Below are 57,035 nucleotides of genomic sequence, written 5' to 3' on the forward strand. Positions count from 1 at the left end.
GAGCAGGCGGAGGCGCTGCTCGAGTTCGCGGTCTCGAAGTCGATCGCGGTGAAGTCGATGGGCATCGCACCATGGTGTCACGGGCCTCGGACACTGCCGGGTCGACCCGCGCCTCCTGCGGTCGGGTGCACCCCGGAGGTGTGTCGGGCCGCGCGCCGGTACGATGGCTGACCGTGGCTCTCACTATCGCGATCGTCGGACTGCCCAACGTCGGCAAGTCCACCCTGTTCAACGCCCTGACCAAGAACCAGGTGCTGGCGGCGAACTACCCGTTCGCGACCATCGAGCCGAACGTCGGCATCGTCAACCTGCCCGACCCGCGCCTCCCCGTGCTCGCGGGCCTGTTCGGCTCGGAGAAGATCCTGTCGGCGCCCGTGTCGTTCGTCGACATCGCCGGCATCGTCAAGGGCGCGAGCGAGGGCGAGGGGCTCGGCAACAAGTTCCTCGCGAACATCCGCGAGGCCGACGCCATCGCCGAGGTCGTCCGCGGCTTCGTCGACCCCGACGTGGTGCACGTCGACGGGAAGGTCGACCCCGAGGGCGACATGGGCACGATCAACACCGAGCTGATCCTCGCCGACCTCGAGACCGTCGAGAAAGCCCTCGTGCGCTACGAAAAGGAACTCCGCCTCAAGCGCGTCGAGCCGCTCACGCACGAGACGGCCGTGGCCGCCAAGGAGGCGCTGCAGCGCGGCGAGGCCCTCTCGGCCTCCGGCATCGACCTCGAGCCCATCCGTGAGCTCGGCCTGCTCACCGCCAAGCCCTTCATCTACGTCTTCAACGTCGACGAGTCGATCCTCACGGACGACGCGAAGAAGGCTGAGCTGTCGGCCCTCGTCGCCCCGGCCGAGGCCGTGTTCCTCGACGCGAAGATCGAGTCCGAGCTGATCGACCTCGACCCGGAGGACGCCGCCGAGCTGCTGTCGTCGACCGGCCAGGACGAGTCCGGCCTCGACCAGCTCGCCCGCATCGGCTTCGAGACCCTCGGCCTGCAGACCTACCTCACGGCAGGCCCGAAGGAGACCCGTGCCTGGACCATCGGCAAGGGCTGGAAGGCTCCCCAGGCCGCGGGCGTCATCCACACCGACTTCGAGAAGGGCTTCATCAAGGCCGAGGTCATCTCCTACGCCGACCTCGTCGAGACCGGCTCCATCGCGGAGGCGCGCTCGGCCGGCAAGGCCCGCATCGAGGGCAAGGAGTACGTCATGCAGGACGGCGACGTGGTGGAGTTCCGCTTCAACAACTAGTCGGCACCGAGCCGCCGTGAGGCGTCTTCCGCCCCTGTCAGCCGATGCGGTAGACGATGCCCTCTCCTGCTGCGGCTCGTCGGGACACGAACTCCTTCGCTCGCTCCAGGTGGTAGCCCACGTAGCTGACGTCCTCCCGCAGCCGGTCTCCGACTCGACCATTCTCGACGTACATCGCCAGCACGTCGACCTTGTCGATGTGGGCCAGCTCCCGTGCCACGACCTCGGCCTCCTCTGGGGTCAGGATGCCGTAGTGGCACAGGTACCCGTTCTCGTAGCCTTCCGGGTACGTGACGTCTCCCCGCACGAGGTCGAAGCCGGTGTCTGCCGGCACGCGATGCGACCAGGTGAGGAGCCGCTGGAACTCGCGCCAGGACTTGTCGAGATCGAGCCATCGATCCTCGGGGTCGCACTCCTCCGAGGCTGAGGCTGAGGTCGAGAACGTGTCGTTCATGTAGGCGAGTGGATCGCGTCGGACGAGTTCGTCATCGGAGGCGCGGACTGAGCACGCGCTGTATCTGATTCCCATGGTCGCGACGATGTCAGTCGACGAGCGCAGCCCGCAGGCAGCCGTGGTTCCGCTGGGGCAGGGGACGGCCGAGACCTCTGCTGGGGAGGAGTGGCTGGCGATGCCTGTCTGCTCTGCGCGGAGAGCCGCGAGCGGTCATCCTCCGGACGGATGCCCGCCGTTCCCTCCCTCAGCCAGGCTCGGGAGGTGAGCCACTCCGACACCGCCCCCGCGCCTCCTGCACGTCCTGTCACCGTCCCGGGCTCGTGGTCGGTCCACATCGGCCGAGCGGCGATGGTCACGGGTCTCGTCGGCCTCTGCGGCCTGATCGTCCTGGTCTCCTTCGCCGCGTGGCTCGTGCTGCGTGACTCGCGCGTCGACCTGCGACCGGACGACTTCGTGCCGCGCGCGGGAGCCACGAGCGGCGGCATCTCCCTGCTCGAGGGCGCCGTCGACGTGACGGCAGAAGCCTGCGGGCCCGTCGCCTCCTCGTGCACATCCGCCGTCGGGACGGACGACCTCGTGCTGATGCACTTCGCGACGAAGGACGCCGCAGCGCGCGCCGCCCGTAGGCTCGGGCCCGAGGCCTACCGCTCGGACTGGCTCGTGGCCCGGTTCGTCGGGGACGACGTCCCCGCCGAACAGCGGCTGTGGGCGACCGAGGCCCTCGACGGTGCGTGGCAGAGCGAGGTCGACTGACCGGGCCGCACCTGAGAGGACCGGACAGGCAACGGTCGTAGCGTGGGCCGGTTCCCACCACGCTCACCAGGAGGTCCCATGACCGACACTGCCCCCACCACCTCCCCGGCCCCGGCCGGACCCCGCACCGCCGTCGTCCTCGGCGGCGGCGGCATCACCGGCATCGCGTGGGAGCTCGGCGTGCTCGCCCGCCTGCTCGAGGCAGGCATCCCGCTGGGCGACGCGGACCTCGTCGTCGGCACCTCCGCGGGCTCGGTCGTCGGGACGACCCTCCGCCTCGGCGGGAGCGGCATCGCCGATGCGTACGCCGAGCAGCTCGTGCCCGCCGGCGCGACCCCCGAGGTCGCGCTCGACGGCGAGGACTTCATGCAGCGCATCGGCCAGGCGATCCAGGGCGCGACGAACGCCGAGGAGGCGCGGGCCCGGCTGGGCGCACTGGCCCGGCAGGTGCCCGTCACCGGCGATGAGCCCGAACTCGTCACGACGATGCGCGAACGCTTCGGCGCGGATGCCGCCTGGCCGGAGGGGCAGCTCGCGATCTGCACCGTGGACGCGACCGACGGCGAGTTCCGGGTGCTGACCGCCGCCTCCGGCGTGCCCCTGCACGTGGCCGTCGCAGCCAGCTGCTCGGTCCCGCTCGTCTGGCCGACCGTCGAGGTCGACGGACGGCCGACCATGGACGGCGGCATCCGCTCGGGCACCAACGCCGACGTGGCCGACGCGGCCGAGCGCGTGCTCGTCCTCTCGTGCGGGCCAGAGCTCGCGCAGTCCCCGCTCGGACCGACCCTGCCCGGCGTCGTCTCGACCCGGATGGGCGCCGACCGGCCGGTGTTCGTCATCGAGGCGGACGCTGAGAGCCTCGCCGCGTTCGGCGCCAACTCGCTGTCGAGCGCGAACCGCGGCCCCGCCGCCGAGGCCGGGCGCCGTCAGGCCGAGGGCGTCGTCGAGGCGGTCCGCGAGTTCTGGGCCGGCTCCGCCACCGGCGCCTGAGCGGGCCGGAGCCGGCCGCCACGCACCCCGCAGCGGACCATGCACCCCGTCGTTCGGGGGTGTTCGGTCCACTCCGGGGTGCTTCGTGCTGACTGGGAGACGCCTCCGAGCGGGCTGCAGCCCGGCTGGACCAGTGCCAGGCTGAGGTCGATCCCGCACCCGAACCGAGGAGGCCCCGTGGCCAGCACGAAGAAGCTCCAGAAGGCCGCGACCGCGGCGCTCGACTCCGCTCTCGACGCCGTCGCCGACGCGCGCAAGGGCGTGAAGACGCTCGCCAAGGCCGACGGCGCCAAGAAGGCGAAGAAGGCGCGCGGCTCGGCCGAGGACGCCCTCGACACCGCGGCGAAGAAGATCAAGGACGCCGAGAAGGCGACGAAGAAGGCCGTCAAGAGCGCGACGAAGAGCGCGTCGCAGGGCTCCTCGAAGGAGGCGCCGACCGCCTCCTCGGAGACCACCGCCACCCCTGCCCCGAAGCCCACGAAGTCGCACGAGCAGGTCGAGGCCGAGGTCGCGCAGAAGTCCGTCGTCCCCACGACGAGCGCGCCGAAGGGCCCGGGCGCTGCCTACACGCCCCCGCTGCCGCACGCCGACGAGACCACGGTCACGGCGCACGACGGCTCCGAGGCGCACGTCGACCTGCACGCCCAGACTCTCGTCTCGCTGCGTCAGCTCGCCACCGACAAGGGCGTCACCGGCGTCTCGCGCCTCACGAAGGCCCAGCTGATCGAGAAGCTCCAGGCCTAGCTCCCGAGCCCGCCGTCCGGCCGACGGGCGCTGAACCCGCGCGAACTGCTGACGGGCTCGGCCCGCAGGGCAGTTCATGCCGGCTCGCCGTCGTCGGCACGGCTCAGGCGGCGATGAACTCCTCGACGCCGGCGACGAGCCGGTCGACGTCGGTCTGGTCCGTGTACGGCGCGAGGCCGATGCGGAGCCCGGTCGTGTCGTCGTCGAGGCCCATCGCCCGCCACGCCTCGATCGCGTAGAAGTGCCCGGCCGGCGCGAGCACGTCCCGCGTCGCGAGGTGTGCGGCGAGCTCGCGCATCGAGCGACCCTCGATCGTCACGTAGAGCGTCGGCGTCCGTCGGGCCGCCCGCGAGCGGACCGTGAGGCCGGGCATCCGCGCGAGGCGCTCCTCCAGCGCGACGCGCAGCGCCGTCTCGTGCTCGTGCACCGCCGCGAAGGAGGCGACCAGCGCCTCCCTGCGCGCCGTTGCGTCGCCGGGAGCGATCGCGGCGAGGAAGTCGACGGCGGCCGTCGCCCCGGCGAGCTGCTCGTAGGGGAGCGTGCCGAACTCGAAGCGCTCGGGCACCACGTCGGTCGACGGCAGCAGCTTCGCCGGCCGGATGCTCTCGAGCAGCTCGGGGTCGGCACCCAGCACGCCGCAGTGCGGTCCGGCGAACTTGTAGGGCGAGCAGACGACGAAGTCGGCGCCGAGCGCGACCCGGTCGACGAGCTCGTGCGCGGCGAAGTGGACCGCGTCGACCCAGACCAGGGCGCCGACGGCGTGCGCCCGGTCGGCGATCGCTGCGACGGGCGGCTGCGTGCCCAGCAGGTTGGAGGCGGCGGTCACGGCGACGAGGCGAGTGCGGTCGGTGATCGCCGCGGCGGCCGACTCGAGGTCGAGCTCGCCCGTCGCGGGGTCGAGCTCGATCCAGTTCACGGTCGCGCCGACGGCCTCGGCCGCCTGGACCCACGGCCGGATGTTCGCGTCGTGGTCGAGCCGGCTGACGACGACCTCGTCGCCGGGACCCCAGGACGCCGACAGGTGGCGCGCGAAGTCGTACGTGAGCTGGGTGGCGCTCCGGCCGTGGACGACGCCCTCGGGCGGGACCCCGAGGAAGTCGGCGTAGGCGGCGCGGAAGGCCTGGACCGTCGCCTCGCTGTTGCGCTCGGAGGCGGTGCTGGTGCCGCGGATCGACGTGGGGCCCGTCATCGCGGCGAGGATCGCCTCGCCGACGACACGCGGCGTCTGGGTGCCGCCCGGTCCGTCGAAGTGGGCGATGCCCGAGGAGAGGGACGGGTAGGCAGAGCGGAGGGCGGCGACGTCGAGGGGCATGCACCCTGCTTACCAGGTGCCGGTGCCCTCGCCGTCGCCGCCCTCCCGCGCGGCGCCGCGGCCTAGCCTCGCGGGCGGCCCCGCCTCGACGAGCGGACACGCAGCAGCGTGCCCAGCGCGCCGAGCAGCACCCCGCCGGCCACGGCGGCCAGCGCGCCGTCGTCGCCGGTCGTCGCGAGGGATCGACGCGACGCGGTCGGCACGGGTGCGAGCCCGGCACGAGCCGGGACGACGGCCGTGGGGCCGGCGACCGTCACGGGGAGTCCGCCGGCGGCAGGCAGCCCGCCGAGGCCGGGCCGACCTGCGCCAGGGTCCACGACGCGGTCGATGCGGACGGAGACGCTCACCGGCGCGATGGTCGTGCCTGCCCCGTCGAGCAGCGCCACCAGGTGGTGCTCGCCGGCCTCCGCCTCCTGGGGGATGCGCCCCTCGAGACGGATCGTGCCGTCGGCCCCGACGACGCCGGCGGCGAGCACGCGGACCACCGAGTGCAGCTCGAGCGAGACCGCGGCACCGACCGGGAGGTGGTCGGCCGTGAACACGATCGGGTCGCCGGCCGAGACGGTGCGCCCCTCGAGGCTGGTGCCGTCGGGCCGCGAGATGGTCGGGGCGAAGACGAAGGGCGTGGAGGTGGCGACGGTGCTCCAGGCGCCGGCGCCGGCCGCGTTGACGGCGCGGACGCGGACGTCGACGGGCGTGCCGTTCGCGAGACCCTCCAGCACGGCGGCGAGGCGCGTCGCGCCGGCCGCCACGAGGGTGCCGTCCGGCGCCGCGGCCTCGACCTCGTACCGAGCGACGGCCGCGCCGCCGTCCCACGCCGGGGCGGACCAGGTCGCGCCGACCGTGCCGTCCCCGGGCGAGAGCGCGAGGCCGGCGGGGGCCTCCGGCACTGTCCGGGGCGTCGCTGCAGCGACGGTCGACGCGGCTCCCGGGCCCGCCGCGTTCACGGCCCGCACGCGGAGCTCCTGCTCGGTGCCGTTGCGCAGCCCCGTGAGGGTCGTCGCCGTCGTCTCCGCGTCCGTGCCGCGAACGGTCGCCCAGCCGCCGTCGACGCGCTGTTCGACGAGGTAGCCCGTGACGGCGTCGCCGCCGTCGTCGACCGGGGCGCTCCACGTCAGCGTGACGACCTGGTCGCCGGCGGTCGCCGCCGCGCTCGCAGGTGCGCCGGGCGTCGTCCGGGGAGTGGCCGACACGACGTCCGAGGCGCTGCCCGGTCCAGCCTCGGTGACCGCGGTGACCCTGAAGGAGGCGGCCGTGCCGTTGACGAGACCTGAGACCGTCCGCCTGGTACCCGTCCCCGAGACCTCCGCCGGGGCCCAGTCGCTGTCGCCCGTCGAGGTCTCGACGAGCCACGACGTGACGGGCGAGCCGCCGTCGTCGACCGGGGCGGCCCAGCTCAGCAGCGCACCGCGATCCTGCGGGAGCGCCGTCAGGGCCAGCGGGGCGGAGGGCGCCGACCGCGGTGTGGCCACGACGGTCTCGCTGACCTCGGAGTCGCCGGCGGCGTTCACCGCGGTCACGCGGAAGGAGGCGCGTACGCCGTCGACGAGGTCGTGGACGACGGTGCCGGGCACCAGCGACGTGCCGACGCGGGCCCAGCCCTGGTCGGTGGACGCCTCGACCACCCATTCCTGGACGGGGGAGCCGCCGTCGGAGGGGACGGTCCACGTGAGGGCGACCGAGCGCGGGCCGGGCTGCGCCGTCAGGTCGGCGGGTGCCGACGGGACGGTGCGCGGCGTCGTCGAGATGCCGGCGGACGCGGCCGACCGACCGCGCTCGTTCAGCGCGGTGACCGTCACGTCGTAGGTCGTGCCGTTGGACAGGCCCGTGACGGTCGTCCGGGTCGACGACGCCGGGAAGACCGAGCGGGTCCCGTCGGCACCGGTCACGACGACCTCGTACGCGAGCAGGGCCGACCCGCCGTCGGCCGGCGCGCTCCAGCGGAGGGCGACGCTCCGGTCGAGGGGCACGGCGACCACGTCGTCGGGCGTCGCGGGCACGCCGAACGGCACGACGGCCACGGTCGGGCTCGTGGCCCCGTCGCCCGCGGCGTTGCGGGCCGTGACGCGCACGAGGGTCTCCTCGCCGTTGTCGAGTCCGGCGAGGACCGACGTCGTGACGGAGGCACCGAGCTGCTGCTGCGTCCAGCTCGTGCCGCCGTCGGTGCTGTGCTCGAGCAGCCAGCCGGTCAGCGGCGAGCCGCCGTCGGAGTCCGGGGCCGTCCACGAGACCGTCGCCGTGCGGTCGCCGGCCGCCGCGACGACCGATCGCGGCGCGTCCGGGACGCGTCGGGGAGTCCCGGTCGTCGAGGACCGCGGGCCCTCGCCGGCCAGGTTCTCAGCGGAGACGACGACCCGGTACGGACTGCCGTTGTGCAGCCCGTCGAGCACGACGGAGGCGCCGGTCACGACGACCGTCCGCTCCTGTCCGCCGTCGGACCACGCCACGACGTAGCGGGTCACGGCAGAGCCGTTGTCCGCCGCCGGGGCCCAGGAGAGGGAGAGGGAGCCGTCGCCGGGGACGACCACGGGCGAGCCGGGAGCCGAGGGGAGCGTGTACGGGACCGCCGTGGCGGTGCCCGGCGCGCTCAGGCCGAGTGCGTTGCGCGCCTGGACCAGGAACGAGTACGAGGTGCCCGGCCGGAGCCCGGCGACGGTGCTCGTCGTGCCCTGGACGGTCTCCTGGCGCTGGACGACCGCGCCGGATGCGGTCTCGGACACCACGAGCTGCCACGAGACCACGGGCGAGCCGCCGTCGGAGGCGGGGGCCGTCCACTGGACGACGACGTCCGACGTGGGCCGAGGGGTCGCCGTCACCGTCGGGGCACGGGGCACTGAGACGGGCCGGGCGTCGGCGGTGCCGCTCGCCGGGCTCGTACCGGCCGCGGAGGTCGCCGAGACGCGGAACGCGTACGTCGTGCCGTCGGTCAGCCCCGTCACGGCTGCCGTCGTGCCCGTGACGCGGGCGGGCGCCGAGGGGCCCCACGCGCCTCCTGCGGGCTGCTGCTCGACGAGGTAGCCGGTGACCGGCGTTCCGTTCGTGGTCGACGGCGCCCACGAGAGCGAGGCGGACGACGCGCCGGCCGAGGCCGTGAGGCCCGTCGGGGCGGCCGGGGGAGCGGCGGGCGTCGTCGGCGCGGACGAGGCCGACGGGCCGGTGCCGGCCGCGCTGAGGGCAGCGACGCTGACGACGTAGCTGCGGCCCGTGGTCAGGCCCGTCACGTCGAGCTGGGTGCCCGGTGCGGCGACGTCGGCGCTGCCGCCGTCCCAGGTGACCCGGTAGGACGTGAGCGCCGGGCCGCCGAGGTCGGCCGGCGGCGACCACGTGACGCCGATGCTCCCGGCGCCGGTGGCCGTCGCGACGACGGACCGGGGGGCGCTCGCGGGGCGAGCGGCGAAGTCGAACGAGATGAGGTACTGGATGACCTGGCCGTAGGTCGGGTCCGAGGCGGTGGCGGAGAACTGCGCGTAGCCCACGTTCTGCGGGACGCCCGTGATGCGGCCCGTCGACGAGAGGGTCAGGCCAGGCGGCGGAGCGTCCACCGTGGCCCAGGTGGAGTTCGGGCTGCTGGCCGAGGCCGGGATCTGGTGATCGTAGGGCTGTCCCACCGTGCCGGGCGCGGCCGTCAGGTAGCCGTAGTTGCTGCCGCCGCCACCACCGCCGCCGCCGCAAGCGCAACTCGGATCGGAGATGCCGAGGGCCACGCTCGGCACCACGAGACCGCTGAAGACCGTCAGAGCAACGAGCGCGAGGGCCAGACGGTGCAGTCCGCCGCGTCGGCGACCGTGACTCGAGGTGCTCAGAGGGGCAGGCGTGGGCAGATCGTTCATCCGTCGGTCTCCGTCGTGAGGGTGCCCGCCGCCCAGGGAGGCGGCGGGCACCCTCACGATAGATCGCTGGATACCACTGGGTATGCACCCCGTTCGGGGCTGCGGCGGCTAGCTCGCGACGGACTCCTGCTCGCGCTTCGGCAGGACCCAGCCCGGGCGCACGAAGTGGCAGGTGTAGCCGTTGGGGAGCTTCTCCAGGTAGTCCTGGTGCTCCTCCTCCGCCTCCCAGAAGTCGCCCACGGCCTCGACCTCGGTGACGACCTTGCCGGGCCACAGGCCGGAGGCGTCGACGTCGGAGATGGTGTCGAGCGCGGTCGCGCGCTGCTCGTCGGACGTGAAGAAGATCGCCGAACGGTAGCTGTCGCCGATGTCGTTGCCCTGGCGGTCCTTCGTGGACGGGTCGTGGATCTGGAAGAAGAACTCGAGCAGCTCGCGGTAGCTGATCACCGAGGGGTCGAAGACGATCTCGACGGCCTCGGCGTGTCCGGCGTGGTTGCGGTAGGTGGCGTTCGGGGTGTGGCCGCCCGAGTAGCCGACACGGCTCGAGACGATGCCGGGTCGACGACGGAGCAGCTGCTGCGCGCCCCAGAAGCAGCCGCCGGCGAGGACCGCTCGCTCGGTGGTGGTGCCGGTGGCAGGGGAGGCGTCGGGTGCGATGTCGTTCATGGTGGAGAATCTACGCCCGACGTCCGACAGCACCGTGTGGCCGGGCCGAGAGCCGGCTGTGCGCACCGCGCACCTTGTGCCCCGGAGGTTGCGCCTCCGTGGCCGCCCCGCGAGGATCGACGCATGGAGACCTTCATCATCGCCCTGATCGTCCTCGGCGCCGTCGTGGTGATCGTGGGGATCCTCATCGCCCTGGTCACGCCCGTGCTGTCGGCCGCACTCGAGCGCCGCGCCGCGTCGAAGGGCCGCCTCGCGGCCGAGTCGCCGTACCGCACGCCTCGCCCGCCCCGCCGCTGAGGGCGGCGCGGCCGCGCGCGTGCCCGACGCCGCGGAGAGCGACCGGGTCGCCCGCGGGAGTGGTGCCTCGGGAGCGCAGCCCTGCCGTGAAGCTCATCGACGCTCCGCGAGGCACCTGACCGGGGGTTCACGACGTCCCGGCCTGAGATCACGGTACGACGGCCCCAGCGAGATCACCAATCGCAAAATCCCTGGTCAGAGGCGTGAAAATCCCTAGACGCCCTAGCGATGCGGCGCGACCAGGCATTTCCTCCCGACACGCCCGGGCCAGGCTCTGTCCGTTTCGCGCAGTCGTGAGTCGTCCTCGTCGACGCGACGGGCGCCTCCTCGGCTCGTCGGCCCCGTCCCGCCCTGGGATGATCGTCGGATGAGCCTCATCCGACTGCACGACGTGTCCGTCCGCTTCGAGAACGCCCCCGTGTTGCGCGAGGCCTTCTTCCGTCTCGAGCAGGGCGACCGGGTCGGCCTGATCGGACGCAACGGCTCGGGCAAGTCGACCCTGCTCAAGCTCGTGCTCGAGCAGGTGCAGCCCGACACGGGCACCGTCACTGTCGAGCCGGGCACCCGCATCGGCTACTTCTCGCAGTTCAGCGAGCTCGACGGGACGTCGACGGTCACGGAGGTGCTGCAGGGCCTCTTCGAGGGCGTGCGCGCCATGGAGGCCGAGCTGGGCGAGATCGACTCCGCCATCGCGGTCGCGGCCGTGGACCCCGACCAGGGCGACGAGCTGACCCGGCTGATCGACCGCCAGGCCGAGCTCTTCGCCGAGATGGACCGCCAGGACGGCTGGGACTACCCGCGCCACATCGACACGGCCCTCACGACGCTCGGCTTCACCGAGGAGCACCGCTCGCTGCCCATCGACGACCTGTCCGGCGGCTGGCGCAACCGGGCGGCGCTCGCGAAGATCCTGCTCGAGCAGCCCGACGTCCTCCTGCTCGACGAGCCCACGAACTTCCTCGACGTGGCCGGCGTCGAGTGGCTCGAGCAGTGGTTCCGCGACTTCCGGGGCGCCGCCGTCGTCGTGTCGCACGACCGGCAGTTCCTCGACGCGGTCGTCACGCGCATCGTCGAGGTCGAGGCGTTCCACCTGCACGAGTACCCCGGCGACTTCGGCGAGTACGTCGTGCAGAAGCAGTTCCGGCTGAAGACGATCGAGCACCAGTTCGCGCACGAGTCCGAGCTGCTCGCCTTCGAGTCCGAGGGCATCGCCGATCGGCGAGAGGCAGTCAAGGTCGCCAAGGCCGCGAAGGCAGGAGGCGCGGGAGGCCTCACGAAGGAGCTCGCGAAGATCAAGAAGCAGCGCGCCCCGCGCCCGGTCGACCAGATCATCACCGAGATCTACGGCGGGCTGCACGTCAAGGACGTGCTCTGCCGCGTCGAGGGGCTCGGCAAGTCGTACGGCGACCGCGTGCTCTTCGACGACGTCTCGTTCGAGCTCCGTCGCCGCGACCGGATGGTCGTCTCGGGCTCGAACGGCAGCGGCAAGAGCACGCTGCTCCGCGTGCTGGCGGGGGAGGAGCGGGCCGACCGGGGGCGTGTCGACTGGGCCGGCGGTGCGCGGGTCGTCTCGTACGACCAGGTGCTCGCCGACCTCGACGACCAGGACACGGTGACCCACGCGGTGAACGCCATGCCGGACAGCCTGGCGCTCACGGCCACGCGCAAGTCGGTCGGCCGGTTCCTCACGATGTTCCAGTTCTCGGAGGCCGACGTGAAGCAGCGGATCGGCGCGCTCAGCGGCGGCCAGCGGGCCCGCGTGGCCATGGCGCAGTGCCTGCTGTCGGGCGCCTCCGTGCTGTTGCTCGACGAGCCGACGAACCACCTCGACCTCGCGAGCACGCAGGTCATGGAGCGCGCGCTCGTGCACTTCCCGGGCGCGGTCGTCGTGGTCAGCCACGACCGGTTCTTCAGCGAGAAGGTCGGCAACCGCCGGGTCGTGTTCGGGGCGGAGGGCGCCGCCGTCGGCGAGCTGGAGGTCGGCGCGGCCTAGCCAGGCCTCCGCCTGTCCGCGCCCGCAGCCCAGGGGGTGTTGACTGAGGACGCTGCGCCAGTCAGGTCTGTCGTGGAGACTCCTCTCCCGCGAGCACCGACACCCAGAAGCGAGGCCGTCATGGCCACCCCCGCACCGCGCACACCCGACACCCTCCCGCTCGAGGACCCCGCCTCGCAGGAGGGGCCGGCCGACTCCCGACCTGCCCTGCGGAACGCCCAGGTGGTCGGCACCGGCATGCCGCTGCTCGAGGAGCGAGCGCCGACCGACGCCGCAAGCGAGATCCTGGCCCGGATGCGCCGGGTCCGCGACGCCGACATCGCCTTCGCCCTGCAGCTCCGTCAGCAGCTCGACCTGAGCGGCAACGACCTGGCCGCCGTGACGCTGATCCAGCACTGCGAGGCGAAGGGCACCAACGCTCACGCCAAGGACATCGCGCATCAGCTCGGCGTGACGAGCGCGGCGGCCACGATCATCGTCGACCGGCTCGTCGCCCTGGGCCACGTGCTGCGCACCGACGACCCGGCCGACGGGCGGCAGCGCATCCTCAGCCTCACGCCGAGCACCTGCGAGCTCCTCGAGAACGCCACCCGGGAGGCGGACCGGGCGCTCGCCGAGCTGGCCGCGACCCTCTCGACCAGGGAGCGGACACGGTTGACGACGCTGCTCGACGCCGTCGCCGAGATCCTCGACGCCGGGCCTGCCGCCTCCTAGGGCCGGTCGGGGGAGGGCCCGGTGGCGACCTATCCGCTTTGCGAAGTCCCTCGCGCGATTAGCTTCGTGCATTAGGTAGGGCCCTCGCCGGGGCATAGCTTCGGGGTACCGGATCTTCCCCTCCGGCGCCCTCCGCCGATACGCCGCCAACATCCTGGTGGTCCTTCGCGGGGCGCTGTGCACCCGGTTGACGCGAGGCCAGCTACGCCTCAGATCACGGCCGTGTCCCATGACGATCATCGATCCTGTCCGAACCGCCGACCGCCCGCTCCTCCACGTCCGTGAGGTGCCCGCGCCGGCCACCCGCCCTCTGCTCGCCCCCCGCGGCGCGAGCAGCTACACCACCGCTCCCGGCGCCGTGCCCGTGCGCATCGGTTCCTACCGGCGCGGCGCTCGTGCGTCACGCCCCGCAGCCCCGGTCGTCACGGCCGAGCTGACCTACGGCGACTTCTTCGCCACGCCCGGCACCTAGCGCCGCGGCGTCGCCCTCCGCGACGCCTCCTCGTCCGGCACCGTCCGGCAGTCGGCACCCCGACGCACTCGCCCTGTCCCGCACCCCGGTGCAGGGCGGCCCCCTCAGCTCCCCTCACCCGAGAGGCACCACCGTGACCCCGTCATCGTTCACCCCCGTCCCCGCCGTCGACCACCTGTCCGTCGCGACCGAGGCCATCGACGTCATCTCGCTGATCTCCGCCCAGGACGCCGCGTGACCGCCGCCGAGCTGGCCGCCCTGCCGCCCGAGGCGCTCGTCGACCTCGTCCGTCGCGTGCTGCGCGAGCCCACCGCGCGCTAGGGCCCTGCCCCGCGGACGGTCGCGTCACGTCGAGACCCCCGAGAACCGCCGAGGCCCTCCTGTGCGCAGGAGGGTCTCGGCGGTCCCGCAGGGCGTCGACGCCGACGTCAGTCGGCGAAGAGCGCGCCGACGGGCTCGCGCTTCTCGGCCTGGAACGCGTCCTCGACGCGGCCGAGCGCCCAGTAGGCGCTGAGCGACAGCGACGATCGCTCGAGGCCCCAGGTGTCGTGCAGGACGACCCGCGCCTCCTTCATGGCGCCTCGCTCGCCGTGGGCGAAGACGCGGAGCGGCGACGTGGGCGGCTCGAGGCCGCGGAGCGCCGCCAGCAGTGCGCTGCCCGGACGCGCGCTGGCACGGTGCAGCCAGCGGAGCTCGACCCCGTCGGGTCGGGCGAGCACGAGCTCGTCGTCGGGCCCCTCGACCTCGATCAGCGCCAGCCCGCGGGCGTCGGGCGCCATCGACTCGAGCGCGGAGGCGATCGCGGGCACCGCCGAGTCGTCGCCGAGCAGCAGGTCGGACACGGCGGGGTCGTCGGACGGCGACCAGAGCCCGCCCGGGCTCGACATCTGCAGCCGGTCGCCGGGCCGGGCCGCGAGCGCCCACGGCCCCGCGACGCCCTCGTCGCCGTGCACGACGAAGTCGACGGCGATCGTCCGCGCGGCGGTGTCCACCGAGCGGATCGTGTACGTCCGCCGCACCGGCAGCTCGTCCGGCTCGAGGCGGCCGCGCAGCTCGTCGAGGTCGAACGGCGGCTGCAGCCCCCGGTCGGGTCGCGGGGGCAGCAGCAGCTTGACGTAGCGGTCGGTGGCCGCCAGCCGCTCGGCCCCGGCCTCGACGAACCCGTCGAACGCTTCGCCGCCGAGATGGACCCGCACGAGGTGCGGTGACAGGCGCTCGGTCCGCTCGACCACGAAGACGTGCTGGGCACGCACCGGCCGGGCGGCCCGGGCAGCAGGCGCGGCGGGGGCGGGTGCCGAGGAGGCGGCGGCGTCGGTCACGCGGGACTCCCCGGTCAGTTCTGGGTCGCCGTCTCGAGCAGCGGCACGAGCTGGTCGAGGGCGTACTGACGCGAGAGCGCGCTGCTCAGCGAGTACGCGGCCGAGACGTCGCCGTCGATGACGAGGTCGTGACCGGCCTGCACGGCCGGCACGGCCTTCCACTGCGGGTCGTCGGTGATCTCGGTCGTGGCGATGTAGATCGGGAACGCGACGATCACGTCCGCGTCGATCACGTCGAGCTGCTCGGACGAGATCGTCACCGAGAACCCGCCCGAGTTCGGCGTGAGGGCCGCGATGGCGGGGTTCTGCTCGAAGCCGAGCTCCTCGAGCAGGTCGACGCGCTCGCTGCCCTCGACGTAGGCGCCCCAGCCCTCGCTGGTCTTCGTGGCGGCGGTCACGGTGAGGCCGTCCCACTCGGGGTGCGCCTGGGCGACGGCCTCGACGGCCGACTCGCTCTCGTCGACGAGGCGGTCGCCCTCGTCCTCGAGGCCGAGGGCGGTCGAGACGAGGTCGAGCTGGTCCTCGAAGTCGGTGAGGTAGTTGTCGCCGCCCTCGGGCACGCCCACGGTCGGGGCGATGCTCGAGAGGCGGTCGTACCGGTCCTGGTCGCCGGAGCCCTTGGTGTCGAGGATGAGGTCGGGCTCGAGCGCCGCGATGGCCTCGTAGGAGGGCTCGAGCGTGCCGATGATCTCGGGCGACTGGTCGTAGAGGCCCTGGGCCCAGGGGCCGACGCCGTCGGCCTCGTCGCCGAAGGCCAGCCAGTCGGAGGCGCCGACCGGCTGCACGCCGAGGGCGAGCGCGGTCTCGGCGTCGCCCCAGCCGAGGGCGACGACGCGCTTCGGCTGCTGGTCGATCGTGACCTCGCCGAACTTGGTGTCGACGCTCGCGGGGAACGTGCCGGCCGCGACGCTCGGGCCGCTGGTGGCGGTGTCGTCGGAGGCGCCGGCGGAGCAGCCGACGAGGGCGAGGGAGGTGGCGGCCAGGACGGCGACGAAGGTGACGCGGGAGCGCATGGGGGTGTCCTCGGGACTCGGGGGCGGGGTGCTGGCTCGCGTCGGGGCGAGTCCCAGGTGAGGGTAGCCTAAGCTCATCTGCATGGCGACCACCACCCCGCCCGGAGCAGTCCGGGCCCCGCGGGCCGCCGCCCGGACCCGCCGGAGGGTCGCGGGCCTCGTCGTCGCCGCTGTCCTGCTGGCGGTCGCGCTCCTCCTCAGCCTCGCCGTCGGCGCCCGTCCCGTCGCGCTCGCCGACGTGGTGCGGGTGCTGGGCGGGCTGCTGCCGGGCGGCGCCGCCCCGGCCGGCGTCGCGCCCGCCGACGTCGCCGCCGTCCTCGACCTGCGCCTGCCGCGCACCGCGGCGGCCCTCGTGGCCGGGGCGGGCCTCGGGGTCGCGGGCGCCGTGGTGCAGGCGGTCACGCGGAACCCCCTCGCCGACCCCGGGATCCTCGGCGTCACGGCGGGCAGCGCGTTCGCGGTGTCGATCGCCGTCGGCTTCGCCGGGGTCACCGCCGCGAGCGGCTGGATCTGGTTCTCGTTCGTCGGTGCGGCCCTCGCCGCAGTCACGGTCTCACTCGTCGGAGGAGCCGGCAGGTCCGGCGGCAGCCCCGCTCGGCTGACGCTCTCGGGCATCGCCCTGGGGGCCGTGCTGAGCGGGATCACCTCCTCCATCGTGCTCGCCGACCCGCGTCGCTTCGACGCCGTCCGCGCCTGGGAGGTGGGCTCGCTGGCCGACCGCGGCTGGGGCCCGGTCGCGACCGTCGCCCCCTTCGTCCTGGCGGGCATCGTGCTCGCGCTGCTGGTCTCGCGCCCGCTCGACGCGGTGGCGCTCGGCGACGACCACGCCTCGTCCGTGGGCGTCTCGGTGCCCCTCGTGCGCGTGGCCGCCCTCGTCGTCGTGACCCTCCTGGCAGGAGGTGCGACGGCCGTGGTCGGGCCGATCGCGTTCCTGGGGCTCATGGTCGCGCACGCCGCCCGCGGCGTCGTCGGGGCCAGCCAGCCGTGGACGATCGGGCTGAGCGCCCTGCTGGGGCCCGTGCTGCTGCTGATCGCCGACGTGCTGGGTCGGGTCGTCGCGCCTCCGGGCGAACTCGCCGCAGGCCTCGTGACCGCGGCGATCGGCGCACCCGTGCTGATCGTCGTCGCCCGCCGCCTCACGGGCGGCGCTCGGTGAGCGGCCTCGACCTGCGGAGCCGTCTCCGCTCAGGCTCCGACCCCGGTCCCGGCTCAGGCCTCGGTCCCGGCCGCCTCCGGCCCCGCGGTCGTCGTGCCGTGGCCACCGCCTCCCTCGCGATCGTCGCCCTCGTGGTCGCGGTGCTCGCGCTCGGCCTCGGCGACTACCCGCTCAGCCCGCCCGAGGTGCTGCACGCCCTGCTCGGCGGCGACGGGTTCGCGTCGACGATCGTGCTGCAGTGGCGGCTGCCGCGCGTCCTCGCCGCACTCGTGTTCGGGGCCGCGCTGGGCGCCTCCGGGGCGGTGTTCCAGTCGCTGACCCGCAACCCCCTCGGCTCGCCCGACGTGATCGGCTTCTCGACAGGGGCCTACACGGGTGCCATCGTCGTGATCGTCTCGGGTGCTGCCTCCGCCGTGGGCACGGCTCTCGGCGCGCTCGTCGGCGGTCTCGCGACGGCACTCGTCGTGTACCTGCTCGCGTGGCGCAAGGGGGTGCACGGGCTGCGGCTGATCATCGTCGGCATCGCCGTCACGGCCCTGCTGCACTCCGTCAACAGCTGGCTGCTGCTGCGGGCCCAGGCCGAGGTGGCCCTGTCCGCGTCGTTCTGGGGCGCCGGGTCGCTGGCCCTCGTCGGCTGGTCGGAGCTGCTGCCGGGCGCTGCGCTGATCGCAGTGCTGGCGGTGCTCGTCGCGGGCCTGGCACGGCCCCTCCGTCAGCTCGAGCTCGGCGACGACGCGGCCCGCGCCCACGGCCTGCGCGCCGAGGGCACGCGCCTCGCCCTCGTGGTGCTCGCCGTCGCGCTGACCGCGGTCGTCACCGCCAGCACGGGGCCGATCATCTTCGTCGCGCTCGCCGCGCCCCAGCTCGCCCGTCGGGTCGTGCGCTCGGCCGGGGTCCCCCTGCTCGGCGCCGCGCTGGTCGGCGGGCTGCTGCTGCTCGTCGCCGACGTCGTCGCCCAGCACGTCACCACCACGCCCGTGCCCGTCGGCCTCGTCACGCTCGTGATCGGCGGCGCCTACCTGATCAGCCTGCTCGTCGCAGAATCCCGGAGGACCCGGTGACCGACCCCGTCACGCCCGACCCGCTCGTGCCCGGCCCCGTCCCGCGCGGCGGCGCCACGCCTGCCGGCGCCAGACCCGGCGGCGCCACGCGCGCCGACGCCACGCCGCGGCTCGCCGCCCGAGCCGCGCACCTGGCGTACGACCGCCGCACCGTCTCGGCGTCGATCGACGCCGAGGTCCGCGACGGCTCGTTCACGGTGATCGTCGGGCCGAACGCCTGCGGCAAGTCGACCCTCCTGCGGGCGTTCTCGCGCCTCCTCGCCCCCCGTTCCGGAGCCGTGCTGCTCGACGGACGCGACCTCGCCAGGGTGCCCGCGAAGGAGGCGGCGCGCACGGTCGGCCTGCTGCCCCAGTCGTCGACCGCACCCGAGGGCATCACCGTGGGCGAGCTCGTGTCCCGGGGCCGGTACCCGCACCAGGGCATGTTCCGGCAGTGGTCGGACGCCGACCGGGCCGCCGTCGCGACCGCGCTCGCCGAGACCGACCTCGTCGACCTGGCCGAGGTGCCGGTCGACGAGCTCTCGGGCGGACAGCGGCAGCGCGTCTGGGTCGCGATGGCGCTCGCGCAGCAGACCTCGGTGCTGCTGCTCGACGAGCCCACCACGTACCTCGACATGGCTCACCAGTACGACCTGCTCGACCTCTTCGCGCGGCTGCACGAGCAGGGCACGACCGTCGTCGCCGTGCTGCACGACCTCGCGCAGGCCGCGCGCTACGCGACGGACCTGATCGTCATGAGCGACGGCGAGGTGGTCGCGACCGGTGCCCCGGCCGACGTGCTCACGGCCGAGCTCGTCGAGGACGTCTTCGACCTGCCGTGCCTCGTGGTGCCCGATCCCGTGACGGGGACGCCCCTGGTCGTGCCGCGCCGGCGGCGCTGACCCGGCGACGGGCCGCGCCGCTGCGGGTCGAGAAGCGCCGCGAACGGGACGACCTGCCGCGGGGCCCCGCGTCGGTTTGTCCCTTCTGCGTCGTATCGCGGCTTCGGGCACGGCCCAGCGGCGTGGCCGGGCGGGTGCTCGGGTGCCGCGCGTACGCTCCGGGCATGACCGATCTGCAGGGAGCCGTCGTGCTCGTCGCCGGGGCGTCGGGCGGCCTCGGCAGCCGGATCGCCGCGCAGCTGTCCGACCAGGGGGCCGTCGTCGTGCGGGCCGGACGCGCCGGGGGAGAGCTCACCGGGCCCGACGCCTACGTCGCCGACCTCCGCGAGCCGGGCGGCGGCGCGTCGCTCGTCGCCGCGGCGCTCCAGGCCCACGGGCGTCTCGACGGTGTCGTCGTCGCAGCGGGCGTCGTCGGGTTCGGACCTGCCGACGCCGTCAGCGACGAGGCTCTCGACGAGCTGGTCCAGACGAACCTGCTGGCACCCGTCCGCCTGCTGCGCGACGCGTCGGAGGCGCTCGCCGCGTCCGCAGCCGCGGGGCGTGAGCCGTTCGCCGTCACGATCAGCGGAGTCGTGGCCGAGTCGCCGACCGCGGGCATGGCCGCGTACTCCGCTGCCAAGGCGGGCCTGGCCGCGTGGGTGAGCGCCGCCTCCCGCGAGTTCAGGAGGCGCGGCGTCCGCCTCGTGGACGCGCGACCCGGGCACACGGAGACCGGACTCGCGACGCGGCCGATCACCGGCGAGGCGCCGAGCTTCCCGACGGGGCTCGACCCCGACGTGGTCGCGGCCCGCATCGTCCGGGCGATCGTCGACGGCGAGAAAGACCTGCCCAGCACCAGTTTCTGACCGCACCTGCCCATGCGCCCGGCCCGTAATTGGCGCGTGATCCGTCCGCACGGCTCCACGCAGCCCCTTCCGCACGGCGTGTCAGGCTTGGATCTGTCTCCGTTTGCGGCCTCTGGCCCCGGAGAGCGGTGCAGTGCAGCCGCGGCCATCGGTCCGAGGGATCAGGCGAAGCCGGTGCCCAGCTCGCGCAGCAGGTCGGCCAGCTGGTCGCGCTGCTGACGTGTCAGCGACCCGAGCGGCGAGTGCTCGGCCTCGAGCAGGTCGAGCATGGCCCGGTCGACGAGGTCGACGCCCTCCTCGGTGATGCGGATGAGGGCGGCGCGGCCGTCGCGCGGGTCGGCGCGGCGCTCGACGAGGCTGCGCTCGACGAGCCGGTCGAGCCGGTTCGTCATCGTGCCGCTCGTGACCATGGTGGCCGTGACGAGGTCCTTGGGGCTGAGCTCGAAGGGGTCGCCGGCCCGGCGCAGGGTCGACAGCACGTCGAACTCCCAGATCTCGAGGCCCGAGCGTCGGAACGCCTCGGCGCGCACCCGGTCGAGTCGTCGGGAGATGCGGCGCAGCCGCGAGAAGACGTCGAGCGCTGCGAAGTCGATGTCGGGCCGCACGCGCGCCCAGGCGTCGATGATCAGGTCGACCTCGTCGTTGGTGTTCACGCAGCAGTCCTCTCGGGCGGGGGGCACACCCGATCATGCCCCTCGAAGGTGCGGGTCGCCTCGACGCCGCCCCGCGCGCGCCCTCGCGGCGTGCGCGGCCTGCCTCGTGAGCTCCCGCTCGACCCGCGTCGCCCACCCTCGTCCGGGGCACGTTTTACACGTCCGTAACAAGTTGTATACAAGATCGCGTCATCGGGACTGATTGCATTCAATCCACTCCTTCCCGCACCCGAGCATCGGACCACACATGCCTCTGACCTCGCTCTCCTCGCGATCTGCCGCCCGGCGTCGCGCGCTCACGCTGCCGGCCGCAGCCCTCGGCATCGTCCTCGTGGCGACCGGGTGCCAGCAGGTCCAGACGGCCGACACCGCCGCCACGAGCAGCCGGGAGGACATCTCGACCGCGCCGATCGGCGACGCGACGATCGTCGAGGGCGGCGACCTCGTCATGGCGCTCTCGGCCGAGCCCGACCGGCTCGACCCGACCACCTCCTCGTCCCTCTACACGCGCTACGTGATGGAGACGATGTGCCAGAAGCTGTACGACATCGACGCCGAGGGCGCCATCGTGCCGATGCTCGCCACCGAGCTGCCCGAGGTCAGCGACGACGGCCTCACCGTCACGTTCCCCGTGCGCACGGACGCCGTCTTCGCCGACGGCACCCCGCTCGACGCGGAGGCGGTCGTCGGCACCCTGCAGCGCGGCCTCGACAAGGACGACTCGTCACGCCGCAGCGAGCTCGGCCCGATCACCGGCATCTCGGCGGTCGACGACGCGACCGTCGAGGTCACCTACTCCGAGCCGTTCGCCCCGCTGACGGCGGCCCTCGCCGACCGTGCGGGCATGGTGATGTCGCCCACGGCGCTCGCCTCGGCCGGCGACGCGTTCGGCGACGCCCCCGTCTGCGTCGGCCCGTACAAGTTCGTCGAGCGCGTGCCGCAGACCTCGATCACCGTCGAGCGCGACCCGCTCTACTACGACGCCGAGTCGGCCCACTTCGACACGATCACGTACCGCATCATCACCGACGCGAGCATCCGTGCGGCGAACCTGCAGTCGGGCGACGTGCAGGTCGCCGACTCGATGTCGACGCAGGACGTCGGCACGCTGAAGGAGGACGACTCCCTCACCGTGCTCGAGGTCGGCTCCCTCGGCTACCAGGGCCTGACGGTCAACATCGGCAACCAGGACGGCATCGGCACCGAGCCCGTGCAGCTCGACGGCCCGCTCGCGAGCAACGCCGCGGTGCGCCAGGCGCTCTCGATGTCGATCGACCGTGAGGCGCTCGTGAAGACCGTCTTCGGCGGCCTCTACGACCCTGCCTGCTCCCCGATCTCGCCGAGCAGCCCGTTCGCCACCGACGCGAGCGACGCCTGCCCCGACTACGACCCGGAGGCGGCGGTGCAGATGCTCGAGGACGAGGGCGTGGAGACCCCCCTCGCGATCGACATGCAGGTGAGCAACAACCCGGACACCGTGCGCTTCGCCCAGGCGCTGCAGGCCCAGGTCGCCGAGGGCGGCTTCGAGCTGACCATCACCCCCGTCGAGTACTCGACGCTGCTCGACGTGCAGACCGAGGGCGACTTCGAGGCGCTGCAGCTCGGCTGGTCGGGCCGAATCGACCCGAACGGCAACATGTTCAACTTCCTGTCGACCGGCGCCGGCAACAACTACAGCGGCTACAGCGACGACGAGGTGGACGAGCTGCTCAGCGACGCCGCGTCGACGACCGACGTCGACGAGCGGGCCGAGCTCTACGGCCAGGTCGTCGAGAAGGTGCAGGAGGACTCGCCGATCATCTGGCTGTACCGCGTGCGCAGCCTCACCGCGCTGTCGAACGACATCGCCGGCGTCTCCACCTTCGCCGACGGCGTCGTGCGCCTCAGCACCGCCGCCTTCGTCGAGGCCGACTGAGCCATGGCACGCTACCTCCTCACCCGCCTGTGGCAGTCGGCGGTGACGCTCGTGCTCGCCTCCGTCGTGGTCTTCGTCGGCGTCCGGCAGCTGCCGGGCGACCCTGCCCTCGCCCTGGCGGGTGAGGAGGCCAGCCCGCAGCAGGTCGCGGCCATCCGCGCCGACCTCGGGCTCGACGACCCGCTCGTCGTGCAGTACCTCCGCTTCGTCGGGGCGTTCCTCCGGGGCGACCTCGGCCAGTCCACCCGGACCGGCACCCCCGTCGCCGACCTGATCGGCGCGACGCTGCCGGTCACCCTGTGGCTCGCGCTGTACGCCATCGTCGTGGCCGTGCTCGTCGGCGTCGCCCTGGGCGTCGTCGCCGAGCGCTGGCGCGGCCGCTGGCCCGAGTGGATGGCCAACGCCGCCGCCCTCGTCGGCCTGAGCGTGCCGAACTTCTGGCTCGGCATCCTGGCCATCCTGTGGCTGGCCGTCGGGCTGGGCATCTTCCCCGCCTCCGGGTACGTCCCCGTCACCGAGGACCCGTGGCAGGCGCTCGTGCACCTGACCCTGCCGGCGCTCATCCTCGGCACCTCCCTCGCCGCCGTGATCATGCGGCAGACGCGGGCCTCGATGATCGAGACGATGACGACGGACTACGTCCGCACGGCCCGCGCCAAGGGCCTCGGACGGGGCCGGGTGCTGCTCCGCTACGGGCTCCGCAACTCGATGATCGTCGTCGTGACGATCGTCGGCCTGCAGCTCGGCGGGCTGATCTCGGGCGCCGTCGTGACCGAGCGCATCTTCGCCCTGCCGGGCTTCGGCAAGCTCACCCTCGACGCGGTCTTCACGCGCGACTACCCGGTCGTGCAGGCCGTCGTGCTCGTCATCACGCTCGGCTACATCCTGATCAACCTCGTCGTCGACGTGCTCTACAGCGTCCTCAACCCGCGCATCCGAGTCGGAGGAGCCTCCTGATGACCGTCCTCGTGCCCACCTCCCACGAGCTCGGCTCCGACCGGGGCCGCGTCTGGGGCCAGCTGCGCCGCAACAAGCTCGGCGTGACCGGCGGCGTGATGCTGCTCGTCGTCCTCGTCGCGGGGATCGCCGCCCCGCTCATCGCGCCGTACGGCCCGGCCGAGGTGCACTTCGACGCCCCGTTCCAGCTGCCCGGCACGATCGGGTACCTGCTCGGCACCGACGACCTCGGCCGCGACATCCTCTCGCGCACGGTCTACGGCATCCGCGTCTCGCTCGTCGTCGGCGTGCTCAGCGTCGTGCTGGCCGTCGTCGTCGGCACCCCGCTCGGGCTGATCGCGGGCTACTGGCGCTGGCTGGACGCGATCGTGTCGCGCCTGACCGACGTGATGCTCGCGTTCCCGTTCCTCATCATCGCCGTCGCGCTCGCCGCCATCAGCGGACCGAGCCTCGGCAACGCGGTGGTCGCCCTCGGCATCGCGCAGATCCCCACCATGATCCGGGTGGTGCGCGGCGAGACGATGCGCATCCGCTCGACCGACTTCGTGCTGAGCGCCCGCACCATGGACGCGACCGGCCTGCGGGTGATCTTCGCCCACGTCCTGCCGAACTGCGTCTCGGCGATCATCGTCCAGGCGACGGTCATCATGCCGGTCGCGGTCATCGGGGAGGCGCTGCTGTCGTTCCTGGGGCTCGGCATCCAGCCGCCGACGGCCAGTCTGGGCATCATGCTCTCCGACGCGCAGCAGTACCTGTCGAACGCACCGTTCGCGGCCGTCGTCCCGGGCCTCGCCATCGCCGTCATCTGCCTCGGCTTCAACCTCGTCGGCGACGCGCTCCGCGACGCCCTCGACCCGACCTCCCGCGAACGGACCTGATCTTCGTGACCTACACCGCACCTCCCGCGTTCACCACCCGGCCCGACCTCCGAGGCACCTTCGGCATGACCGCCTCGACGCACTGGCTCGCGACGGCCTCGGCCCAGTCGGTGCTCGAGCGCGGCGGCAACGCGTTCGACGCGGCGGTCGCCGGCGCGTTCGTGCTGCACGTCGTCGAGCCGCACCTCAACGGGCCGGGCGGCGACATGACGGCGGTCTTCGCGACGGCCGACGAGCCGGGCCGGCCCGTCGTCCTGATGGGGCAGGGGCCGGCGCCCGCCGGCGCGACGGTCGAGCACTACCGCGCCGAGGGACTCGACCTCGTCCCGGGGTCGGGCGCCCTCGCCGCGGCCGTGCCCGGCGCGGTCGACGCGTGGCTGCTCCTGCTCCGCGACCACGGCACGTGGGAGCTCGCCGACGTGCTCGCCTACGCGATCGGCTACGCCCGCGACGGGCACCCGATCACCGCACGGGTGACCGAGACGATCGGCGCCGTCGCCGCGCTGTTCGCCGAGCACTGGCCCACCTCGGCCGACCGCTGGCTCGTCGACGGCGCCCCGCCGGCGCCGGGCGAGATGGTCGTGAACGAGGCGTACGCCCGGGTGCTCGACGGGCTCGTGGCCGCAGGAGGCGCGCTGCCGGCCGCCGAGGCCGGTCCCGCGCCGCGGACGCCCGGCACCGACGGCCCCGACGGCACCGACGGCCCCGGCTCCTCGCGCGCCGAGGCCGCCCGCCGTGCCCGTGTCGACGCCGCGCGCACCGAGTGGGCCGAGGGGCTCGTCGCGACCTCGATCGACGCCTTCGTGCGCACGCCGCACCGGCACTCGACGGGAGGCGACCACGCGGGGGTGATGCGCGCCTCCGACCTGGCGGCCTTCCGCGCCTCGACCGAGGAGGCGACGGCCGTCGAGTTCCGCGGCCACGTCGTCGCGAAGACCGGCGCCTGGGGGCAGGGCCCGGCCCTGCTGCAGGTGCTGGCGATGCTCGATCCGCTGCCCGACGAGCTGCTCGACCCCTCGACCGTCGAGGGTGCGCACACGATCGTCGAGGCGCTCAAGCTCGCGATGGCCGACCGCGAGGCCTGGTACGGCGACCGCGACGTGCCGCTCGGCCGCCTGCTGTCGGCGGAGTACGCCGCCGAGCGTCGTGCCCTCATCGGGCGGACCGCGTCGCACGAGCTGCGTCCGGGCGACGCCGGGGGCGCAGGAGGCGCGGGCCGCCTCCCGACGCTCCGCACCGACGACGAGGTGGCCGGCCCCGGCGCCGGCGTGGGGGAGCCCACCGTCGGCTCGTTCTCCCCGGCCGCCCCCGACGCCGGCCCGACCGCCGTGCCCGCCGACGACGCCCGTCAGCCGGGTGCCGAGCCCGACGTCGCGCCGACCGGCGAGACCCGTGGCGACACCTGCCACATCGACGTGGTCGACCGCTGGGGCAACGTCGTCTCGGCGACGCCGTCCGGCGGCTGGCTGCAGTCGTCCCCGACGATCCCCGAGCTCGGCTTCTGCCTCGGCAGCCGCCTCCAGATGAGCTGGCTCGAGGAGGGCACCGCCTCGACCCTCGAGCCCGGTCGTCGCCCCCGCACCACGCTGACGCCGACGCTCGTGCTGCGCGACGGCCAGCCGCGGGTCGCCCTCGGCTCGCCTGGCGGCGACCAGCAGGACCAGTGGCAGCTGCTGTACCTGCTGCGCACGATCGTCGGCGGCTGGACCCCGCAGCAGGCGATCGACGCCCCGGCCCTGCACACGACTTCGTTCCCCGGCTCGTTCTGGCCGCGCACCTGGACGCCGGGCGGCGTCGTCGTCGAGGACCGCCTCGGCGACGAGCTGATCGCCGGCCTCGAGGCCCGTGGCCACGTCGTCACCCGCTCGGGAGACTGGTCGCTCGGCCGGCTGTCGAGCGTCACCCGAGACCCCGAGACCGGCGTGCTGGGCGCCGCCGCCAACCCCCGAGGAGCACAGGCCTATGCCGCAGGACGCTGAGACGCCGACCAGGAACACGACGACAGACGTGAGCACCAGCACCAGCACCAGCACCAGCTCGGGCCCTGCCGCCGCGCCCCTGCTCGCCGTCCGCGGCCTGCGGGTCGCGTTCGGCGACCGCGACGTCGTGCACGGGGTCGACCTCGACGTGGCGCGTGGCGAGCGCGTCGCGATCGTCGGCCAGTCCGGCTCGGGCAAGTCGACCGTCGTGGCGGCCGTGCTGCAGCTGCTCCCCGGTGCCGGGCACGTCACGGGCGGCACGGTCCACCTCGGCGGCGACGAGCTGACCGGGGCGGGCGAGGCGCGGATGCGGTCGGTGCGCGGCGCCCGCATCGGCCTCGTGCCGCAGGACCCGTCGACGAACCTCAACCCCTCGATGACCGTCGGGGCTCAGATCGCGGACGCCCTGCGCGCGGGCGGTGCGCGCGGCCGGGCCGCCGTCGGCCGACGCGTCGTCGAGCTGATGACCGAGGCCGGCATCCCCGAGGCCGACCGGCGGGCGGGCCAGTACCCGCACGAGTTCTCCGGCGGCATGCGCCAGCGCGTGCTGATCGCCGTGGCCCTCGCCCGCGACCCCGAGCTGCTCATCGCCGACGAGCCGACGAGCGCGCTCGACGTGACGGTGCAGCGGCAGATCCTCGACCACCTGCAGACGCTGGTCGACGCTCACGGCACGTCGCTGCTCTTCATCACGCACGACCTCGGCGTCGCGGCCGACCGGACCGACCGCATCGTCGTCATGCTCGACGGCCGCGTCGTCGAGCAGGGCACACCCCGGCAGATCCTGCTCGACCCGCAGCACGAGTACACCAAGCGCCTGGTGGCCGCGGCGCCGACGGTGGCCGCCGCCGCGGCGCTCCGGGCCGAGGAGCCCGTCGGCGACGGGCAGCAGGGGGCCGAGGAGGCGCGGGCCGACCCGATCCTGGTCGTGACGGACCTCGTCAAGGAGTACCGCCTCCGGGGCCGCCGGGGCGAGACCGTGCGGGCCGTCGACGGCATCTCGTTCGAGGTCCCGCGCGGCACGACCACCGCGGTCGTCGGCGAGTCGGGCTCGGGAAAGACGACGCTGTCGCGCATCGTGCTGGGGATCGAGCCGGCCACGTCGGGCTCCGCCCTGATCGACGGCGAGGGCATCACGGCCAGTCGCGGCGCCGCGCGCCGGGCCCTGCGTCGTCGCGTGCAGCCCGTGTTCCAGGACCCGTACGGCTCGCTCGACCCCACCTACAGCGTCGAGCGGCTGGTCGACGAGCCGCTGCGCATCTTCGGGGTCGGAGACCGTGCCGGCCGACGAGCCCGGGTCGCCGAGCTGCTCGACCAGGTGGCCCTGCCCCGGTCGGTCGCGCAGAGCCGGCCGAACGAGCTGTCGGGCGGCCAGCGACAGCGCGTAGCGATCGCCCGGGCCCTCTCGCTCGAGCCTGAGCTGCTGATCTGCGACGAGGCCGTCTCGGCCCTCGACGTGCTCGTGCAGGAGCAGATCCTCGAGCTGCTCGCCGAGCTGCAGGGCCGCCTCGGGCTCAGCTACCTGTTCATCACGCACGACCTCGCCGTGGTGCGCCAGATCGCCCATAGTGTGGTGGTGATGCGACGCGGTCGCATCGTCGAGCGGGGCAGCGTCGACGACGTGTTCCTCGCCCCGACGGACGAGTACACCCACCACCTCCTAGGAGCGATCCCCGGTGCCAGCCTCGCTGTCTGACCGAGCCCGACGGGCGGGTCGCGTCGCGTCCCGTCCCGGCGTGCACTGCGGAGCGCGACCGTGCTGAGCGTCGTCGACGCCGTGCGGGCGGACATCGTGCAGGGGGTGCTGCAGCCGGGCACGCGCATCACGGAGGCGGCGCTCGCCGAGCGCTACGGCGTCTCCCGGGTGCCGGTGCGCGAGGCGCTCCGCGGGCTGGAGGCGGAGGGCTTCGTCGAGTCCCGGCCGAACGTCGGGTCGCGCGTGGCCGAGATCCCGTTCGACGAGGCCGACGACCTCTTCGCGGTCCGGGAGGCGCTCGAGATCTCGACCGCGCGGCGCGCCGCGGGCAGGGCGCGGGCGCGGTTCAGCGGCGGGGACGACCACGCAGCCGGAGGCGGCAGCAGCGACGCCGACGACGACTGGCGGCGCGTGCGGCGGTCGCTGGAGCAGCTGCTCGACGAGGGCGACGCCGCCGTCGCCCGGGGCGACCTCGATCGCCTGGTCGACCTGAACGAGCGGTTCCACATCGGCATCGCCGAGCTCAGCCGCAGCAGCACGCTCGCGACGCTGCTGCGCCAGCTGTCCCGCAAGATCGAGTGGCTCTACGCCCTCGACGAGTTCTCCCGCGGCAAGCGGCTCTGGCCCGACCACAGGGTGATCCTCGCCGCCATCGACGCGGGCGACGCCGACCGGGCAGCGGAGCTGATGGGACGGCACGTGCGCGAGTCCCGCGTCGGGTACCTCGGCCGGACAGCGCCCGCCGAGGTCGTCGAGCAGCTGCGCGCGGCACCCGTCCCCGTCGCGGGCGGCGTCGCGTGACGCGCCCCGTGACCCGACACCGGCTCGATCCGACACCCGCGACGACGAACGACGTCTACTCCCGCGACCACGCCCCCGTCCTCACCGTCGAGGCCGGCGACGAGGTCGTCGTCGGGTCGCTCGACGCCTCCGGGCACCTCGAGCGCCAGCGGACGCCCGGCGAGGTGCGGCCGCGCCTGTTCCCGCAGGCGCGGGGCCACGCGCTCACCGGTCCCGTCGCCGTCCGGGGCGCGCGTCCCGGGCAGATGCTCGGCGTCACCTTCGTCGACCTGCGGCCGGGGGAGTGGGGATGGACGGTCGCGGGCGGCCGCGAGACGCCGGTCACGACGCGGCTCGGCCTGGCCGACGTCCCGCCCGCCTGGCTGCTCTGGGAGATCGACGTCGACGCCGGCGTCGCCACCGAGAGCCGGGGGCTCAGCGTGCCGACCGCGCCGTTCCTCGGGCTGACGGGCGTGGCGCCGGCCGAGCCGGGCGAGCACTCCACGACGCCGCCGCGCACGACGGCGGGCGGCAACGTCGACTGCCGCGAGCTCGTGGCGGGGTCGACCCTGTGGCTGCCGGTGCAGGTCGACGACGCGCTCCTGTACCTCGGCGACGGCCACGCGGCCCAGGGCGACGGCGAGGTCGGCGGCACGGCGATCGAGTGCCCGATGACGACGGAGGTGCGGATCGACCTGGTCGACCGGCGCCCGCTCCCGAGCGTGCACGCCGAGACCCCCGCGGGGCGGATCACCTTCGGCTTCGACGCCGACCTCGACGTCGCGACGGGCGACGCCCTCGACGCGATGGTGACGTGGCTGGCGGCCCTGCTCGACGTCGACCGCGCGACCGCCCTCGCCTTCGCCAGCGCCGTCGTCGACCTGCGCGTGACGCAGGTGGCGAACCAGACGTGGGGAGTGCACGCCCTGCTGCCGACGGGCGCGCTCGGCCTCTGAGACCGACCGGCGCGCTCGGTCTCAGAGGCCGGCCGCCGCCTCCCGCCGGGAGGGACCGACCGCCGCCTACTGGTACGTCACGAGGTCCGGCACGGGAGACACCTCGGTCATCGTCTGCTCGGGCGTGAGCATGGGCTCGTCCTCGTCGAAGAAGTTCTTCCAGCCCCACGCGACCTCGGGGGCGCCGTCGTGCAGGGCGCGCCAGGTGGCCTGCTTGTCGGGCTGGGAGCCCTGCCCGTCGACGTGCACGAGGGTCGTGAGCTCGGGGCGGCTCAGGTCGATCGCCGCCCGGTCGCGCAGCATGCTCGACCGGAACTGGTGCAGCACGAACAACTTGGGCGGCAGCGAGTTCGCGTCGACGAGGTCGGCCAGCCAGGTGGAGACCCCGTCCACCTCGGCGGCGTCCACGCCGCCGATCTGCCGCAGCGGCACCTGGTCCGGCGCGAGGCGCCACTCGGGGTCGAGGGCGAGGCCGACGTTCGGCTCGGTGAGCAGCGACTCGTACCGGCGGGCCTGGGTCAGGAAATCGGTGCGCCCCGGCTGCAGGTCGAGCACGACGTACTGCCCGGCGGCGGCCGCGGCCTCGACGTACGGGCGCAGCCGCTCGGGGTCGAGCTCGTTCGAGTAGTCGCCGTCGGGGCCGGCGTCGCCCGCCGCCACGGTCGCGATCAGCTCGAGCATCGGCACGACGGGCCGGTCGGACGAGGCCTGGTAGCTGGCCGCCGTGTCGGCGGCGCGCCGCACGGTCGCCGCGACGTCCTGTTCACCGAGGACGCCGAGAGCCGAGGTGCCCGGGGCGCCGTAGAGGGCGACGAACCGTCGGTCGGGGAAGAACCGCTGGCCGCCGCCCGGCAGCTCGGCGCCCGAGCGCGCCGCGGCGACCGACCACTCGAGATGGGGCCGGTCGGCGAACGCGGAGCCGACGACGAGGGTGGAGTCCGCCTCGGAGGCGCCCATCGCGCCGACGACGGAGGCGTCCTGCTGCAGGTCGGTCACGCCCTCGGGCAGCGCGAGCAGCTCGGCTCCCGCAGCTCGGGCGGTGGCCGACGCCGCGGCGTCGTCCGGTCCCGACACGACGACGAGCGTCGAGGAGTCGGCGTCCCGGGCCGGGGGAGCCGTGACCTCGGCGGCCGGCACGGCGTCCACGTCGCCGAGCTCGAGGTCGTCCGCCGACGGGCCCTCGCCCACCGTCGCCACCGTCGCCGCACCCAGGCGGTCGACCTCCGTCGCGACGTCGACGCCCGCCGCGGCGATCAGCACGGGCGCGCCGATCCGCTCGCCCTGCTCCGCCGCCTCGGCGACGGCGTTCGGGGCGTCGGCCGTGGCGAGCACCACGACCGGCGAGCTGCCCCACAGCGCGCGGCTGGTCTCGACGGCCCGCTCGGCGGGGGTGCCCGACGCGGCGGCGGTGACCGCCGCCTCCGGCGTGGCCACCGTCAACTCGACGGTCTCGGGCTCGGGGGTCGACGTCGTGCACGCCGTGACGGTCAGCAGGGCAGCGGCGGCCACCGCTGCGGCGGGGAGGAGGCGGTGTCGGGAAGTCACCGATCCACGGTAGACCGGTGCGGAGCCCTGCTCAGCTCAGGACGTCCTTCGTCGTGAAGCGTCCCAGCGCCAGGGCGCCGAAGACGGCGATGTATCCCGCCTGGAGCAACGCGTTGTCCGCGAAGTTGCTCCACGAGATCGGATCGCGCAGCAGATCCGCGAAGCCGAGCCAGTAGTGGGTGAACAGCCACGGGTCGAGGAAGTCGAGCTGCGGCAGCGCGTCGACGATCTGCGCGACGGTCGAGAGGACGATCGTCGCCGCCATCGCGCCGACGGGCACGCTCGTGAGGGTCGAGGCGAAGAGGCCGATCGCGCTGAGCCCCAGCAGCGAGATGGTGACGTAGAGGGCCATCAGCAGCATGCGGCCCGCGTAGTCGCCCAGGCCGATCGTCTGTCCCGAGAGCAACGTGACCGGCCCGACGGGGAACAGGGCCGCGCCCGCGATCGCCCCCACGACGACCACGACGAGCGTGCCGACGAGGCAGAACAGGGCGGCGCCGGCGTACTTCACGAGCAGGAGGCGCACCCGGCCCACCGGGGTGACGAGCAGGTAACGCAGGGTGCCGAGGCTCGCCTCGCCCGCGATCGTGTCGCCCGCGACGACGCCCACCGTCAGGGGCAGGAACAAGGGGATGGCCACCGTGAGCGCGGTGAGCGAGACGAACAGGCCGTTCTGCGTGATGTCGCCGAGGAACGCGGGACCACGTCCTCCCGAGCCGGCGTCGTCGGTCGTCACGCGGACCGCGACGGCGAGCAGGATCGGGATCAGCGCGAGCGCCGCCAGCAGGGCGATCGTGCGGACACGGCGGAACAGGACGACGACCTCGCTGCCGAGCAGCGCGAGCCCGGAACCTCGGCGGGCCACCGCCTCGGGCAGGACGGCGGGCGAGCCGGCCGCGGCTCCGTCGGCGGGTGAGGAGGCGGCGCCCCCGTCGGACGGGATCGGGTCAGCCGGCGACATCGAAGCCCTCCCCGGTCAGGTCGACGAAGCGGTCCTCGAGGCTCGCGCCCGAGACCTCGAAGCCGCGCACCCGCACGTCGGCGGCGACGAGTGCCGCGACGATCGCCTCGGGGGCCAGCCCCTCGACCGTGAGGTCGGCCTCGACGTGCGCTCCCTCGGACGGGGCAGGACCGGCCGAGCCCGGGTCGTCGGGCGCGAGGCCCAGCCGGACGAGCACGTCACGGGCGAGGTCGGGATCGGGCGTGAGCAGGCGCACGCGGTGCGTGCCGAGCGCGCGGAGGTCGCCGAGGGTGCCCTGCGTGAGCAGCCGTCCCGCGCTCATCACGCCGATGTGCGTGCACATCTGCTCGACCTCGGCCAGCAGGTGGCTCGACACCAGGACGGTCGTCCCGTCGTCGGCGAGGGAGCGGATCAGGGCGCGCACCTCCCGGGTACCCTGCGGGTCGAGGCCGTTGCTCGGCTCGTCCAGCACGAGCAGGTCGCGCGGCATGAGGAGCGCGTTCGCGATGCCGAGGCGCTGCTTCATGCCGAGGGAGTAGGCGTGCGCCTTCTTGTCGGCGGCGTGGCCGAGGCCGACGCGGTCGAGCGCGGCCGCGACCCGGGCCTTGCGGGTGCCGCCTGGAGCCCGACGGTCGCCGGAGTCGAGGCGCGTCAAGTTGGCTCGCCCCGAGAGGAACGGGTAGAACGCGGGCCCCTCGACGAGTGCGCCGACTCGGGGCAGCACGTCACGGGCGCGGTCGGGCATGGCGCCGCCGAGCACCCGGATCGAGCCGCTCGTCGAACTGGTGAGGCCCAGCAGCATGCGGATGGTCGTGGTCTTCCCCGAGCCGTTGGGGCCGAGGAACCCGTAGACGCTGCCCCGCGGCACCGCGAGGTCGAGGTCGGCGACGGCCTGCTGGCGACCGAAGGTCTTGCCGAGGCCTACGGTCTGGACGGCGAGGCCGATGTCCGGCCTCGCGTCAGCCCCGTCGCTCACGGCACCTGCTGTCACTCACGGCGTCTGCCGCCCACGTCGCCTGTCGATCACTGCGCGGCGACGGCTGCCTGGAGGGCGTCCGCGTCGACGGCGCCCGCCCACACGCGGCCGTCGTCGCCGACGAACACCGAGACGAGCGAGGTCTGCAGCACCTTGCCGCCGTCGACCGGGGTGAGCACCTGGTCGAGCAGCGCGGAGCCGTCGTCAGAGGACGCGCTCGTCGGCGCGGACTCGCTGGTCGCCGACGGGGCGAGACCGACGATCGTGCTCCAGCCGGAGCCGAGCACGGTCTTCTCCGGTGCCTGGCCGTCGGCGTGGTGGGCGCGAGCGTCGTCGGTGCCGGGTGCGGGGACCTCGGTCACGGCAGCCCCCGCGGGCGGCGTGAAGTCGAAGACGTCGGAGGAGGGGGCGCTGAAGTCGACGGACGTGAAGCCGACCGAGACGGCCGGGTCGGCCTGGCCCTTCGCGGCGACGACGACCTTGAGGGGCACGCCCGTCTCGGAGTCGACGGTCAGCGTCGCGCTGCCGACGAGCGTCGCGGGGTCGTCAGGCGTGAGGACGACCTGGTACGCGGTGCGGCCGGCGACCTTCACGTTGTCGGTCGCGGTGACGGTCGTCGTGGGCTCGACGGCAGAGAGCAGGGCCGAGGCGAGCTCGGCCGGCGTCTGGGGCACGGCGGTGCCGTCGGGCAGGGCGGTGGGCACCTCGGTGACGCTCGTGTCGGGCAGCGTCAGGTGCGACGCCTCCTTCGACTCGGAGTCCCAGGTCCAGACGCTGTCGCCGTCGCGGACGACGTCGCGCTCGGCCAGGTCCTCCACGACCTGCACGCGCTGCTTGTCCGTCCCGTCGACGAAGACCTCCGCGGTGTGGCTACCGGTCAGGAGCTCGAGGGCGTCGCTCGTCGCGTCGCCGGCTCCGCCCTGGCCCTGGAAGCTCGACACGTCGGGCAGGCCCAGGTCGCTCGTCTGCTCGACCGTACCCGAGAACGAGGCGCCGGAACTCGACGCGGCGAGCTCGAGCACCTGCTGGGGAGTCTTCTCGGGCAGCACGACCTCGGCGTTCGCGGCCATCGACGGCACGACGATCCCGGCGGCCACGACCGCGGCCGGGACGACGACGGCGGGGATCCAACGGCTCTGCTTCTTCATGCTGTCCTGTGCCTCTCGTGGCGGCTCGGGGCGGGTCGCGACTGGTCGGCAGGCTACGCGCCGACCCTGGAGACCACTGGGAACTCGGGGGGACGTCACTCGACGTCGAGCGAGGTGGCCGTCCTCCACTCCGGGGTGCCTGACGAGCGCTGCGGCTAGAGCTCGACGACCTCGAACTCGAGCAGGTCGGCACCGGTGGCGACCGGACGGCGAGGTGCCTCGGCGCCCTCGCTGCCCTGGTCGGCCGGTGCGCCGTGGCCGGCCGGGCCACCCTGGCCCGCGGGAGGACCGGCGTGCGCCGCCGCGGCGCCGTCCGCCTGCCAGGCCTGGAACGACTGCTCGTCGGCCCAGGTCGTCACGACGAAGTACCGGGTGTCGCCCGACACCGGGCGGAGCAGCTGGAAGCCCTCGAAGCCGGGAGCGCCGTCGACCGAGTGCTTGCGGGCGGCGAAGCGGGACTCGAGCTCGGAGCCCGAGCCCTCGGGCACGTGGATGGCGTTGATCTTGACGACGGACATGGTGCGGCTCGCTCTCGTTCGGCCCGGCGGGATGCCCGGCGAGGGGTGACGGAAAGGGTTCGGGGCTAGGCGGTCTTCATCACGGTCGCCGTGAAGCCCTGCACGCGCTCGGCCAGGCCGGAGGCGCGCCGTTCGATCTGCTCGGGAGGGTTGAGGTGAGGAGGCGCGACCCTGATGAGCAGGGAGCACGCCAGGTCCTCGCAGATGTACGTGCCGATCGTGTCGCCGTTGGCACCGGCGTCGCCGGCCTTGGGCGCGGTGAAGAGGCGCACCTGGGTCGCGGGCTGCGGCGAGTGGCAGAGCGAGCACATGGCGGCGATGCCGGGCCGCAGCGACGAACCCGACGACCGGACGACGAGCCCGACCGGCTGGTCGTCCATCCAGTGCACGATGTAGCCGCGCTGGTGGGCCTGAGGATCGCGCCAGCCCAGGAACTCGCGCTCGCCCCACAGCATCTCGTGCAGGCCGGGGATGGGGAGCCGGTCGAGGTCGCCCGGCAGGGCGTTCACGAACGACTCACGGATGTCGGTCTCGGTCAGCGGCTTCATGATCGAGCCGAGCCTACGCGTCGCCGCCGACAGCGCGTCGTGACCGTCTCACCCCGGCGTGCGGCCCCTACGCTGGCCCCGTGGTCGACACGGCGGCGGGGAACGGGGCACGGGGCCTGGACGAGGAGGCGGTGGTCGCGCGCCTGAGGGCGGCCGGCTGCGTCTTCGCGGAGGACGAGGCGCGCCTCCTGCTCGAGGCGGCGGCGGCCGGTCCGAGCCTCGAGTCGCTCGTCCTCCGGCGGACGGCGGGCGAGCCGCTCGAGCAGGTGCTCGGCTGGGCGGCCTTCGACGGGCTCCGCCTCGTCGTCGAGCCGCGCGTCTTCGTGCCGAGACGCCGCACCGAGCTGCTCGTGCGGCTGGCCGACGCGGCGCTCGCCGGCGCCGTGCCCGCCGACGCGGCACCTGTCCTCGTCGAGCTGTGCTGCGGGGTCGGTGCGGTCGCGGTCGCGCTGCTCCGCCGCCGCCCCCTGCTCGACGTGGTCGCCGCCGACCTCGATCCCGTCGCCGTGCGCTGCGCCCGCCGCAACCTCGGCGAGCGGGCGACGGTCGTCGGGGGCGACCTCTTCGCCGAGCTCCCCGCACGGCTGCGCGGCCGGGTGGACGTGCTGATCGCGAACGCGCCGTACGTGCCGACGGCCGCCATCGCGACGATGCCCTCCGAAGCCCGCCTCCACGAGTCCGTCCTCGCCCTCGACGGCGGGGCGGACGGCCTCGACCTGCACCGGCGGATCGCCGCCGGGGCCGCGGAGTGGCTCTCGCCGACGGGCACGCTGCTGATCGAGACGAGCGAGCGCCAGGCCGAGGCCACGGCCGCCCTGTTCGCGGCCGCGGGCCTCGACGTGTCGGTCGAGCGGGACGACGACCTCGACGCCACGGCCGTGAGTGCGACCTGGCCGCCCGCCTGACCTCGCCGATCGGGCCTAGACGTCGACCGGCGAGACGAGGTCGACCACGGGCGACTCGGGCGTCCCCGAGATCTGGCAGGTGAACGCCGCCTCGACCCGGCCGTCGGCGAGGTGCCCGAAGCGCACCTCGGCGACCGCGCCCGAGTCCGAGTCGCGGACGTCCGCCTCCTCGTAGGCCCAGACGTCATCGAGCGGGGGCAGGTCCGGGTACTCGGCCCTGACCGCGGCGACGCAGGCGTCCCAGGCGGGCGGCGCCTCGTGCGCCTCGGCCGTCGACGGCGCCGGGGGAGTCGTGGTCGGCAGCGGCGTCGCGGTCGCGTCGGGCCCGGTCGTCGTCACGATACCGGGCGTGGCCGCGGCGCCGGGCTCGGCGTCGGTCCCGGCGCAGCCCGCCAGCAGCAGCGTGACGGCGAAGGCGGCGGTGACCAGTGAGACGGTCTTGGTGGGCACGGCGCGCTCCAGGTGACGGGACGGGCGTCGGCGGGCGCCGACGGAGGTCGAGGAGGCTCAGACTAACCGCACGGAGGCACCACGGAGGTCGAGGGTGCAAGCTGGTTCGATGACCGCTACAGAGAACCGCGAACCGACCGCCCTCGAGCAGGCCATCAGCAAGGGACAGGCAGGAGAGGGCGACATGAACGCCGTCCTGGCCGAGTTCGTCAACGCGCAGGTCGTCGTGGCCACCGCCGTGGACGCCCAGGACAGCCTGACCGATCTGCAGCCGGTGTTGTTCGACCGCGAGGGCACGCCGATGCTGGCGGCCTTCACGCACCCCGACATGATCGGCGAGCAGGTCAAGGGCGTCGCCGAGTACCAGGCCACGATCCCCGCCGCCGAGCTCGTGCAGGCGATCCCCGCGCAGACCGGTCTCGTCGTGAACCCCGGCAACCGCGAGGGCTTCGAGATGCTGCCCGAGGGCGTCGCGCAGCTGGCGAACGACGTCCGCGAGCTCGTCGCCGCGCACCAGGCCGCCGGGTCGCCCGAGCCGGGCCAGCCCGCACAGCCCGCCTCCTAGCCCGAGCCCCCCTCCAGGACGCCCCGATCGTGCCTCACGGTCGGGGCGTCCGTCGTCGCCTCCCGAAACACCGCTGTCACATGCCCGCTGTAGGGTGAGCGGCACAACAGAACACCGGGCCACGAACACGTCGCGGGAGAGCCCCGGAGCGCACGCCGATGCGCCGCCGGGCACCGAAGGAGCAAGCTCCCCGCCAATCTCTCAGGTACCGCGTACCGCGACGGACTGGCCACTCTGAAAAGCAGGGGGCACCTGCCGGAGGCGCGCGAGCGTCGCCGGCACCGCCTCCTCGCCCACGGTGAAAGTCGGCCCTCGTGGCCGGCGAAGCTCTCAGGCCCATGACAGAGGGGGTGCACGACCGCGGCTCTGCCGTGCCGTGCGCGTCCCCGTCGTGCAGGTGCTGCACGACGCCGATCCCGGCCGAGTCACCTGGCGCCGGGCCGTTCCCCCAGGAGTCCGCAGATGTCCGACGCATCCTCGAACCTGCCCGCCGCCCCCGGCCCCGACGACGCCGACCTCCGCGACGACGCCGACCTGCGCGACGACGCCGACCTGCGCGACGGCCCCGCCGGGACGACCGGCGACCTGCCCCTCGCCGACGACGGCACCGGGGGCGTCGCGACCGCCGACGGCGCGCCCCTCGACCTCGTCGACGCGGTCGACGCCGAGGCCGTCGCCGACGAGCATGAGGAGCGCCTCAGCCCCCTGCACGAGGTCCACGTCGCCGCCGGTGCCAGCTTCACGGACTTCGCCGGCTGGCAGATGCCCGTCCGCTACAGCTCCGACCTGGCCGAGCACCACGCGGTGCGCACCGCCGCCGGGCTGTTCGACCTGTCGCACATGGCCGAGATCGCCGTCGTCGGTCCCGACGCCGGGGCGTTCCTCGACGCGGCGCTCGCGGGCACCCTCTCGACCATCGCGGTCGGCCGGGCCAAGTACTCGTTGCTGCTCAGCCCCGAGGGCGGCATCGTCGACGACCTCGTCGTCTACCGCCTCGACGAGCACGACTACCTCGTCGTCGCCAACGCCTCGAACCGCGACGCCGCCTTCGGCGCCCTCGCGAGCCGTGCGCACGGCTTCGACGTCACGGTCGACGACGAGAGCGACGACACCGCGCTCATCGCGATCCAGGGCCCCGAGGCCGAGGGCGTCCTCGACGAGCTGGTCACCGCCGACCGGCTGCAGCCCGACGCGCCCCTGTCGACCCTGCGCTACTACCGCGTCCTCCAGGGCACCTTCGACGACGCCCCCGTGCTGATCGCCCGCACCGGCTACACCGGAGAGGACGGTTTCGAGCTCTACCTCGCGCCCGAGCTCGCCCCCGACCTGTGGCGTGCCCTCGCCGAGGCAGGCGCCCCGCGCGGCCTCGTCCCCGCCGGGCTCGCCAGCCGCGACACGCTCCGCCTCGAGGCGGGCATGCCGCTCTACGGCCACGAGCTGGGCCTCGACGTGCGCCCCGCGCAGGCCGGCCTCGGCCGCGTCGTCGACACCTCGAAGGAGTTCGTGGGCAAGGCGGGCGTCGAGCCTGCCCCTGCGGCCCGCGTGCTCGTCGGCCTGACGCTCGAGGGCCGACGTGCCGCGCGGGCCGGCTACGCGGTCGTCACCGACGACGGCACCGTCGTCGGCGAGGTCACGAGCGGCGCCCTCTCGCCCACGCTCGGCCACCCCGTCGCCATGGCGTTCGTCGACCCCGACGTCGTCGACCGCGGCCCCGCGCTGGCCGTCGACGTCCGCGGCACCGCGATCCCCGCTGCCGTCGTGTCGCTGCCGTTCTACAAGCGCGCCTGACCTGCTCCCGCAGGCCCGCCTCCTCGTTCCTTCCTCAGCCCCGCCCAGCCTCAGCCCTCGCCTCCTCGGCGCCCCTGCCTCCTCGAAAGGACCGGCCATGACCGATCTCACCGCCCTGCAGTACACCTCCGAGCACGAGTGGCTGCTCATCGACGGCGACACCGCGACGGTCGGCATCACCGACTACGCCGCCGAGAAGCTCGGCGACGTCGTCTACGTCGACCTGCCCGCCGAGGGCACGGAGGTCGAGACCGGCAAGGTCGTCGGCGAGATCGAGTCGACCAAGTCGGTCGGCGAGCTCTACGCCCCCGCCCTCGGCACCGTGCTCGAGGCCAACCAGGCCGTCGTCGACAGCCCCGACCTCGTCAACAGCGACCCGTTCGGCGAGGGCTGGCTGATCAAGATCACCCTGTCGAGCACCGACGGCCTGTCCCTCCTCTCGCGCGACGAGTACGTCGCCCTCACCGCCGAATGAGCGACGCGCAGGGGTCCGTCTTCGGCGACTGGTCCGACCGGGCCGCCACCGGCTTCGTCGACCGCCACGTCGGCACCACCGCCGCCGACCAGGCGGCCATGCTCGAGCTGCTCGGCCACGACAGCGTCGAGTCCCTCGTCCGTGCCGCCGTGCCGGACAGCATCCACGCCGAGCCCGTCGACGCCTCGGTGCTGCCGGCGCCGATCGGCGAGAAGGAGGCGCTGGCCGAGCTCCGCGCGCTCGCCGACCGCGGCCGCCCCTCGCGCAGCATGATCGGCCTCGGCTACTACGACACCGTCACGCCTGCCGTGATCCAGCGCAACGTGCTCGAGAACCCGAGCTGGTACACGGCCTACACGCCGTACCAGCCCGAGATCTCGCAGGGCCGGCTCGAGGCGCTCATCAACTTCCAGACGATGGTCTCCGAGCTGACCGGCCTCACCACGGCCAACGCGTCGATGCTCGACGAGGGCACCGCCGTCGTCGAGGGCATGCTGCTCGCCCGTCGTGCCTCGAAGGCGCGCACCGACGTCTTCGTCGTCGACTCCGACGCGCTGCCGCAGACGAAGGCCCTGCTCGCCGGGCGTGCCGAGGCCGTGGGCATCGAGCTCGTCGAGCTCGAGCTCTCCAGCGTCGACCCGGCCGAGATCCCCGACGCCTTCGGCGTGTTCGTGCAGTACCCCGGTGCCTCCGGCTGCGTCTGGGACCCGGAGGCGGTCGTCGCCGCCGTCCACGCCGCCGGCGGCCTCGCGGTCGTCGCCGCCGACCTGCTCGCGATGACGCTGCTCCGTCCGCCCGGCGAGTTCGGGGCCGACGTCGCCGTCGGCACGAGCCAGCGCTTCGGCGTGCCGATGGGCTTCGGCGGGCCGCACGCCGGCTACATGGCCGTCCGCACGGGGCTCGAGCGCCAGCTGCCCGGCCGTCTCGTCGGTGTCTCGCAAGACGTCGAAGGCCACCCGGCCTACCGGCTCAGCCTGCAGACCCGCGAGCAGCACATCCGTCGTGAGAAGGCGACGTCGAACATCTGCACCGCTCAGGTGCTGCTCGCCGTGATGGCCTCGATGTACGCCGTGTACCACGGCCCGTGGGGGCTCCGGCACATCGCCTCGCGCGTCCACGCGCACGCCGCCGACCTCGCGGCCGCCGTGCGCGCGAGCGACCTCGAGCTCGAGAGCGACGTGTTCTTCGACACCCTCCAGGTCTTCGTGCCCGGCCGGGCGGACGAGATCGTCGCCGCCGCGCACGCTCGCGGCTACCTGCTCTGGGCCGTCGACGCCGACTGCGTCCGGCTGTCGCTCGACGAGACCACGACGCGCGACGACCTCGAGGTCGTCGCTGACGTGCTCGGGGTCGCCCTGCCCGCGGCGTCGCCCGCAGGCGGCGGCGAGGCGCGCGACGAGCGCGACGCGGTGCTGCCGGAGGGCCTCCGCCGCACCTCCGACTTCCTGACGCACCCGGTCTTCCGCACGCACCGCAGCGAGACCAGCATGATGCGCTACCTCAAGCACCTCGCCGACAAGGACTACGCGCTCGACCGCGGCATGATCCCGCTCGGCAGCTGCACGATGAAGCTCAACGCCGCGACCGAGATGGCGGCCGTGACGTGGCCCGAGTTCGCGGCCGTGCACCCGTTCGCGCCGGCCTCCGACGTCGAGGGCTACCTCGAGATGATCGGCCAGCTCGAGGGCTGGCTGGCCGAGGTCACGGGCTACGACACGGTCTCGCTGCAGCCCAACGCCGGCAGCCAGGGCGAGCTCGCCGGCCTGCTCGCGATCCGCGGCTTCCACCTCGCCGCCGGCGACACGGCCCGCACCGTGTGCCTCATCCCGCAGAGCGCGCACGGCACGAACGCGGCCAGCGCCGTGCTCGCAGGGCTCCGCGTGGTCGTCGTGGCGTGCAACGAGCAGGGCGACGTCGACCTCGGCGACCTGCGTGCCAAGGTCGAGCAGCACCGTGACGAGCTCGCGGCGCTGATGATCACGTACCCGTCGACGCACGGCGTCTACGAGCACGACATCCGCGAGGTCACCGACGCGGTGCACGCGGCCGGCGGCCAGGTGTACGTCGACGGCGCGAACCTCAACGCGCTGCTCGGCTTCGCCCGGTTCGGCGACTTCGGCGGAGACGTCTCGCACCTGAACCTGCACAAGACGTTCTGCATCCCGCACGGAGGCGGCGGTCCCGGTGTCGGGCCCGTGGCGGCCAAGGCCCACCTCGCCCCGTACCTGCCCGGCCACCCCCTGGCGCAGCAGGCCGACCGTCGCACGGGTGCCGAGCCCGCCGGGGCCGGCGAGCGGCTCGCCCACGCGGGCGTCCCCGTGTCGAGCGCCCCCTACGGGTCGCCGAGCATCCTGCCGATCAGCTGGGCGTACGTCCGCATGATGGGCACCGAGGGGCTCGCCGCGGCGACGGGCGCCGCGGTCCTCTCGGCGAACTACGTGGCGGCGCGGCTGCGCGACCACTTCCCGGTGCTGTACGCGGGAGAGAACGGGCTCGTCGCACACGAGTGCATCCTCGACCTGCGACCGCTCCGCGACGCCACGGGCGTGACCGTCGACGACGTGGCCAAGCGCCTCATCGACTACGGCTTCCACTCGCCGACGATGTCGTTCCCGGTCGCCGGCACGCTGATGGTCGAGCCGACCGAGAGCGAGGACCTCGCCGAGATCGACCGCTTCGTCGACGCGATGATCGCCATCGCCGGCGAGGCCGCCGACGTGGCGTCGGGCCGCTTCACCGCCGAGTCGAGCCCCCTGCGGGGCGCGCCCCACACGGCCGAGTCGGTCATCTCGGGGGAGTGGACCCGCGAGTACAGCCGCGACGAGGCCGTGTACCCGGTCCGCACCCTGGTGCGCGGCAAGTACTGGCCGCCGGTCCGCCGCATCGACCAGGCCTGGGGCGACCGCAACCTGTTCTGCGCGTGCCCGCCGGTCGAGGCCTTCGCCTGAGCTGGCCCGCTCCGCACGTCGAGCCGTGACGCAGGGAGCCGCCCGGTCGCTGATCCCGTCGGCGACCCGGGCGGCTCCCTCCTGGTCCCCGCGGGTGCCGGCCCCTGAGCGGCGCGGACGGCGCCGGCGTGACGGGGGCCGTCCCGGATGACACCCGGGGGACGGTCGAGGAGGTGCGTGTGGAGTTGTCGAGTCCGTTCGACCCTCGAGACCATGACACGCTCCCCCCGAACGGGTGTCAAGGGGTGCCGGGAGCCGACGAGGCAAGTCGGCGCAGATCGGCGTCGGCGTGGCCGGGGGAGGCCATGCCTCTCGTCCGGCCCGCCGCCTCCTCGGGTCAGCTCGGCAGGCCGAAGGCGGCCGGGAACGTCGTGGCCGCCCACGGGTAGCCGACGAACACGGCCGCGTCCATCAGGAGGTGCGCGACGACCAGCGGGAGCACCCGGCCGGTCCGCGTGTAGAGCCAGCCGAAGACGAGCCCCATCACGACGTTGCCGACGAAGGCCCCGAAGCCCTGGTACAGGTGGTAGCTGCCGCGCAGCAGGGCGGCGGCGACGATGATCGGCCAGGTGCGCCAGCCGAGGTCGCGCAGCCGGGCGAAGAGGTACGCGACGACGATGACCTCCTCCGTCACGCCGGCCCTGAGCGCCGAGAGCAGCAGCACGGGCACCGTCCACCACTCGGCGGCGAGGTCGGTCGGGATGACGGTCACGGTCAGGTCGAGGGCCTTGCCGACGAGGTAGAGCCCGATGCCCGGGATGCCGATGGCGAGGGCGAGCCCGGCACCGCCGAGCACGTCGCGGCCGGCGCGGGAGAAGTCGACCCCGAGGCGGCCGAGGTGCGGGCGGGCCTCGTTCCACAGCAGGTAGGCGACGAGTGCCACAGGGACGAGGTCGACGGCGATGCCCACCAGCTGGTAGATCAGGTCGAAGACCGGCCGGTCGCTGAGCGAGGAGTTGAGCGTCGCCGTCTGCTGCGACAGCGACTCGTCGCGGGTCAGCCGGTTGGCGATCGACAGCACCGAGTACACGGCCGAGGCGCCCAGCGACAGCCCGAGCACGATCGCGATCTCGACCCGGAGGCGCGCCCTGCCAGGTCGACCCGGCCCCGTCTCGAGAGGCCCTGCCATCCCGTCGCGTGGCCTCGGCCCCGGCGTTGCCGGTAGCGTGTCGTCTCTGTCGCTCACGCGCTGATCGTACGGGACGCTCCCGCCGGCAGCGGATGATACCCGGCAGGTGTCTGATTTCTCGCAGCGGATCCTTGCGCTCTTCGCAGCCGTGGCGCAACAGATCGCCCACGGACGCAACTATCCGGCAAGTTGGTTTCCGTCGTGTAACCGTTCCCCCAGGGGTTTGGAGATGGCTGAGCCCGGTGCTTAGGGTGACTGCATCCAACGCGGCGAGGCTCATGGGGGCCCCGCTGCGTCCTTTCCCGCATCAGGAGGAACATTGAAGAAGACGCGCATGGGCCTCGGGGCCATCGCCGTCGTGGGGACGGCAGCACTCGTCCTCACGGGCTGCGCCAGCGGTGGGGACTCGGGCGACAGTGGCTCGGGCGACTCCAGCGCCATCATCACCACCAACGGCAACGAGCCTCAGAACCCGCTCGTCCCCTCGAACACCACCGAGGTCGGCGGCGGCAAGATCATCGACTCCGTGTTCGCGGGCCTCGTCTCGTACAACGCCGACGGCGAGTCCGAGATGGACGCGGCCGAGTCGATCGAGTCGGACGACAACCAGCTCTGGACCATCACGCTCAAGGACGGCCAGACCTTCACCGACGGCACCCCGGTCACGTCCGAGTCGTTCACGAAGGCCTGGAACTGGGCCGCTCAGGTCTCCAACGCCCAGAGCGCCTCGTACTTCTTCGACAACATCGCCGGCTACGACGCCGAGGCCGACAGCGACCTCCAGCTCGAGGTCGTCAGCGACACCGAGTTCACGGTCGAGCTGTCCGCGCCCGCCGCCGACTGGCCCCTCCGTCTCGGCTACTCGGCCTTCTCGCCGCTGCCCGAGTCGTTCTACGACGACGTCGACGCGTTCGGCGAGAACCCCGTCGGCAACGGCCCCTACAAGCTCGAGAGCGAAGGCGCCTGGACCCACAACCAGGACATCAAGCTCGTCACCAACCCCGACTACGACGGACCGCGCAAGCCCGTCAACGGCGGCCTGACGATCACGTTCTACACCACGCAGGACGCGGCCTACGCCGACGCGCTGTCGGGCAACCTCGACATCCTCGACGCCGTTCCCGACGCGCAGTTCGCGTCGTACCAGAGCGACTTCCCGGACCGCTTCGCCAACCAGCCCGCGGCGATCTTCCAGTCGTTCACCATCCCGCAGTACCTCGAGCACTTCGACGGCACGACGGAGGAGGGCAAGCTCCGCCGCCAGGCGATCTCGCTCTCGATCAACCGTGACGACATCACCGACGTCATCTTCCAGGGCACCCGCACGCCGGCCAAGGACTTCACGTCGCCGGTCATCGACGGTTACTCGGACGACCTCGAGGGCTCTGACGTGCTCTCGTACGACGCGGACAAGGCCAAGGAGCTGTGGGCCGAGGCCGACGCCATCTCGCCCTACGGCGACACGACGTTCACCCTCGCCTACAACGCCGACGGCGGCCACCAGAACTGGGTCGACGCCGCGACGAACAGCATCTCCGACACTCTCGGCATCAAGGCCGAGGGTCAGTCCTACCCGACCTTCGCCGAGCTGCTCGACGACGAGGACAACGACGCCATGACCGGCGCCTTCCGTTCCGGATGGCAGGCCGACTACCCGTCGCTGTACAACTTCCTCTCGCCGCTGTACCAGACCGGTGCCGGCTCGAACTACGGCCGCTACACCAGCACCGAGTTCGACGGTCTCCTCGCCGAGGGCTCCGCCGCCTCGTCGGCGGACGACGCGACCGCCGACTTCCAGAAGGCACAGGAGGTCCTCTTCCAGGACCTGCCCGTCGTCCCGCTGTGGTACTCGAACGTCACGGGCGTCTGGGCCGACACGGTCAGCAACGTGGAGTTCGGCTGGAACTCGGTGCCCCTCTTCTACGAGGTCACCAAGAACTAGTCGCACCGAGAGCGGCGTAGCCTCTCTCCTCGTCCCCGGGGGGTCCGGGCAGGTCATCCTGTCCCGGGCCCCCCGAAGGGCGTCCACCTCTTCCTCCACACGATTGCGACATCCATGCACGCGCAGAAATCCGAGGCGGCCTGATGCTCTGGTACACCGGCCGGCGCCTCCTCCAGCTGATCCCCGTCTTCTTCGGGGCGACGTTCCTCATCTACTTCATGGTCTTCGCCCTGCCGGGCGACCCCGTCGCGGCGCTCTTCGGCGAGAAGCAGCCGAGCCCGGCGGTCATCGAGGCCATCCGCGCCCAGTACAACCTCGACAAGCCGTTCATCGTGCAGTATTTGCTCTACGTGGGCGGACTCTTCACCGGTGACCTCGGCACCACGTTCTCCGGCCGACCCGTCATCGACGAGCTGATCCGTGCCTTCCCGATCACGTTCCGCCTCGCGATGCTCGCCCTCCTGTTCGAGTCCGTCGCCGGCATCCTGGTCGGCCTCGTCGCCGGCCTCCGCAAGGGCAAGATCTTCGACAACAGCGCGCTGGTCGTGTCGCTGCTCCTCATCTCGGTGCCCACGTTCGTCATCGGCTTCGTGCTGCAGTACGTCTTCGGCATCCAGCTCGGCCTGTTCCGCACCACGGTCAGCTCGCAGGCTCCGTGGAACGAGCTCGTCCTGCCCGCGATCGTGCTGGCGTCGGTGTCGTTCGCCTACATCGTGAGGCTCACCCGCGCCTCCGTGTCCGAGAACATGAGCGCCGACTTCGTCCGCACGGCGACGGCCAAGGGCCTGACTCGACGACGCGTCGTCGGCGTGCACATCCTGCGCAACTCGCTCGTCCCTGTCGTCACCTACCTGGGCGTCGACATCGGCTCGCTCATGGTCGGCGCGATCGTCACCGAGGGCATCTTCAACATCCAGGGCGTGGGAGGCACCGTCTACCGTGCCATCACCCTCGGCGAGGGTCCCACCGTCGTCTCGTTCGTGGCCGTGATGGTCATCATCTTCATGCTGGCCAACCTGCTCGTCGACCTGCTCTACGCCGTTCTCGACCCGAGGATCCGCTATGCCAAGTAACCCGACCCCCGGTCTCTCGCCCGACCACTACGTCGCCCCCCTCGAGGAGACCCCGCTCAAGGCGGTCGACGCCGTCGACGAGTCCGAGAAGCCCCGTTCGAGCTGGAACGACGCGTGGGACGCGATGAAGACGCGCCCGCTGTTCTGGATCTCCGCGGTGCTGATCCTGCTCGTCATCGTCGTCGCGGTCTTCCCGCAGCTGTTCACGTCGACGTCGCCGACCAGCGGCGCGAACCTCCAGTCCAGCAACGGCGGGCCCGAGGCCGGTCACCCCATGGGCTTCACCCTGCAGGGCCTCGACGTCTTCGCCCGGGTGATCTACGGCACCCGCGCCTCCCTGACCGTCGGCCTCCTCGCCACGGTCATCGTGACGATCGTCGGCATCGTGATCGGCTCCCTCGCCGGCTACTACGGAGGCTGGCTCGACGCGATCGTCTCGCGGATCGGCGACATCTTCTTCGCCATCCCCACCGTGCTCGGCGCCATCGTGCTCATGTCCGTGCTGCCCTCGCGCACGCCGCTGACCGTCGCTCTCGTGCTGTCGCTCTTCGCCTGGCCGCAGATCGCGCGCATCATGCGCGGCTCGGTGCTCGGCGCGAAGAGCAGCGACTACGTGATGGCCTCGACGGCTCTCGGCGTGTCACGTTTCCGCATCCTCGTGCGCCACGTCGTGCCGAACGCGATCACCCCGGTGATCGTCGTCGCGACCGTGTCGCTCGGCACGTTCATCGTGGCGGAGGCGACGCTGTCGTTCCTCGGCATCGGCCTGCCTCGTGGCGTCATGTCCTGGGGCAACGACATCAACGCCGCCCGGTCGTCCCTGCGCGTCGCGCCCATGCCGCTGATCTGGCCGGCCGCCGCGCTGAGCCTGACCGTGTTGTCGTTCCTGATGATGGGCGACGTCGTGCGCGACGCCCTCGACCCGAAGGCGAGGGCCCGTCGATGAGCGACACCTCCACCCGACCCGCCCAGGCGGCCACCGCCTCCGGCGCGACCCCCCTGCTCGAGATCAAGGGCCTGAAGATCGGGTTCCGCACCCAGTCGGGCTATGTCGACGCCGTCCGCGGCGTGGACTTCACCATGATGCCGGGCGAGCGCCTCGCCATCGTGGGCGAGTCCGGCTCGGGCAAGTCGACCACCGCGACCTCGATCATCGACCTGCTGCCCGGCACCGGAGAGGTCACGGGCGGTCAGATCCTCTTCGAGGGCAAGGACCTCACGAAGGCCTCCGCCGCCGAGATGCAGGCGATCCGCGGGCGCGACATCGGCTACGTCCCGCAGGACCCGATGTCGAACCTCAACCCCGTGTGGAGCATCGGCTTCCAGGTCGAGGAGGCGATCCGTGCGAACGGCGTCGCCACCGGCAAGCAGGCGGTGCGGCAGCGAGCGATCGAGGTGCTGCAGGAGGCAGGGCTCGGCGACGCCGACCAGCGCCTCAAGCAGTTCCCCCACCAGTTCTCGGGCGGCATGCGCCAGCGCGTGCTGATCGGGATCGGCCTCTCGTCGCACCCGAAGCTGCTCATCGCCGACGAGCCGACCTCGGCCCTCGACGTGACCGTGCAGCGGCGCATCCTCGACCACCTCGAGACGCTGACGCGCGACTACGGCACCTCGGTGCTCTTCATCACGCACGACCTCGGCCTCGCGGCCGAGCGTGCCGAGAAGCTCGTGGTCATGTACAAGGGCCGCGTGGTCGAGTCCGGTCCCTCGAAGGAGATCCTGGCCAACCCCCAGCACCCCTACACGAAGCGCCTCGTGGCGGCGGCGCCGAGCCTCGCCAGCCGTCGGATCCAGTCGACGATCGAGCCCACCCACAGCCACGCGGGCGAGGTCAGCGACGAGGGCGCCGACGACGCGGACCTGATCGCCCGTGCCCGTCAGCGCGAGGAGCTCGGCCGCACGAACGCCGAGTTCATCAAGGTCGAGAACCTCTCGAAGGTCTACGCGATCCGCCAGGGCGGCTTCAAGACCACCGAGCTGCGGGCCGTCGACGACGTCTCGTTCTCGATCCCGCGCGGCACGACGACGGCTCTCGTCGGCGAGTCGGGCTCGGGCAAGTCGACCGTGGCCAAGCTGGTGCTGCAGCTCGAGGGCATCACCTCGGGCACCGTGGCGATCGACGGCCAGAGCGTGGGGGCGCTGAAGGGCTCGGAGCTCTTCGGGTTCCGTCGCCGCGTGCAGCCGGTCTTCCAGGACCCGTACGGCTCGCTCGACCCGATGTACAGCGTCGGCAACACGATCGCCGAGCCGCTCGTCACGCACGGCATCGGCGACCACAAGAGCCGCCAGGCCCGGGTGCACGAGCTGCTGAACCAGGTCTCGCTGCCGGTGTCGATGATCAACCGCTACCCGGGCGAGCTCTCGGGCGGTCAGCGTCAGCGCATCGCGGTGGCGCGCGCGCTCGCGCTCAAGCCCGACGTGATCGTGCTCGACGAGGCCGTCTCGGCCCTCGACGTGCTCGTGCAGGGGCAGGTGCTCGACCTGCTCACCGACCTGCAGACCGAGCTGGGCCTGACGTACCTCTTCATCACGCACGACCTCGCGGTCGTCCGGCTCATCGCCGACAACGTCTGCGTCATGCAGAAGGGCCGCATCGTCGAGTCGGGCACCACCGACGAGATCTTCGCGAACCCGTCGCAGCAGTACACCCGCGAGCTGCTCGAGGCCATCCCGGGTGCGCAGTTCGAGTTCGGCCGCTGAGCGGCTGACGCCCTGAGCGGCTGACGCATCGATCAGCCCGCCTGTGGAGGGGCCTTCCGACCGTGCCGAGAGCACGGGGGAGGGCCCCTTTACCACGTGCCGTAGACTGTTCCCGCCGGGCTTCGTCCCGACCACTTCCCCCTGACTCTTCTCGTAAGGAATTCATCCATGGCGACTGCCATCCGCAGCGACCTGCGCAACGTGGCGATCGTGGCCCACGTCGACCACGGCAAGACGACCCTCGTCGACGCCATGCTCAAGCAGACGAACTCGTTCGACGCGCACTTCGACACCGAAGACCGCATGATGGACTCGAACGAGCTCGAGCGCGAGAAGGGCATCACGATCCTCGCGAAGAACACCGCGGTGCTCTACAACGGTGCCCACGCGACCGACGGCCCGATCACCATCAACGTGATCGACACCCCCGGCCACGCCGACTTCGGCGGCGAGGTCGAGCGCGGCCTGTCCATGGTCGACGGCGTCGTCCTGCTGGTCGACGCGTCCGAGGGCCCCCTGCCCCAGACGCGCTTCGTGCTCCGCAAGGCCCTCGCGGCCAAGCTCCCCGTCATCCTGCTGGTCAACAAGACCGACCGTCCCGACGCGCGCATCGACGAGGTCGTCGCCGAGAGCCAGGACCTGCTCCTCGGCCTCGCCAGCGACCTGAGCGAAGAGGTCGACGACCTCGACCTCGACGCCATCCTCAACGTGCCCGTCGTCTACGCGTCCGGCCGCAACGGCGCCGCGTCCGTCAACAAGCCCGCCGACGGCTCGCTGCCCGACAACGACGACCTCGAGCCGCTGTTCGACGCGATCCTCACGCACGTGCCTGCGCCGACCTACGACGACGAGCACCCTCTGCAGGCGCACGTCACCAACCTCGACGCCTCGCCGTTCCTCGGTCGCCTCGCGCTCCTCCGCGTCTTCCACGGCACCCTGAAGAAGGGCCAGACCGTCGCCTGGGTCAAGGCCGACGGCACCGTCGCGAACGCCCGCATCACCGAGCTGCTCATCACGAAGGCCCTCAGTCGCTACCCGGCCGAGAGCGCTGGCCCCGGCGACATCGTCGCGGTCGCCGGCTTCGACACGATCACCATCGGCGAGACCCTCTCCGACCCCGACGACGTGCGGCCGCTGCCGACCATCACGGTCGACGACCCCGCCATCTCGATGACGATCGGCACCAACACGTCGCCCATCATCGGCAAGGTCAAGGGGCACAAGCTGACCGCGCGCATGGTCAAGGACCGCCTCGACCGCGAGCTGATCGGCAACGTCTCGCTCAAGGTCGTCGACATCGGACGCCCCGACGCGTGGGAGGTCCAGGGCCGCGGCGAGCTCGCGCTGGCCATCCTCGTCGAGCAGATGCGTCGCGAGGGCTTCGAGCTCACCGTCGGCAAGCCCCAGGTCGTCACCCGTCGTGACGAGAACGGCAAGCTCCAGGAGCCGTTCGAGCACATGACGATCGACGTGCCCGACGAGTGGCTCGGCGCGATCACGCAGCTGATGGCCGCCCGCAAGGGCCGCATGGAGAACATGGCGAACCACGGCTCGGGCTGGGTCCGCATGGAGTTCATCGTCCCGTCGCGCGGCCTGATCGGCTTCCGCACGCAGTTCCTCACCGACACCCGCGGCACGGGCATCGCCAACGGCATCAGCCACGGCTACGGCCCCTGGGCCGGCGAGATCTCGACCCGCACCAACGGCTCGATCATCGCCGACCGCTCCGGCGTCGTCACGCCCTTCGCGATCATCAACCTGCAGGAGCGCATGACGTTCTTCGTGCAGCCGACCGAAGAGGTCTACGAGGGCATGGTCGTGGGCGAGAACTCGCGCGCCGACGACATGGACGTCAACATCACCAAGGAGAAGAAGCTGACCAACATGCGTCAGTCGACTGCCGACAACTTCGAGTCGATGACCCCCTCCAAGGTGCTGTCGCTCGAGGAGGCGCTCGAGTTCGCCGGTGACGACGAGTGCGTCGAGGTCACCCCCGACGCCATCCGCATCCGCAAGGTCGAGCTCGACGCCAGCGCCCGCCAGCGCAGCACGGCTCGCCTCAAGAAGCAGAACGCGTAACCAGCACCCGATCGGGCCGACCCGGCCAGGTCACGAAGGAGGCGCCCCGCAGCAGTGCGGGGCGCCTCCTTCGCTGTCTGCCCACGCAGCACGATCGCCCGCCCCGCCTTGCACGGAGCGCCGAGTACGTCGGGGGCGGGTCATCGTCACCGGGGGCGGGTAGCCGGCGACCCGCCCTCGGCGCAGATGACCCGCCCCCGACATGAACGGGGGCGGCTGCAGGGGCCGCACGTTCCACGGCTCCGCACAGCGGCGGGCGCTACGGTCGTCGCCGTGACCACGCTGACCCGCACTCCCCGCACCCGCCTCGTCCGCTCCGCCTCCGCCCTGCTCCTGGCCGGCGGGGTCGTCGTCGGCCTGGCCGCCTGCGGCGACGGCTCGATGGTCGACAACATCGTGGGCAGCGCCGTCGACCAGGGCGTCGAGAGCGTGCGCGGCACCGTCGAGGACGCGGTGGGCGACGTGCTCGGCGGCGCGAGCGTGTCGACCGACGGCACCCTGCCCGAGTCGTTCCCGGCCGACGTGCCCCTGCTCGACGGCACGGTCCGCGGCGGGGGAGCGGGCCCCGAGGGCACCGGCTGGGTCGCCCAGCTCACCGTCGGCAGCCTCGACGACTTCGCCACGGCTCAGACCCAGCTCGAGGGCGCCGGCTACACGGCCAGCGGGGTGAACGTCGACGGCGACACCGCGCTCGGCACGTTCACCGGAGCCACCTACCGCGTGCTGCTGACGCTCACGACGCAGGCCTCCGACAGCGCGGTCGTCGCGACCTACGTCGTCACGCCCGTCTAGCCCGTCGCGCCTGTCCGGTCGAGGCGTCGACCAGGCCCTGCCAAGGGCCCCTCCGAGCCCTCCCGCAGGAGGCGCGCCTCAGCCCAGCAGGGTCTCGCCGACCCAGCCGCCCTGGCTCGCCCCCGGCGGCACGGCGAAGATGCCCGAGCCGACGTGCTTCAGGTACTCGTTCATCCGGTCGTTCCGCGCGAGCGCCGTCTGGATCGGCACGAACTGGCGTCGGGGGTCCCGCTGGAACGCGATGAAGAAGAGCCCGGCGTCGAGCCGCCCGAGCGAGTCGTTGCCGTCGACGAAGTTGTAGCCGCGGCGCAGCAGGGTCGCCCCGCCGTTCTGGTCGGGGTGGGCGAGCGCCACGTGCGAGTCCACGGCGATGGCCGGTCCCGAGCCGTCGGCGGACACGGCCGCGAAGTCGGGGGCCGTGAACTCCGAGCCGCCCGAGAGCGGTGCACCCTCGCCCTTGTCGCGCCCGACGACCGTCTGCTGCTCGGCGAGCGAGGCGTGGTCCCAGGTCTCGATCGTCATGCGGATCTTGCGCGCGACGAGGTAGGAGCCGCCGTCCATCCAGTCGGCGCCGTCGCTGCCGGCAGCCCAGACGCCCTCCTCGACGGCGCCGCCGTCCTCGGCGCGCAGGTTCGCCGTGCCGTCCTTGAACCCGAACAGGTTGCGCGGCGTCGACTGGCCCCGGGTCGTCGACGAGGTGCGGCCGAAGCCGAGCTGCGACCAGCGCAGTGAGGCCCGGCCGAAGGCGATCCGCGACAGGTTCCGCACGGCGTGCACGGCGACCTGGGGGTCGTCGCTGCAGGCCTGGACGCACAGGTCCCCGCCGGTCAGCGCCTCCTCGAGCTGGTCGCCCGAGAAGTGGGGCAGGTCGACGAGGGCGGCGGGCCGCTGCGAGGCGATGCCGTAGCGGTCGGTGCCGGTCGCGTCCGTGAACAGGGTCGGGCCGAACCCGATCGTGATCGTGAGCCCGGCGGCCGGCAGTCCCGTCGCCTCCCCGGTGTCGTCGGGCGGCGCGAGGGGCGATCCTCCGGTCGCCCCCGCCTCGCTGACGTCGAGGCCCTGGGCGAGGCGGGCGGCGGCCGCGCTCCAGTCCTGCAGCAACTCGACGAGGTCGCGCCGGGTGGTGCCTGCGGCCATGTCGAACGAGGCGAAGTGCAGCCGGTCCTGGGCCGCGGTCGTGATGCCCGATTGGTGGCGGCCGGCGAAGGGGTAGCGTGCCGCGGCGCCCGAGGTGCCCTGCGCGTGCGCCTGCAGGGCCCGGTCGCTGCCGACCCCGACCCCGACGCCCAGGGCGCCCGCGCCGACGCCGGTGCCGATCAGGCCCAGCAGGCCGCGGCGCGAGAGCCCGCGTGCCGGGGCGCCTCCGCCGGCGGCCTCGTCGGCCGCAGCCCCCTCGCTCGTCGCTCCCCGCGCCTCCTCGTCCGTCATCGTCCGCCCTCGCGCACCCGTCAGCCGACCAGGGTCGAGGTGAGCTCGCTGAGGGGCTCGCTCAGGGCGTTGACGGCGTCGCTGAGCGCCTTCTTGTCGGCGTCGGTCAGCTCCGTGTACGAGGGGTAGCCGGCCTCGAGGCTGCCGTACGACGAGAGCAGGTCCTCGAGGGCCGTGAGGCGCGAGTCGATGCGGTCCACGAGCTCCGGGTCCTTGTCGGCGACGATGTCGCGCACGCCCTCGTAGGCGACGCGGGCGCCCTCGAGGTTGCCCTGGAAGTCCCAGAGGTCGGTGTGCGACCAGATCTCCTCCTCGCCGGTGATCTTGCCGGTGGCGACCTCGTCCATCAGGCCGACGGCGCCGTTGCTGATCGTGTCGATGCTGATCGAGAAACCGCTCGCCGTGACGGCCGACTGCAGCTCGGCCGTGTCCGACGTGAGCAGGCCGGCGAAGCGGGTGCGCTCGTCCGGGGTCAGGGGCGTGTACGCCTCACCGCCGTTCTCGTCGGCGGTCGGCTGCCAGAGGTCCTTCTCGATCCGGTGCCAGCCGGTCCACTCGGTGCCGGGTTCGACGTCGGCCTCGCGGAAGTCGATCTTCGGGTCGAGGTCGCCGAACGACTCGGCGACGGGCTCGATGCGCTCGTAGTACGCGCGGGCGGTGGGGTAGAGGCTCCGCGCGAGGTCGTCGTCGCCGGTCGTGTACGCGTCGAGGAAGGCCTGGGTCGCGGGGACGAGCTGGCCGACCTGGTCCTTCACGTAGCCGAGGTACGCGGCGGCCGCGGCGTCGACCTGCTCCTTCTCGGTCCCCACGGGGGTCACGTCGGCGCCCGAGTCGGTCACCGTGAACGGGGCGCGGACGCCCTCGCCGACGAGGCCGGGGATGCACGCCGTGACGTAGTCGCCGGGCTGCACGGCGACGGTCATCGAGGCGCTGGTGCCCGGCCCGATGTTCTCCTTCTCGCTGATGATGCGCAGGCCGTCGGAGGCGAGCAGCTCGAACTCGGTGTTGTCGTCGCCCGTGTTCGTCACGGTGAACGTGACGGGGCCGCTCGGCGCCGTCGTGGCCGAGAGCGCGCACGCGTCGGCGTTCCCGTCGACCGTGACGACGGTCGCGCCGGCGGTGGCGGCACCGCCGGGGGAGTTCGCGACGCAGCCGGTCAGGGCGAGCGCGACGAGCGCCGCGCCGGAGACGAGGGCGAGGGGGCGAGGGGTCATCGTGGTGCTCCTGCGGTCGTGCGGGTGGTGGGACGGTCGGTGGGGGAGCCGCTCGGCGAGGCGGGGGTCGCCTCCGCCGGACGGGGCGCGCGGCCACGGGTGGCGCGCGCGAAGAGCGGGACGACGACGGCGAGGTAGGAGAGCCAGACGCCGGCCTGCAGCCAGCTCGGCGTCGGGGTGAAGTTGACGAGGCCCTGCAGCAGGGTGCCCCACCAGCTCGTCGGGGGCACGGCGGCGCTGACGTCGAAGGCGAGGGAGGTGCGGCCCGGCAGCACGCCCGCCTCCTGCAGGTCTCCCACCCCGTAGGCGAGCACCCCGGCCGCGACGAGCACGAGCAGGTACCCGGTGACCGTGAAGAACCGACGGAGGTCGAGGCGGACGACCCCGCGGTAGATCGCGACCTCGATCGCGACGGCCGTGAGGATGCCGAGCAGGGCGCCCACGACCGGTGCCTCGCCGCCTCCGGTCGACTGCACCGTCGCCCAGACGAACAGGGCCGTCTCGATGCCCTCGCGCCCGACCGACAGGAAGGCGAGCGCGACGACCGCCCAGGCTCCGCCGGCGATCGCGCGGTCGAGGCTCGACTCGAGCTCGCCGCGCATGCTGCGCGCCGTCCGGGCCATCCAGAAGACCATCCAGGTGACGAACCCGACGGCGACGACCGAGAGGCCGCCGCCGATGATCTCCTGGGCCTGGAACGTCAGGCCGTACGCGCCGAAGGTGAGCACGGCCCCGAGGCCGAGCGAGAGGACGACGGCGGCGGCCACGCCCAGCCAGAGGCGGGGGAGGACGTCCCGGCGGCCGAGCACGACGACGGCGGCGATGAGGATGCCCACGACGAGGGCGGCCTCGAGGCCCTCGCGGAGTCCGATGAGGTAGTTGGCGAGCACGGGCGACGGCTTTCGAGAGGAGGGCGTGCGGCGGTGGGGTGACCGCGACCGGTCCGGGTAGTTTGGTTAGGCTAACCTCACCAGCTTCCCGGGCCGGACCGACCATAGTGCGGGGCGGCATATCCTGTCCAGTGATGACGTACTTCGGCTCCGCCTCCGATGCCCGCCAGGGCGATGCCCGCCCCGGCCAGCCCTCCGCCCTGCGGGCCGAGCGGGTCCTCTTCGTGCACGCGCACCCGGACGACGAGACGATCGCGACGGGCGGCACGATCGCCGCCCTCGTCGACGCCGGCGCCGAGGTGACGATCGTCACCTGCACCCGCGGCGAGCTCGGCGAGGTCATGCCCGACGACCTGGCTCGGCTCCGCGGTGACGAAGCCGCCCTCGCCGCGCACCGCGAGGGCGAGATCGCGGAGGCGATGCGCGACCTCGGCGTCCGCGACCACCGGTTCCTCGGCGACCCGGAGGCGCGCACCCACGGGCTGCCGGCGAGGGTCTACCGCGACAGCGGCATGGTCTGGCGGTCGGACGGCGTGGCCGGCCCTACCCCCGACCTGCACGGCGCCGCCTTCTGCGCGGCCGAGTTCGGCGAGATCGTGTCCGACCTGCAGGCCGTGGTCGAGTCCGTGCGGCCGACGGCGATCGTCAGCTACGACGAGGACGGCGGCTACCACCACCCCGACCACGTCCGGGCCAACCGGGCCGCCGTGCGCGTCGCGCGCCTGGCCGAGGTGCCCTTCTTCGCCGTCGTCGCCGGCGCCGAACAGGCCACGGGGGCCGAGGCCGAGGCGCTCGCCGCCGACGACTCGGTCCGCACGGTCGACGTCCGCGCCTCGACCGCGCGTCGTCTGGCCGCCCTGCGCCGCTACCGGACGCAGGTCGAGGTCGTCGACCTGCCCCGGGGCGCGGCGGGCATCCTCTTCCCCCACGGCGCGGTCCAGCCCGTGGGCACGAGCGAGTCGTTCCGCTTCGTGCCGGAGCCCGACTCCCGGGCGTCCGGCCCTGCCGGCGCCTCCGAGTTCGCCGACATGAGCACCGGCGGCCGCGTGGCGACCACGGTGCTCGCCCTCGCGGCGGGGGCCGTCTTCGGGGCCCTCGGCACGGTCGCCCACCAGGGCACCGTCACCGTCGCCGGCGCGCCGATCTGGTCCGGCCTCGTCCTGTCGCTGGTGATGGCCGCGGCGCTGCTGGCCGGCATGCGCCTCCTCTTCGGCTCCCGCGTCGTCGCGGTCGCGGTCGCGCTCGGCCTGCTCGGCGCCGCCGCGCTGCTGTCCCAGCCGGGTGCGGGCGGCTCGGCGCTCGTGCCGGCGAACGGCCCCGGCTACGCGTGGACCTTCGGCCCCCTGCTCATCGCGATGGTCGTGATCGCCTGGCCGACCCTGCCGCAGCGGGGCGCCGGG

At 73.2% G+C, this 57,035-nt stretch carries 50 protein-coding genes and 1 riboswitch (2 of these 51 cut by a window edge); of the genes, 31 read left to right on the forward strand and 19 right to left on the reverse strand.

Translation table 11 applies throughout. The features are described 5' to 3' along the window. Window positions 1-65: the 5' end (the start) of an exonuclease domain-containing protein gene (locus EDF18_RS12475; protein WP_123548082.1), read on the reverse strand. Its footprint begins 562 nt before the window's first position; only the first 65 of its 627 coding nucleotides appear in the window; its start codon is at window positions 63-65; its stop codon lies beyond the left edge, outside the window. Between the two features lie 108 nt (window positions 66-173). Here EDF18_RS12475 and ychF point away from each other — a divergent pair, with 108 nt between their 5' ends. Then, a complete protein-coding gene (ychF, locus tag EDF18_RS12480) occupies window positions 174-1,247 on the forward strand; it encodes a redox-regulated ATPase YchF (protein WP_123548083.1) in 1,074 nt (357 codons plus the stop codon). Between the two features lie 37 nt (window positions 1,248-1,284). Here the strand turns inward: ychF and EDF18_RS12485 are convergent, their stop codons facing one another. Continuing rightward, window positions 1,285-1,776 carry a DUF1877 family protein gene (locus EDF18_RS12485; protein ID WP_123548084.1) on the reverse strand — a complete coding sequence of 164 codons (492 nt, stop codon included), beginning with the start codon at window positions 1,774-1,776 and terminating at the stop codon, window positions 1,285-1,287. Between the two features lie 186 nt (window positions 1,777-1,962). Between EDF18_RS12485 and EDF18_RS12490 the strand changes: the two genes are divergently transcribed. The 3 genes from EDF18_RS12490 to EDF18_RS12500 all read left to right on the forward strand — a co-directional run bounded on the left by EDF18_RS12490 (window position 1,963) and on the right by EDF18_RS12500 (window position 4,188). Further along, window positions 1,963-2,454: a hypothetical protein gene (locus EDF18_RS12490; RefSeq protein WP_148050097.1), complete on the forward strand. Its 492-nt coding sequence runs from the start codon at window positions 1,963-1,965 to the stop codon at window positions 2,452-2,454. A gap of 78 nt (window positions 2,455-2,532) precedes the next feature. Continuing rightward, window positions 2,533-3,444, forward strand: coding sequence for a patatin-like phospholipase family protein (locus tag EDF18_RS12495; RefSeq protein ID WP_123548086.1), 912 nt, complete (start codon window positions 2,533-2,535; stop codon window positions 3,442-3,444). Window positions 3,445-3,621: 177 nt separating this feature from the next. Beyond that, window positions 3,622-4,188, forward strand: a complete 567-nt coding sequence (locus EDF18_RS12500; RefSeq protein WP_123548087.1) for a Rho termination factor N-terminal domain-containing protein — start codon at window positions 3,622-3,624, stop codon at window positions 4,186-4,188. A 103-nt stretch (window positions 4,189-4,291) separates the two neighbouring features. Here the strand turns inward: EDF18_RS12500 and EDF18_RS12505 are convergent, their stop codons facing one another. From EDF18_RS12505 to msrA, 3 genes are all read right to left on the reverse strand, one after another. Beyond that, complete coding sequence (locus EDF18_RS12505) at window positions 4,292-5,500, reverse strand: cysteine desulfurase-like protein (RefSeq protein ID WP_123548088.1); 1,209 nt, start codon at window positions 5,498-5,500, stop codon at window positions 4,292-4,294. 62 nt (window positions 5,501-5,562) lie between these two features. After that, a complete protein-coding gene (locus EDF18_RS12510) occupies window positions 5,563-9,330 on the reverse strand; it encodes a fibronectin type III domain-containing protein (RefSeq protein ID WP_123548089.1) in 3,768 nt (1,255 codons plus the stop codon). 108 nt (window positions 9,331-9,438) lie between these two features. Continuing rightward, window positions 9,439-9,996, reverse strand: coding sequence for a peptide-methionine (S)-S-oxide reductase MsrA (msrA, locus tag EDF18_RS12515; protein ID WP_123548090.1), 558 nt, complete (start codon window positions 9,994-9,996; stop codon window positions 9,439-9,441). 123 nt (window positions 9,997-10,119) lie between these two features. Here msrA and EDF18_RS16370 point away from each other — a divergent pair, with 123 nt between their 5' ends. From EDF18_RS16370 to EDF18_RS12530, 4 genes are all read left to right on the forward strand, one after another. Next, window positions 10,120-10,293, forward strand: a complete 174-nt coding sequence (locus tag EDF18_RS16370) for a hypothetical protein (protein ID WP_158614674.1) — start codon at window positions 10,120-10,122, stop codon at window positions 10,291-10,293. 367 nt (window positions 10,294-10,660) lie between these two features. Beyond that, window positions 10,661-12,286, forward strand: a complete 1,626-nt coding sequence (locus EDF18_RS12520) for an ABC-F family ATP-binding cassette domain-containing protein (protein WP_123548091.1) — start codon at window positions 10,661-10,663, stop codon at window positions 12,284-12,286. A 120-nt stretch (window positions 12,287-12,406) separates the two neighbouring features. Next, a complete protein-coding gene (locus tag EDF18_RS12525; protein ID WP_123548092.1) occupies window positions 12,407-13,000 on the forward strand; it encodes a MarR family winged helix-turn-helix transcriptional regulator in 594 nt (197 codons plus the stop codon). A 229-nt stretch (window positions 13,001-13,229) separates the two neighbouring features. Next, entirely contained in the window at window positions 13,230-13,472 is a 243-nt protein-coding gene (locus tag EDF18_RS12530) for a hypothetical protein (RefSeq protein WP_123548093.1), read from the forward strand. A gap of 428 nt (window positions 13,473-13,900) precedes the next feature. Here EDF18_RS12530 and EDF18_RS12535 read toward each other — a convergent pair whose 3' ends face one another. Together EDF18_RS12535 and EDF18_RS12540 are read right to left on the reverse strand one after the other, a co-directional pair. After that, complete coding sequence (locus EDF18_RS12535) at window positions 13,901-14,791, reverse strand: siderophore-interacting protein (protein WP_123548094.1); 891 nt, start codon at window positions 14,789-14,791, stop codon at window positions 13,901-13,903. Window positions 14,792-14,805: 14 nt separating this feature from the next. Then, complete coding sequence (locus tag EDF18_RS12540; protein ID WP_123548095.1) at window positions 14,806-15,804, reverse strand: iron-siderophore ABC transporter substrate-binding protein; 999 nt, start codon at window positions 15,802-15,804, stop codon at window positions 14,806-14,808. Window positions 15,805-15,886: 82 nt separating this feature from the next. On the opposite strand from EDF18_RS12540, the gene EDF18_RS12545 reads away from it, so the two are divergent. The 4 genes from EDF18_RS12545 (at window position 15,887) to EDF18_RS12560 (ending at window position 19,747) form a co-directional block, all read left to right on the forward strand. Continuing rightward, complete coding sequence (locus EDF18_RS12545; protein ID WP_123548096.1) at window positions 15,887-16,960, forward strand: iron ABC transporter permease; 1,074 nt, start codon at window positions 15,887-15,889, stop codon at window positions 16,958-16,960. Between the two features lie 98 nt (window positions 16,961-17,058). Next, window positions 17,059-18,021: an iron chelate uptake ABC transporter family permease subunit gene (locus tag EDF18_RS12550; RefSeq protein ID WP_233569122.1), complete on the forward strand. Its 963-nt coding sequence runs from the start codon at window positions 17,059-17,061 to the stop codon at window positions 18,019-18,021. Next, window positions 18,018-18,902, forward strand: coding sequence for an ABC transporter ATP-binding protein (locus EDF18_RS12555; RefSeq protein WP_369878336.1), 885 nt, complete (start codon window positions 18,018-18,020; stop codon window positions 18,900-18,902). Before EDF18_RS12550 ends, EDF18_RS12555 begins: the two co-directional genes overlap by 4 nt. 164 nt (window positions 18,903-19,066) lie before the next feature. Continuing rightward, window positions 19,067-19,747 carry an SDR family oxidoreductase gene (locus tag EDF18_RS12560; protein ID WP_123548098.1) on the forward strand — a complete coding sequence of 227 codons (681 nt, stop codon included), beginning with the start codon at window positions 19,067-19,069 and terminating at the stop codon, window positions 19,745-19,747. Between the two features lie 161 nt (window positions 19,748-19,908). Here the strand turns inward: EDF18_RS12560 and EDF18_RS12565 are convergent, their stop codons facing one another. Beyond that, window positions 19,909-20,400, reverse strand: coding sequence for a MarR family winged helix-turn-helix transcriptional regulator (locus EDF18_RS12565; RefSeq protein WP_123548099.1), 492 nt, complete (start codon window positions 20,398-20,400; stop codon window positions 19,909-19,911). Between the two features lie 247 nt (window positions 20,401-20,647). Here EDF18_RS12565 and EDF18_RS12570 point away from each other — a divergent pair, with 247 nt between their 5' ends. Genes EDF18_RS12570 through EDF18_RS12600 form a run of 7 tightly spaced genes read left to right on the forward strand, consistent with a single transcriptional unit; the run spans window position 20,648 to window position 29,561 of the window. Next, window positions 20,648-22,315, forward strand: a complete 1,668-nt coding sequence (locus tag EDF18_RS12570) for an ABC transporter substrate-binding protein (RefSeq protein ID WP_123548100.1) — start codon at window positions 20,648-20,650, stop codon at window positions 22,313-22,315. 3 nt (window positions 22,316-22,318) lie between these two features. Beyond that, window positions 22,319-23,272, forward strand: coding sequence for an ABC transporter permease (locus EDF18_RS12575; RefSeq protein WP_123548101.1), 954 nt, complete (start codon window positions 22,319-22,321; stop codon window positions 23,270-23,272). Then, on the forward strand, window positions 23,272-24,150 hold the full coding sequence (locus EDF18_RS12580) for an ABC transporter permease (protein ID WP_123548102.1): 879 nt from the start codon (window positions 23,272-23,274) through the stop codon (window positions 24,148-24,150). Before EDF18_RS12575 ends, EDF18_RS12580 begins: the two co-directional genes overlap by 1 nt. 5 nt (window positions 24,151-24,155) lie before the next feature. Then, window positions 24,156-26,129 carry a gamma-glutamyltransferase family protein gene (locus EDF18_RS12585; protein WP_123548103.1) on the forward strand — a complete coding sequence of 658 codons (1,974 nt, stop codon included), beginning with the start codon at window positions 24,156-24,158 and terminating at the stop codon, window positions 26,127-26,129. Next, a complete protein-coding gene (locus EDF18_RS12590) occupies window positions 26,113-27,825 on the forward strand; it encodes an ABC transporter ATP-binding protein (RefSeq protein WP_123548104.1) in 1,713 nt (570 codons plus the stop codon). Before EDF18_RS12585 ends, EDF18_RS12590 begins: the two co-directional genes overlap by 17 nt. A 60-nt stretch (window positions 27,826-27,885) precedes the next feature. Then, window positions 27,886-28,626, forward strand: a complete 741-nt coding sequence (locus tag EDF18_RS12595; protein WP_233569124.1) for a GntR family transcriptional regulator — start codon at window positions 27,886-27,888, stop codon at window positions 28,624-28,626. Window positions 28,627-28,634: 8 nt separating this feature from the next. Further along, a complete protein-coding gene (locus EDF18_RS12600; protein ID WP_123548339.1) occupies window positions 28,635-29,561 on the forward strand; it encodes an acetamidase/formamidase family protein in 927 nt (308 codons plus the stop codon). Window positions 29,562-29,627: 66 nt separating this feature from the next. Here the strand turns inward: EDF18_RS12600 and EDF18_RS12605 are convergent, their stop codons facing one another. The 6 genes from EDF18_RS12605 to EDF18_RS12630 all read right to left on the reverse strand — a co-directional run bounded on the left by EDF18_RS12605 (window position 29,628) and on the right by EDF18_RS12630 (window position 35,257). Continuing rightward, window positions 29,628-31,106, reverse strand: a complete 1,479-nt coding sequence (locus tag EDF18_RS12605) for a hypothetical protein (RefSeq protein WP_123548105.1) — start codon at window positions 31,104-31,106, stop codon at window positions 29,628-29,630. Between the two features lie 31 nt (window positions 31,107-31,137). Beyond that, window positions 31,138-32,067, reverse strand: a complete 930-nt coding sequence (locus tag EDF18_RS12610) for an ABC transporter permease (RefSeq protein ID WP_123548106.1) — start codon at window positions 32,065-32,067, stop codon at window positions 31,138-31,140. Further along, a complete protein-coding gene (locus tag EDF18_RS12615) occupies window positions 32,054-33,043 on the reverse strand; it encodes an ABC transporter ATP-binding protein (RefSeq protein ID WP_199732430.1) in 990 nt (329 codons plus the stop codon). The genes EDF18_RS12610 and EDF18_RS12615 overlap by 14 nt, the downstream gene beginning before the upstream one ends. Window positions 33,044-33,090: 47 nt before the next feature. Then, window positions 33,091-34,191, reverse strand: coding sequence for an outer membrane lipoprotein carrier protein LolA (locus EDF18_RS12620; RefSeq protein ID WP_123548108.1), 1,101 nt, complete (start codon window positions 34,189-34,191; stop codon window positions 33,091-33,093). 155 nt (window positions 34,192-34,346) lie between these two features. Next, entirely contained in the window at window positions 34,347-34,709 is a 363-nt protein-coding gene (locus tag EDF18_RS12625) for an antibiotic biosynthesis monooxygenase (protein WP_123548109.1), read from the reverse strand. 65 nt (window positions 34,710-34,774) lie between these two features. Continuing rightward, window positions 34,775-35,257, reverse strand: a complete 483-nt coding sequence (locus EDF18_RS12630; RefSeq protein ID WP_123548110.1) for an FBP domain-containing protein — start codon at window positions 35,255-35,257, stop codon at window positions 34,775-34,777. An 80-nt stretch (window positions 35,258-35,337) separates the two neighbouring features. Here EDF18_RS12630 and EDF18_RS12635 point away from each other — a divergent pair, with 80 nt between their 5' ends. Then, on the forward strand, window positions 35,338-36,162 hold the full coding sequence (locus tag EDF18_RS12635; protein ID WP_233569125.1) for a putative protein N(5)-glutamine methyltransferase: 825 nt from the start codon (window positions 35,338-35,340) through the stop codon (window positions 36,160-36,162). Window positions 36,163-36,177: 15 nt separating this feature from the next. Here the strand turns inward: EDF18_RS12635 and EDF18_RS12640 are convergent, their stop codons facing one another. Further along, window positions 36,178-36,612, reverse strand: a complete 435-nt coding sequence (locus tag EDF18_RS12640) for a hypothetical protein (RefSeq protein WP_123548111.1) — start codon at window positions 36,610-36,612, stop codon at window positions 36,178-36,180. Window positions 36,613-36,721: 109 nt separating this feature from the next. Between EDF18_RS12640 and EDF18_RS12645 the strand changes: the two genes are divergently transcribed. The 4 genes from EDF18_RS12645 to gcvP all read left to right on the forward strand — a co-directional run bounded on the left by EDF18_RS12645 (window position 36,722) and on the right by gcvP (window position 42,388). Beyond that, window positions 36,722-37,177: an SseB family protein gene (locus EDF18_RS12645; RefSeq protein ID WP_123548112.1), complete on the forward strand. Its 456-nt coding sequence runs from the start codon at window positions 36,722-36,724 to the stop codon at window positions 37,175-37,177. A gap of 123 nt (window positions 37,178-37,300) precedes the next feature. Then, a riboswitch (glycine riboswitch) is annotated at window positions 37,301-37,405 on the forward strand. Window positions 37,406-37,639: 234 nt separating this feature from the next. Next, on the forward strand, window positions 37,640-38,965 hold the full coding sequence (gcvT, locus tag EDF18_RS12650; RefSeq protein ID WP_123548113.1) for a glycine cleavage system aminomethyltransferase GcvT: 1,326 nt from the start codon (window positions 37,640-37,642) through the stop codon (window positions 38,963-38,965). A 97-nt stretch (window positions 38,966-39,062) separates the two neighbouring features. Further along, window positions 39,063-39,440 carry a glycine cleavage system protein GcvH gene (gene gcvH, locus EDF18_RS12655; protein WP_123548114.1) on the forward strand — a complete coding sequence of 126 codons (378 nt, stop codon included), beginning with the start codon at window positions 39,063-39,065 and terminating at the stop codon, window positions 39,438-39,440. Beyond that, a complete protein-coding gene (gene gcvP / locus EDF18_RS12660) occupies window positions 39,437-42,388 on the forward strand; it encodes an aminomethyl-transferring glycine dehydrogenase (protein ID WP_123548115.1) in 2,952 nt (983 codons plus the stop codon). The genes gcvH and gcvP overlap by 4 nt, the downstream gene beginning before the upstream one ends. A 337-nt stretch (window positions 42,389-42,725) precedes the next feature. Here the strand turns inward: gcvP and EDF18_RS12665 are convergent, their stop codons facing one another. Further along, on the reverse strand, window positions 42,726-43,517 hold the full coding sequence (locus EDF18_RS12665) for a CPBP family intramembrane glutamic endopeptidase (protein ID WP_123548116.1): 792 nt from the start codon (window positions 43,515-43,517) through the stop codon (window positions 42,726-42,728). Between the two features lie 319 nt (window positions 43,518-43,836). Here EDF18_RS12665 and EDF18_RS12670 point away from each other — a divergent pair, with 319 nt between their 5' ends. The 6 genes from EDF18_RS12670 to EDF18_RS12695 all read left to right on the forward strand — a co-directional run bounded on the left by EDF18_RS12670 (window position 43,837) and on the right by EDF18_RS12695 (window position 52,103). Then, a complete protein-coding gene (locus tag EDF18_RS12670) occupies window positions 43,837-45,459 on the forward strand; it encodes an ABC transporter substrate-binding protein (protein ID WP_123548117.1) in 1,623 nt (540 codons plus the stop codon). Window positions 45,460-45,602: 143 nt separating this feature from the next. Beyond that, window positions 45,603-46,532, forward strand: a complete 930-nt coding sequence (locus EDF18_RS12675) for an ABC transporter permease (RefSeq protein ID WP_123548118.1) — start codon at window positions 45,603-45,605, stop codon at window positions 46,530-46,532. Continuing rightward, the gene (locus EDF18_RS12680; protein WP_123548119.1) at window positions 46,522-47,478 is read left to right on the forward strand and encodes an ABC transporter permease; all 957 of its coding nucleotides are present in this window, start codon (window positions 46,522-46,524) and stop codon (window positions 47,476-47,478) included. The genes EDF18_RS12675 and EDF18_RS12680 overlap by 11 nt, the downstream gene beginning before the upstream one ends. Beyond that, on the forward strand, window positions 47,475-49,232 hold the full coding sequence (locus tag EDF18_RS12685; protein WP_123548120.1) for an ABC transporter ATP-binding protein: 1,758 nt from the start codon (window positions 47,475-47,477) through the stop codon (window positions 49,230-49,232). The genes EDF18_RS12680 and EDF18_RS12685 overlap by 4 nt, the downstream gene beginning before the upstream one ends. Window positions 49,233-49,400: 168 nt before the next feature. Then, entirely contained in the window at window positions 49,401-51,311 is a 1,911-nt protein-coding gene (gene typA / locus EDF18_RS12690) for a translational GTPase TypA (protein ID WP_123548121.1), read from the forward strand. A gap of 273 nt (window positions 51,312-51,584) precedes the next feature. Next, complete coding sequence (locus EDF18_RS12695) at window positions 51,585-52,103, forward strand: hypothetical protein (protein WP_123548122.1); 519 nt, start codon at window positions 51,585-51,587, stop codon at window positions 52,101-52,103. Between the two features lie 78 nt (window positions 52,104-52,181). Here the strand turns inward: EDF18_RS12695 and efeB are convergent, their stop codons facing one another. The 3 genes from efeB to efeU are packed head-to-tail and all read right to left on the reverse strand — an operon-like array spanning window position 52,182 to window position 55,635. Next, the gene (gene efeB / locus EDF18_RS12700) at window positions 52,182-53,531 is read right to left on the reverse strand and encodes an iron uptake transporter deferrochelatase/peroxidase subunit (protein ID WP_123548123.1); all 1,350 of its coding nucleotides are present in this window, start codon (window positions 53,529-53,531) and stop codon (window positions 52,182-52,184) included. Between the two features lie 20 nt (window positions 53,532-53,551). Next, a complete protein-coding gene (gene efeO / locus EDF18_RS12705; protein WP_123548124.1) occupies window positions 53,552-54,745 on the reverse strand; it encodes an iron uptake system protein EfeO in 1,194 nt (397 codons plus the stop codon). Next, window positions 54,742-55,635 carry an iron uptake transporter permease EfeU gene (efeU, locus tag EDF18_RS12710; protein WP_123548125.1) on the reverse strand — a complete coding sequence of 298 codons (894 nt, stop codon included), beginning with the start codon at window positions 55,633-55,635 and terminating at the stop codon, window positions 54,742-54,744. Before efeU ends, efeO begins: the two co-directional genes overlap by 4 nt. A gap of 134 nt (window positions 55,636-55,769) precedes the next feature. Between efeU and EDF18_RS12715 the strand changes: the two genes are divergently transcribed. Further along, on the forward strand, window positions 55,770-57,035 hold the 5' portion of the coding sequence (locus tag EDF18_RS12715) for a PIG-L family deacetylase (RefSeq protein WP_123548126.1). 90 nt of this gene lie beyond the right edge of the window; 1,266 of the gene's 1,356 nt are visible here — the first part of the coding sequence; it begins with the start codon at window positions 55,770-55,772; the stop codon falls past the right edge of the window.

The organism is Frigoribacterium sp. PhB107 (assembly GCF_003751515.1).
Classification (GTDB): Bacteria; Actinomycetota; Actinomycetes; order Actinomycetales; family Microbacteriaceae; genus Frigoribacterium.

Bases quoted from the DNA above. Each gene is read 5' to 3' on its own strand.
- msrA (WP_123548090.1), bottom strand. From the start codon at position 9,996: ATGAACGACATCGCACCCGACGCCTCCCCTGCCACCGGCACCACCACC.
- EDF18_RS12590 (WP_123548104.1), top strand. From the start codon at position 26,113: ATGCCGCAGGACGCTGAGACGCCGACCAGGAACACGACGACAGACGTG.
- efeB (WP_123548123.1), bottom strand. From the start codon at position 53,531: ATGACGGACGAGGAGGCGCGGGGAGCGACGAGCGAGGGGGCTGCGGCC.
- EDF18_RS12525 (WP_123548092.1), top strand. From the start codon at position 12,407: ATGGCCACCCCCGCACCGCGCACACCCGACACCCTCCCGCTCGAGGAC.
- EDF18_RS12510 (WP_123548089.1), bottom strand. From the start codon at position 9,330: ATGAACGATCTGCCCACGCCTGCCCCTCTGAGCACCTCGAGTCACGGT.
- EDF18_RS12495 (WP_123548086.1), top strand. From the start codon at position 2,533: ATGACCGACACTGCCCCCACCACCTCCCCGGCCCCGGCCGGACCCCGC.
- EDF18_RS12540 (WP_123548095.1), bottom strand. From the start codon at position 15,804: ATGCGCTCCCGCGTCACCTTCGTCGCCGTCCTGGCCGCCACCTCCCTC.
- EDF18_RS12545 (WP_123548096.1), top strand. From the start codon at position 15,887: ATGGCGACCACCACCCCGCCCGGAGCAGTCCGGGCCCCGCGGGCCGCC.
- EDF18_RS12675 (WP_123548118.1), top strand. From the start codon at position 45,603: ATGCTCTGGTACACCGGCCGGCGCCTCCTCCAGCTGATCCCCGTCTTC.
- EDF18_RS12520 (WP_123548091.1), top strand. From the start codon at position 10,661: ATGAGCCTCATCCGACTGCACGACGTGTCCGTCCGCTTCGAGAACGCC.
- EDF18_RS12680 (WP_123548119.1), top strand. From the start codon at position 46,522: ATGCCAAGTAACCCGACCCCCGGTCTCTCGCCCGACCACTACGTCGCC.
- EDF18_RS12645 (WP_123548112.1), top strand. From the start codon at position 36,722: ATGACCGCTACAGAGAACCGCGAACCGACCGCCCTCGAGCAGGCCATC.
- EDF18_RS12665 (WP_123548116.1), bottom strand. From the start codon at position 43,517: ATGGCAGGGCCTCTCGAGACGGGGCCGGGTCGACCTGGCAGGGCGCGC.
- gcvP (WP_123548115.1), top strand. From the start codon at position 39,437: ATGAGCGACGCGCAGGGGTCCGTCTTCGGCGACTGGTCCGACCGGGCC.
- gcvH (WP_123548114.1), top strand. From the start codon at position 39,063: ATGACCGATCTCACCGCCCTGCAGTACACCTCCGAGCACGAGTGGCTG.
- efeO (WP_123548124.1), bottom strand. From the start codon at position 54,745: ATGACCCCTCGCCCCCTCGCCCTCGTCTCCGGCGCGGCGCTCGTCGCG.
- EDF18_RS16370 (WP_158614674.1), top strand. From the start codon at position 10,120: ATGGAGACCTTCATCATCGCCCTGATCGTCCTCGGCGCCGTCGTGGTG.
- EDF18_RS12570 (WP_123548100.1), top strand. From the start codon at position 20,648: ATGCCTCTGACCTCGCTCTCCTCGCGATCTGCCGCCCGGCGTCGCGCG.
- EDF18_RS12530 (WP_123548093.1), top strand. From the start codon at position 13,230: ATGACGATCATCGATCCTGTCCGAACCGCCGACCGCCCGCTCCTCCAC.
- EDF18_RS12505 (WP_123548088.1), bottom strand. From the start codon at position 5,500: ATGCCCCTCGACGTCGCCGCCCTCCGCTCTGCCTACCCGTCCCTCTCC.
- gcvT (WP_123548113.1), top strand. From the start codon at position 37,640: ATGTCCGACGCATCCTCGAACCTGCCCGCCGCCCCCGGCCCCGACGAC.
- EDF18_RS12610 (WP_123548106.1), bottom strand. From the start codon at position 32,067: ATGTCGCCGGCTGACCCGATCCCGTCCGACGGGGGCGCCGCCTCCTCA.
- typA (WP_123548121.1), top strand. From the start codon at position 49,401: ATGGCGACTGCCATCCGCAGCGACCTGCGCAACGTGGCGATCGTGGCC.
- EDF18_RS12575 (WP_123548101.1), top strand. From the start codon at position 22,319: ATGGCACGCTACCTCCTCACCCGCCTGTGGCAGTCGGCGGTGACGCTC.
- EDF18_RS12620 (WP_123548108.1), bottom strand. From the start codon at position 34,191: ATGAAGAAGCAGAGCCGTTGGATCCCCGCCGTCGTCGTCCCGGCCGCG.
- EDF18_RS12580 (WP_123548102.1), top strand. From the start codon at position 23,272: ATGACCGTCCTCGTGCCCACCTCCCACGAGCTCGGCTCCGACCGGGGC.
- EDF18_RS12625 (WP_123548109.1), bottom strand. From the start codon at position 34,709: ATGTCCGTCGTCAAGATCAACGCCATCCACGTGCCCGAGGGCTCGGGC.
- EDF18_RS12630 (WP_123548110.1), bottom strand. From the start codon at position 35,257: ATGAAGCCGCTGACCGAGACCGACATCCGTGAGTCGTTCGTGAACGCC.
- EDF18_RS12560 (WP_123548098.1), top strand. From the start codon at position 19,067: ATGACCGATCTGCAGGGAGCCGTCGTGCTCGTCGCCGGGGCGTCGGGC.
- EDF18_RS12685 (WP_123548120.1), top strand. From the start codon at position 47,475: ATGAGCGACACCTCCACCCGACCCGCCCAGGCGGCCACCGCCTCCGGC.
- EDF18_RS12485 (WP_123548084.1), bottom strand. From the start codon at position 1,776: ATGGGAATCAGATACAGCGCGTGCTCAGTCCGCGCCTCCGATGACGAA.